52 protein-coding genes and 2 pseudogenes (1 of these 54 only partly in view) are annotated in these 55,263 nt (G+C 73.2%); 37 read left to right on the plus strand and 17 right to left on the minus strand.

Features of this window, described 5'->3' with window-relative positions; genetic code table 11:
• Nucleotides 1-131 precede the first annotated feature (131 nt).
• Genes ACFT41_RS15550 through ACFT41_RS15560 form a run of 3 tightly spaced genes read left to right on the plus strand, consistent with a single transcriptional unit; the run spans nucleotide 132 to nucleotide 3,227 of the window.
• The gene (locus ACFT41_RS15550) at nucleotides 132-2,687 is read left to right on the plus strand and encodes an ATP-dependent Clp protease ATP-binding subunit (RefSeq protein WP_377589461.1); all 2,556 of its coding nucleotides are present in this window, start codon (nucleotides 132-134) and stop codon (nucleotides 2,685-2,687) included.
• Nucleotides 2,688-2,703: 16 nt separating this feature from the next.
• Nucleotides 2,704-2,877, plus strand: a complete 174-nt coding sequence (locus ACFT41_RS15555; protein WP_377589462.1) for a hypothetical protein — start codon at nucleotides 2,704-2,706, stop codon at nucleotides 2,875-2,877.
• Nucleotides 2,877-3,227 carry a DUF3140 domain-containing protein gene (locus tag ACFT41_RS15560; RefSeq protein WP_377589463.1) on the plus strand — a complete coding sequence of 117 codons (351 nt, stop codon included), beginning with the start codon at nucleotides 2,877-2,879 and terminating at the stop codon, nucleotides 3,225-3,227. The genes ACFT41_RS15555 and ACFT41_RS15560 overlap by 1 nt, the downstream gene beginning before the upstream one ends.
• Before the next feature lie 71 nt (nucleotides 3,228-3,298).
• Here ACFT41_RS15560 and ACFT41_RS15565 read toward each other — a convergent pair whose 3' ends face one another.
• A complete protein-coding gene (locus tag ACFT41_RS15565; protein WP_377589464.1) occupies nucleotides 3,299-3,535 on the minus strand; it encodes a hypothetical protein in 237 nt (78 codons plus the stop codon).
• A 20-nt stretch (nucleotides 3,536-3,555) separates the two neighbouring features.
• Nucleotides 3,556-4,569, minus strand: a complete 1,014-nt coding sequence (locus tag ACFT41_RS15570; protein WP_377613894.1) for a LysR family transcriptional regulator — start codon at nucleotides 4,567-4,569, stop codon at nucleotides 3,556-3,558.
• Between the two features lie 388 nt (nucleotides 4,570-4,957).
• On the opposite strand from ACFT41_RS15570, the gene ACFT41_RS15575 reads away from it, so the two are divergent.
• Together ACFT41_RS15575 and ACFT41_RS15580 are read left to right on the plus strand one after the other, a co-directional pair.
• Nucleotides 4,958-6,286: a M20/M25/M40 family metallo-hydrolase gene (locus tag ACFT41_RS15575; RefSeq protein ID WP_377584563.1), complete on the plus strand. Its 1,329-nt coding sequence runs from the start codon at nucleotides 4,958-4,960 to the stop codon at nucleotides 6,284-6,286.
• Nucleotides 6,287-6,346: 60 nt separating this feature from the next.
• Nucleotides 6,347-7,012, plus strand: coding sequence for a hypothetical protein (locus ACFT41_RS15580; protein ID WP_377584561.1), 666 nt, complete (start codon nucleotides 6,347-6,349; stop codon nucleotides 7,010-7,012).
• 88 nt (nucleotides 7,013-7,100) lie between these two features.
• Here ACFT41_RS15580 and ACFT41_RS15585 read toward each other — a convergent pair whose 3' ends face one another.
• Together ACFT41_RS15585 and ACFT41_RS15590 are read right to left on the minus strand one after the other, a co-directional pair.
• Entirely contained in the window at nucleotides 7,101-7,292 is a 192-nt protein-coding gene (locus tag ACFT41_RS15585) for a DUF5703 family protein (protein ID WP_377584558.1), read from the minus strand.
• Nucleotides 7,293-7,460: 168 nt separating this feature from the next.
• Nucleotides 7,461-8,432 (minus strand): aldo/keto reductase, encoded by a 972-nt coding sequence (locus tag ACFT41_RS15590; protein ID WP_043968769.1) that lies wholly within the window; start codon nucleotides 8,430-8,432, stop codon nucleotides 7,461-7,463.
• Between the two features lie 181 nt (nucleotides 8,433-8,613).
• Between ACFT41_RS15590 and ACFT41_RS15595 the strand changes: the two genes are divergently transcribed.
• Both ACFT41_RS15595 and ACFT41_RS15600 read left to right on the plus strand, forming a co-directional pair.
• Nucleotides 8,614-9,666 (plus strand): LLM class F420-dependent oxidoreductase, encoded by a 1,053-nt coding sequence (locus tag ACFT41_RS15595; protein WP_377584555.1) that lies wholly within the window; start codon nucleotides 8,614-8,616, stop codon nucleotides 9,664-9,666.
• The gene (locus ACFT41_RS15600; RefSeq protein WP_377584552.1) at nucleotides 9,663-10,499 is read left to right on the plus strand and encodes an undecaprenyl-diphosphate phosphatase; all 837 of its coding nucleotides are present in this window, start codon (nucleotides 9,663-9,665) and stop codon (nucleotides 10,497-10,499) included. Before ACFT41_RS15595 ends, ACFT41_RS15600 begins: the two co-directional genes overlap by 4 nt.
• Before the next feature lie 151 nt (nucleotides 10,500-10,650).
• Here ACFT41_RS15600 and ACFT41_RS15605 read toward each other — a convergent pair whose 3' ends face one another.
• Nucleotides 10,651-11,247 (minus strand): hypothetical protein, encoded by a 597-nt coding sequence (locus tag ACFT41_RS15605; protein WP_377584550.1) that lies wholly within the window; start codon nucleotides 11,245-11,247, stop codon nucleotides 10,651-10,653.
• Nucleotides 11,248-11,765: 518 nt separating this feature from the next.
• On the opposite strand from ACFT41_RS15605, the gene ACFT41_RS15610 reads away from it, so the two are divergent.
• From ACFT41_RS15610 to mshC, 4 genes are all read left to right on the plus strand, one after another.
• On the plus strand, nucleotides 11,766-12,479 hold the full coding sequence (locus ACFT41_RS15610; protein ID WP_377584547.1) for an MSMEG_4193 family putative phosphomutase: 714 nt from the start codon (nucleotides 11,766-11,768) through the stop codon (nucleotides 12,477-12,479).
• Between the two features lie 121 nt (nucleotides 12,480-12,600).
• Nucleotides 12,601-13,179 carry a DUF3090 domain-containing protein gene (locus ACFT41_RS15615; protein ID WP_377584545.1) on the plus strand — a complete coding sequence of 193 codons (579 nt, stop codon included), beginning with the start codon at nucleotides 12,601-12,603 and terminating at the stop codon, nucleotides 13,177-13,179.
• The gene (locus tag ACFT41_RS15620) at nucleotides 13,176-13,994 is read left to right on the plus strand and encodes an SCO1664 family protein (protein WP_377584542.1); all 819 of its coding nucleotides are present in this window, start codon (nucleotides 13,176-13,178) and stop codon (nucleotides 13,992-13,994) included. Before ACFT41_RS15615 ends, ACFT41_RS15620 begins: the two co-directional genes overlap by 4 nt.
• A gap of 153 nt (nucleotides 13,995-14,147) precedes the next feature.
• Nucleotides 14,148-15,386 carry a cysteine--1-D-myo-inosityl 2-amino-2-deoxy-alpha-D-glucopyranoside ligase gene (gene mshC, locus ACFT41_RS15625; RefSeq protein WP_377584539.1) on the plus strand — a complete coding sequence of 413 codons (1,239 nt, stop codon included), beginning with the start codon at nucleotides 14,148-14,150 and terminating at the stop codon, nucleotides 15,384-15,386.
• A 143-nt stretch (nucleotides 15,387-15,529) separates the two neighbouring features.
• Here mshC and ACFT41_RS15630 read toward each other — a convergent pair whose 3' ends face one another.
• The gene (locus ACFT41_RS15630) at nucleotides 15,530-16,321 is read right to left on the minus strand and encodes a GntR family transcriptional regulator (protein WP_377584536.1); all 792 of its coding nucleotides are present in this window, start codon (nucleotides 16,319-16,321) and stop codon (nucleotides 15,530-15,532) included.
• A gap of 123 nt (nucleotides 16,322-16,444) precedes the next feature.
• Entirely contained in the window at nucleotides 16,445-17,314 is an 870-nt protein-coding gene (locus tag ACFT41_RS15635; protein ID WP_043968784.1) for a PAC2 family protein, read from the minus strand.
• 212 nt (nucleotides 17,315-17,526) lie between these two features.
• Here ACFT41_RS15635 and metH point away from each other — a divergent pair, with 212 nt between their 5' ends.
• The 8 genes and pseudogenes from metH (at nucleotide 17,527) to ACFT41_RS15675 (ending at nucleotide 25,007) form a co-directional block, all read left to right on the plus strand.
• On the plus strand, nucleotides 17,527-21,057 hold the full coding sequence (gene metH / locus ACFT41_RS15640; RefSeq protein ID WP_377584533.1) for a methionine synthase: 3,531 nt from the start codon (nucleotides 17,527-17,529) through the stop codon (nucleotides 21,055-21,057).
• A gap of 181 nt (nucleotides 21,058-21,238) precedes the next feature.
• A complete protein-coding gene (locus tag ACFT41_RS15645; RefSeq protein WP_377584577.1) occupies nucleotides 21,239-22,387 on the plus strand; it encodes a helix-turn-helix domain-containing protein in 1,149 nt (382 codons plus the stop codon).
• Nucleotides 22,388-22,556: 169 nt separating this feature from the next.
• Nucleotides 22,557-22,727: a hypothetical protein gene (locus ACFT41_RS15650; RefSeq protein ID WP_377584531.1), complete on the plus strand. Its 171-nt coding sequence runs from the start codon at nucleotides 22,557-22,559 to the stop codon at nucleotides 22,725-22,727.
• A gap of 46 nt (nucleotides 22,728-22,773) precedes the next feature.
• Nucleotides 22,774-22,926 (plus strand): annotated as a pseudogene (locus ACFT41_RS15655) (helix-turn-helix domain-containing protein); the annotation flags it as partial.
• Nucleotides 22,925-23,188: a hypothetical protein gene (locus ACFT41_RS15660; RefSeq protein ID WP_377584528.1), complete on the plus strand. Its 264-nt coding sequence runs from the start codon at nucleotides 22,925-22,927 to the stop codon at nucleotides 23,186-23,188. The pseudogene ACFT41_RS15655 and the gene ACFT41_RS15660, both read left to right, overlap by 2 nt.
• Nucleotides 23,185-23,415 (plus strand): hypothetical protein, encoded by a 231-nt coding sequence (locus ACFT41_RS15665; protein ID WP_377584526.1) that lies wholly within the window; start codon nucleotides 23,185-23,187, stop codon nucleotides 23,413-23,415. The genes ACFT41_RS15660 and ACFT41_RS15665 overlap by 4 nt, the downstream gene beginning before the upstream one ends.
• Nucleotides 23,416-23,604: 189 nt before the next feature.
• Complete coding sequence (gene rpmF, locus ACFT41_RS15670; RefSeq protein WP_377584523.1) at nucleotides 23,605-23,784, plus strand: 50S ribosomal protein L32; 180 nt, start codon at nucleotides 23,605-23,607, stop codon at nucleotides 23,782-23,784.
• A complete protein-coding gene (locus tag ACFT41_RS15675) occupies nucleotides 23,781-25,007 on the plus strand; it encodes a GTP-binding protein (RefSeq protein WP_377584520.1) in 1,227 nt (408 codons plus the stop codon). Before rpmF ends, ACFT41_RS15675 begins: the two co-directional genes overlap by 4 nt.
• A gap of 97 nt (nucleotides 25,008-25,104) precedes the next feature.
• Here the strand turns inward: ACFT41_RS15675 and ACFT41_RS15680 are convergent, their stop codons facing one another.
• Nucleotides 25,105-25,365 (minus strand): type B 50S ribosomal protein L31, encoded by a 261-nt coding sequence (locus ACFT41_RS15680; RefSeq protein WP_377584517.1) that lies wholly within the window; start codon nucleotides 25,363-25,365, stop codon nucleotides 25,105-25,107.
• A complete protein-coding gene (locus ACFT41_RS15685) occupies nucleotides 25,362-26,663 on the minus strand; it encodes a CobW family GTP-binding protein (protein WP_377584515.1) in 1,302 nt (433 codons plus the stop codon). Before ACFT41_RS15685 ends, ACFT41_RS15680 begins: the two co-directional genes overlap by 4 nt.
• Before the next feature lie 138 nt (nucleotides 26,664-26,801).
• On the opposite strand from ACFT41_RS15685, the gene ACFT41_RS15690 reads away from it, so the two are divergent.
• Nucleotides 26,802-27,644: a class I SAM-dependent methyltransferase gene (locus ACFT41_RS15690; protein WP_377584512.1), complete on the plus strand. Its 843-nt coding sequence runs from the start codon at nucleotides 26,802-26,804 to the stop codon at nucleotides 27,642-27,644.
• 73 nt (nucleotides 27,645-27,717) lie between these two features.
• On the opposite strand, the gene ACFT41_RS15695 is transcribed toward ACFT41_RS15690, so the two are convergent.
• Nucleotides 27,718-29,001, minus strand: coding sequence for a glycosyltransferase (locus ACFT41_RS15695; protein ID WP_377584509.1), 1,284 nt, complete (start codon nucleotides 28,999-29,001; stop codon nucleotides 27,718-27,720).
• A gap of 166 nt (nucleotides 29,002-29,167) precedes the next feature.
• Here ACFT41_RS15695 and ACFT41_RS15700 point away from each other — a divergent pair.
• The 4 genes and pseudogenes from ACFT41_RS15700 (at nucleotide 29,168) to ACFT41_RS15715 (ending at nucleotide 33,153) form a co-directional block, all read left to right on the plus strand.
• Nucleotides 29,168-30,271, plus strand: a pseudogene (locus ACFT41_RS15700) (calcium:proton antiporter).
• Between the two features lie 146 nt (nucleotides 30,272-30,417).
• The gene (locus ACFT41_RS15705) at nucleotides 30,418-31,173 is read left to right on the plus strand and encodes a neutral zinc metallopeptidase (RefSeq protein WP_377584506.1); all 756 of its coding nucleotides are present in this window, start codon (nucleotides 30,418-30,420) and stop codon (nucleotides 31,171-31,173) included.
• Nucleotides 31,174-31,316: 143 nt separating this feature from the next.
• The gene (locus ACFT41_RS15710) at nucleotides 31,317-31,985 is read left to right on the plus strand and encodes an HAD family hydrolase (protein ID WP_377584504.1); all 669 of its coding nucleotides are present in this window, start codon (nucleotides 31,317-31,319) and stop codon (nucleotides 31,983-31,985) included.
• Nucleotides 31,986-32,154: 169 nt separating this feature from the next.
• The gene (locus ACFT41_RS15715; RefSeq protein ID WP_377613897.1) at nucleotides 32,155-33,153 is read left to right on the plus strand and encodes an MFS transporter; all 999 of its coding nucleotides are present in this window, start codon (nucleotides 32,155-32,157) and stop codon (nucleotides 33,151-33,153) included.
• Nucleotides 33,154-33,275: 122 nt separating this feature from the next.
• Here the strand turns inward: ACFT41_RS15715 and ACFT41_RS15720 are convergent, their stop codons facing one another.
• From ACFT41_RS15720 to ACFT41_RS15740, 5 genes are all read right to left on the minus strand, one after another.
• Nucleotides 33,276-35,834: an ABC transporter permease gene (locus ACFT41_RS15720; RefSeq protein ID WP_377584501.1), complete on the minus strand. Its 2,559-nt coding sequence runs from the start codon at nucleotides 35,832-35,834 to the stop codon at nucleotides 33,276-33,278.
• Nucleotides 35,834-36,607 (minus strand): ABC transporter ATP-binding protein, encoded by a 774-nt coding sequence (locus tag ACFT41_RS15725; protein WP_377584498.1) that lies wholly within the window; start codon nucleotides 36,605-36,607, stop codon nucleotides 35,834-35,836. Before ACFT41_RS15725 ends, ACFT41_RS15720 begins: the two co-directional genes overlap by 1 nt.
• A 209-nt stretch (nucleotides 36,608-36,816) precedes the next feature.
• Nucleotides 36,817-37,503 (minus strand): response regulator, encoded by a 687-nt coding sequence (locus ACFT41_RS15730; RefSeq protein ID WP_377584495.1) that lies wholly within the window; start codon nucleotides 37,501-37,503, stop codon nucleotides 36,817-36,819.
• Nucleotides 37,504-37,555: 52 nt separating this feature from the next.
• Nucleotides 37,556-38,752, minus strand: coding sequence for a sensor histidine kinase (locus ACFT41_RS15735; protein WP_377584492.1), 1,197 nt, complete (start codon nucleotides 38,750-38,752; stop codon nucleotides 37,556-37,558).
• Between the two features lie 76 nt (nucleotides 38,753-38,828).
• Nucleotides 38,829-39,746: a RecB family exonuclease gene (locus ACFT41_RS15740; protein ID WP_377584489.1), complete on the minus strand. Its 918-nt coding sequence runs from the start codon at nucleotides 39,744-39,746 to the stop codon at nucleotides 38,829-38,831.
• Between the two features lie 87 nt (nucleotides 39,747-39,833).
• Between ACFT41_RS15740 and ACFT41_RS15745 the strand changes: the two genes are divergently transcribed.
• From ACFT41_RS15745 to ACFT41_RS15755, 3 genes are read left to right on the plus strand one after another with little or no spacing between them, the layout of a single operon-like run.
• Complete coding sequence (locus tag ACFT41_RS15745; RefSeq protein ID WP_377584487.1) at nucleotides 39,834-40,991, plus strand: M50 family metallopeptidase; 1,158 nt, start codon at nucleotides 39,834-39,836, stop codon at nucleotides 40,989-40,991.
• Nucleotides 40,988-42,061: a tRNA (adenine-N1)-methyltransferase gene (locus ACFT41_RS15750; RefSeq protein ID WP_377584485.1), complete on the plus strand. Its 1,074-nt coding sequence runs from the start codon at nucleotides 40,988-40,990 to the stop codon at nucleotides 42,059-42,061. Before ACFT41_RS15745 ends, ACFT41_RS15750 begins: the two co-directional genes overlap by 4 nt.
• The gene (locus tag ACFT41_RS15755) at nucleotides 42,058-42,630 is read left to right on the plus strand and encodes a hypothetical protein (protein ID WP_377584482.1); all 573 of its coding nucleotides are present in this window, start codon (nucleotides 42,058-42,060) and stop codon (nucleotides 42,628-42,630) included. Before ACFT41_RS15750 ends, ACFT41_RS15755 begins: the two co-directional genes overlap by 4 nt.
• 100 nt (nucleotides 42,631-42,730) lie before the next feature.
• Here ACFT41_RS15755 and ACFT41_RS15760 read toward each other — a convergent pair whose 3' ends face one another.
• A complete protein-coding gene (locus ACFT41_RS15760; RefSeq protein ID WP_377584480.1) occupies nucleotides 42,731-43,024 on the minus strand; it encodes a ferredoxin in 294 nt (97 codons plus the stop codon).
• 177 nt (nucleotides 43,025-43,201) lie between these two features.
• On the opposite strand from ACFT41_RS15760, the gene arc reads away from it, so the two are divergent.
• The 8 genes from arc to ACFT41_RS15800 all read left to right on the plus strand — a co-directional run bounded on the left by arc (nucleotide 43,202) and on the right by ACFT41_RS15800 (nucleotide 51,949).
• Entirely contained in the window at nucleotides 43,202-44,983 is a 1,782-nt protein-coding gene (arc, locus tag ACFT41_RS15765; RefSeq protein WP_377584478.1) for a proteasome ATPase, read from the plus strand.
• A 174-nt stretch (nucleotides 44,984-45,157) separates the two neighbouring features.
• Nucleotides 45,158-46,675, plus strand: coding sequence for a depupylase/deamidase Dop (gene dop, locus ACFT41_RS15770; RefSeq protein WP_377584475.1), 1,518 nt, complete (start codon nucleotides 45,158-45,160; stop codon nucleotides 46,673-46,675).
• Nucleotides 46,676-46,781: 106 nt separating this feature from the next.
• On the plus strand, nucleotides 46,782-46,997 hold the full coding sequence (locus ACFT41_RS15775) for a ubiquitin-like protein Pup (protein ID WP_036375672.1): 216 nt from the start codon (nucleotides 46,782-46,784) through the stop codon (nucleotides 46,995-46,997).
• A 188-nt stretch (nucleotides 46,998-47,185) separates the two neighbouring features.
• A complete protein-coding gene (locus ACFT41_RS15780; RefSeq protein ID WP_377584472.1) occupies nucleotides 47,186-48,334 on the plus strand; it encodes an RNA-guided endonuclease InsQ/TnpB family protein in 1,149 nt (382 codons plus the stop codon).
• A 141-nt stretch (nucleotides 48,335-48,475) separates the two neighbouring features.
• Complete coding sequence (prcB, locus tag ACFT41_RS15785) at nucleotides 48,476-49,315, plus strand: proteasome subunit beta (RefSeq protein ID WP_377584470.1); 840 nt, start codon at nucleotides 48,476-48,478, stop codon at nucleotides 49,313-49,315.
• A gap of 62 nt (nucleotides 49,316-49,377) precedes the next feature.
• Nucleotides 49,378-50,220 (plus strand): proteasome subunit alpha, encoded by an 843-nt coding sequence (prcA, locus tag ACFT41_RS15790; protein WP_377584468.1) that lies wholly within the window; start codon nucleotides 49,378-49,380, stop codon nucleotides 50,218-50,220.
• A 111-nt stretch (nucleotides 50,221-50,331) separates the two neighbouring features.
• The gene (pafA, locus tag ACFT41_RS15795) at nucleotides 50,332-51,690 is read left to right on the plus strand and encodes a Pup--protein ligase (RefSeq protein WP_377584465.1); all 1,359 of its coding nucleotides are present in this window, start codon (nucleotides 50,332-50,334) and stop codon (nucleotides 51,688-51,690) included.
• Between the two features lie 67 nt (nucleotides 51,691-51,757).
• Nucleotides 51,758-51,949 carry a hypothetical protein gene (locus tag ACFT41_RS15800; RefSeq protein ID WP_377584462.1) on the plus strand — a complete coding sequence of 64 codons (192 nt, stop codon included), beginning with the start codon at nucleotides 51,758-51,760 and terminating at the stop codon, nucleotides 51,947-51,949.
• A 97-nt stretch (nucleotides 51,950-52,046) separates the two neighbouring features.
• Here the strand turns inward: ACFT41_RS15800 and ACFT41_RS15805 are convergent, their stop codons facing one another.
• On the minus strand, nucleotides 52,047-53,132 hold the full coding sequence (locus ACFT41_RS15805) for a DUF3866 family protein (RefSeq protein WP_377584459.1): 1,086 nt from the start codon (nucleotides 53,130-53,132) through the stop codon (nucleotides 52,047-52,049).
• Nucleotides 53,133-53,414: 282 nt separating this feature from the next.
• On the opposite strand from ACFT41_RS15805, the gene ACFT41_RS15810 reads away from it, so the two are divergent.
• Together ACFT41_RS15810 and ACFT41_RS15815 are read left to right on the plus strand one after the other, a co-directional pair.
• Nucleotides 53,415-54,413: a helix-turn-helix transcriptional regulator gene (locus ACFT41_RS15810; RefSeq protein WP_377584456.1), complete on the plus strand. Its 999-nt coding sequence runs from the start codon at nucleotides 53,415-53,417 to the stop codon at nucleotides 54,411-54,413.
• Nucleotides 54,410-55,263, plus strand: the 5' portion of a protein-coding gene (locus tag ACFT41_RS15815) for a helix-turn-helix transcriptional regulator (RefSeq protein WP_377584453.1). 211 nt of this gene lie beyond the right edge of the window; only the first 854 of its 1,065 coding nucleotides appear in the window; its start codon is at nucleotides 54,410-54,412; the stop codon falls past the right edge of the window. Before ACFT41_RS15810 ends, ACFT41_RS15815 begins: the two co-directional genes overlap by 4 nt.

Here is a 55,263-nt window from a genome sequence, read left to right on the forward strand (position 1 = left end):
CCGCCGGGGCCGCCGCCCGCGCCCCGCCCGCGCCGCCCGCGTTTGTCGCGTCGACCGCCGGGTAGCCACCGCCGACCGTGCCGGCGGCGCGACCGCACCGGCGAGCGTGCCCGACCCGCGGGAGGACAGCGATGATGGGACCCGGCGACTTCGGCTCCGACCCGTGGGACGAGTTCCTGGCCCGGTACTTCGGCCGGGGCGAGGGAGGACGCCGGCCGGCGCATCGGGTCGACATCACCCGGCTGATGACCGCCGACGCGCGGGAGATGCTCGCCGACGCGGCCCGTCGGGCGGCGCAGCGGCACAGCAACGACCTCGACACCGACCATCTGCTCTGGGCGGCGTTGCAGCGCGAGGCGCTGCGCGACCTGGTCCGTCGGGCCGGCGCCGACCCGGACGCCCTGGTCAACGCCCTCGGTGGGCGCGGCGACGGCGCGCCCCGGGGCGAGGTGCCGCCGAACCTGTCCCTCACCCCGGCGGCGAAGCGGGCGCTGCTCGACGCCCACCAGCTCTCCCGCGCGATGGGCGCCAACTACATCGGCCCCGAGCACATCCTGATGGCGCTGCCGCTGAACCCGGAGTCGCCGGCGGGCCGGATGCTCGCCGCCGGCCGGATCCAGCCGGAGTCGTTGCAGGCGGCCAGCGCCGAGCGTGGGCCGATGTCCGGCCCGAAGCCCGACCACGGCACCCCCACCCTCGACCAGTACGGCCAGGACCTCACCGAGCTGGCGCGCAACGACCAGATCGACCCGGTGATCGGGCGGGCCGCCGAGATCGAGCAGGCCGTGGAGATCCTGTCCCGGCGGACGAAGAACAACCCGGTGCTCATCGGCGAGGCCGGCGTCGGCAAGACCGCGATCGTGGAGGGGCTGGCCGAGCGGATCTGCGACGGCGACGTCCCGCAGACGCTGATCGGCAAGCGGGTGGTGCAGCTGGACCTGGCCGGCCTGGTCGCCGGCACCCGCTACCGGGGCGACTTCGAGGAGCGGCTCAAGAAGGTCATCGAGGAGATCCGCGCCCACCGCGACGAGCTGATCATCTTCCTCGACGAGATCCACACCCTGGTCGGCGCGGGCGGGGCGGGCAGCGAGGGTGGGATGGACGCGTCCAACATGCTCAAGCCGGCGCTGGCCCGGGGCGAGCTGCGGGTGATCGGTGCGACCACCCTGGACGAGCACCGCCGCAGCATCGAGAAGGACGCCGCGCTCGCCCGCCGGTTCCAGCCGGTGCTGGTGCCCGAGCCCACCGTGGACGACACCGTGGCCATCCTGCGCGGCCTGCGGGACCGCTACGAGGCCCACCACCAGGTGCGGTTCACCGACGAGGCGCTGGTCGCCGCCGCCGAGCTGTCCGACCGGTACGTCACCGACCGGTACCTGCCCGACAAGGCCATCGACCTGATCGACCAGGCCGGGGCCCGGGTACGGCTGCGCACCCGTACCCCCGCCTCCGACGTGCGGGAGCTGGAGCAGCAGCTCGACGAGGTGCGCCGGGACAAGGAGCAGGCGGTCGCCGACGAGCAGTACGAGCGGGCGTCCGCCCTGCGCGACCGGCTCGCCGAGGTGGAGGAGCAGATCAGCCGGGCCAAGGGCGACGACGGCGGCGGCTCGCAGGTCCCGGCCGTCGGCCCGCAGGAGATCGCCGAGGTGGTGTCCCGGGCCACCGGCGTCCCGGTCGCCCAGCTCACCGAGGAGGAGCGCGACCGGCTGCTGCGCCTGGAGGGGCAGATGCACCAGAAGGTCGTCGGCCAGGACGACGCGGTGGGCGCGGTCGCCGAGGCGGTCCGCCGCTCCCGGACCGGGCTGGCCGACCCGAACCGGCCGATGGGCAGCTTCCTCTTCCTCGGTCCCACCGGGGTCGGCAAGACCGAGCTGGGCCGCGCCCTGGCGGAGGCGCTGTTCGGCGAGGCCGACCGGATGATCCGACTGGACATGAGCGAGTTCCAGGAGCGGCACACCGTCGCCCGGCTCGTCGGCGCGCCCCCCGGCTACGTCGGGTACGAGGAGGCCGGCCAGCTCACCGAGGCGGTGCGCCGCCGCCCGTACGCGGTGGTGCTGCTCGACGAGATCGAGAAGGCCCACCCGGACGTGTTCAACACCCTGCTCCAGGTGCTCGACGACGGCCGGCTCACCGACAGCCAGGGCCGGACGGTGAACTTCAAGAACACCGTACTGATCATGACGAGCAACCTCGGTTCGGAGCTGATCACCGGCAGCCAGCGTGCCGTCGGCTTCGGCGCGGGCGAGCCCGGCACCGAGCGGGAGAGCGACGAGCTGCGCGAGCGGCTGATGCGCCGGCTCCAGGAGAACTTCCGCCCGGAGTTCCTCAACCGCATCGACGAGGTGATCATCTTCCGCCGGCTGGAGCAGCAGCAGCTGCGCCAGATCACCGAACTGCTGCTGGAGGAGACCCGCCGCCGCCTGCACGCCCAGGACATCGACGTCGCGTTCACCGTCGCCGGGATCGACTGGCTCGCCGAGCACGGCTACCAGCCGGAGTTCGGGGCCCGCCCGCTGCGCCGGGTGATCCAGCGCGAGGTGGACAACCGGCTGTCCCGGATGCTGCTGGAGAACGCCGTCTCGCCCGGGCAGAAGGTCACCGTGGACGTCCGCGACGGGTCGCTGGCCTTCGAGGTGGCCGCCGGCGACCGGGGCTACACCGCCGCCGCCACGTCCCACCCCCGGTGAGCGGGCGAGGCCGCAGATGACCGAACCCGAGGAGACCGCCGGGGAGGCCGGGACCGACCCGGACCGCAGCGAACCGATCGAGGTTCCGCCGACGGCCAACCCCGCGCGGGTGCGGGTGCCGCCGGAGGGCCTGGGTTCCCACACCGGCGACCCGGAGCCGTCCGGGCCGCCGTCCGGAGAGGAGGCGTGATGGTACGCGAGGCGCGACTCGAGCCCGAGGTGGAGGTGCTCTGGGAGGAGTTCCACGCCGAGGTGAACGTCACCTCCGAGCAACTGCGCAGCTGGCTGCTGACCCGCGGTTCCGGTGCGGAGTCGTTCGGGGCGGGCCCGGACCTCGACCTGCCCGAGCCGGGCCGGCAGATCCTGGCCGTGCTCCGCAAGCGCAAGGTCGACCTGACCCGCGACGACATCGAGGTGATGCGGGAGGCCGTCGACCGGATCCGGTCCCTGACCGCCGCCCGCCCGGCCGCCGGTGCCGCGGACGACGAGTGGCGGCGCTCTCTGCTCGACCTGGGCCACGACGCCCTCGTGGAACGCTGACCCGCCGCAGCGGGCCGCGGCACCGCTGCCCGGCCCCGCCGCCCGGTGACGGCGGCGGGGCCGGGGCGGGTTCACTCCGATTCCATGCTGCCGATCTTCAGGCCGACGGCGTCGGCGGCGGCCTGGAGATCGCCGCGCGCCCGTTTCTCCCGGCTGAGCAGGGTGGCGTACTCGGTCACGTCGGCGGGGCCGGGGACCTCGGGCAGGCGGCGCAGGAACGCCTCGACGTCCCGGGCGGCGGCGCTGTGCGCGGCGGCCGCCACGCGCAGGGTCTCCCGGTCGTCGGCGGTCGGCTGGGCATTGGTCATGGGGCCCTTGATACCCACCGTCAGGCGGTTCGCACCCCGGAACCGGTGCCCCCGGCGAGTGGCCCGGCCGGGGCCGACCGGCGTACCCCGAAGTCCGGGTGCCGCAGCAGCCAGGCAAGGTAGTCGGGGTGCGCGGCGAGCGAGTCGCCGTACACGGCCACCGCGGCCTCCAGCACCTCCTCGGCGAAGCTCGCGCCGCCCGAGTCCGGGTGCCAGCCCAGCAGCAGCCGCCAGCGCAGCGGCGCCCCGGCCAGCCGCCGGGTCACCAGCCCGGGCACCGGACGGAAGGTGGCCTGGCACAGCGCCACCGCCGCGCCTGCCTCCACCAGGTCGATGCAGCCGCGCACGTCGGCCTCGTACACCTTGCGGGGGGTGAAGCCGGCGCGGGCGCAGGCGGCGGCGAAGCAGTCGCCGAAGCAGCCGTCGCCGGGAGCGGCGACCCACTGCTCGGCGCGCAGGTCCACCAGCCGCACCTCGTCGTGGTCGGACACCGGGTGCTGCTCGGGCAGCAGCACCTGCACCGGCTCCATCGCCACCTCCCGCCAGGTCAGCCCGTACCCGGCCGGCGGGACCGCGTCGCCGCAGACCCCGACCAGCGCGTAGTCCAGCCGGCCGCCGCCGACGAGCTGGGCCAGCTCGTCGGCGGACCAGGAGGCGTACGTGGTGATCTGGGCCTGTGGGTGCGCGGCGGCGAGCCGGTGCACCAGACGGCCGAGGATGGGGCTGTTCACCCCGCCGAAGCGGTACCGGGCGAGGGTCGGGCCCGCCCCGGCCAGCCGGGCCGCCTCGTCCTGGAGGCCCTGCATGGCCGGCAGCAGCACCCGGGCCCGGGCCAGCACCAGCTCGCCGAGCGCGGTGGGCCGGGCACCGCGGCGGTCCCGTTCGAACAACGACCCGCCGAGCGCCCGCTCGATGCGTTGGAGCTGGGCGGTCAGCGCCGGCTGGGCCAGGCCGAGCGTGGACGCCGCCTTCGTCACGCTCCCTGTCTCCGCGATGGCGCAGACCACCCGCAGGTGTCTCAGCTCCAGATTCATACCGTGACGGTATGACCACGGAAGGATCGATGGAAGGGTCCTGGCGGATAGGAGTTGACCGATATTTATTGGTGACCGCCCGGTATTCGGTCGGTGACCCCGCGGTAACCGTCCGGTATTCGGTCAGTCTCCCGGTGGAAGCAGGTCCGACGCGTACGTCGGCCGGTCCGTCACCGCGTCGCGGACCTCGTTCACCGCGCCCACCGCCGGCTCGACGATCCGGTTCCACGGCGGCGTCGCCGGCGTCCCCGGTAGCAGCCCTCCTCGGGCACGGGTGGCAGCGGCGGTACCAGGTCGCGTCCCCGCGAAACGGCGAACCCGCCGGGCGGGGGCGCTGCCTGGCCGGGCGGGGGCGCTGCCCGGCCGGCGCGGCTGGTATGAAGAAGCGATGACGAGCGACGCCGCTTCCGCCCCGCCCGACCCCACCGCCGAGGTCGTCGACCTCTGCCGCGACCTGCTGCGCATCGACACCACCAACACCGGGGACAACGCCACCAGCGCGGGGGAGCGCGTCGCCGCCGAGTACGTCGCCGAGAAGCTCGCCGAGGTCGGCGTCGAGTCCCGGATCCACGAGTCCGCCCCGGGCCGGGCCAACCTCGTCGCCCGCATCCCCGGCGCCGACCCTGGCCGGGACGCGCTGCTCGTCCACGGTCACCTCGACGTCGTCCCCGCCGACGCCGACGAGTGGTCGGTGCACCCGTTCTCCGGCGAGCTCCGCGACGGCTACCTGTGGGGCCGGGGCGCGATCGACATGAAGGACTTCGACGCCATGGTGCTGGCCGTGGTGCGGCACTGGCGGCGCACCGGCGTCCGGCCCGCCCGCGACATCGTGCTCGCGTTCACCGCCGACGAGGAGGCCGGCAGCGACTACGGCGCGCACTACCTCGCCCAGCACCACCGCGACGCCTTCGACGGCTGCACCGAGGCGATCGGTGAGGTCGGCGGCTTCTCCTACACCGTCGACGAGTCCCAGCGGCTCTACCTCATCGAGACCGCCGAGAAGGGCATCGACTGGCTGCGGCTGCACGCCAAGGGCCGCCCCGGCCACGGCTCGATGGTGCACGACGACAACGCCGTGACCGCGCTCGCCGAGGCCGTGGCCCGCATCGGCCGGCACCGCTTCCCCGTGGTCGTCACCGACACCGTGCGCGCCTTCCTCGAGGAGGTCTCCGACCTGCTCGGCGTCGAACTCGACCCGGAGGACCCGGAGACGGCCATCGCCAAGCTCGGCCCCATCGCCAACATCATCGGCGCGACCATCCGCAACACCGCCAACCCGACCCGGCTCGCCGCCGGCTACAAGGACAACGTCATCCCCGGCCGGGCCACCGCCACCATCGACTGCCGCAGCCTGCCGGGCCAGTCGGAGCTGCTGGAGCAGCAGCTGCGCGAGCTGGTCGGCCCCGACATCGCGATCGAGTACGTCCACCGCCAGCCCGCCCTGGAGACCACCTTCGACGGCGACCTCGTCGATGCCATGTCGGCGGCGTTGCGCGCGGAGGACCCGGGCGCCCGGCCCGTGCCGTACATGCTCTCCGGCGGCACCGACGCCAAGGCGTTCTCCGAGCTCGGCATCCGCTGCTTCGGCTTCGCCCCGCTGCGGCTGCCGCCCGACCTCAACTTCTCCGGCCTGTTCCACGGCATCGACGAGCGGGTGCCGGTGGACGGACTACAGTTCGGCGTGCGGGTTCTCGACCGCTTCCTCCGGAGTTGCTGACCGTGTCCGCCGCCCCATCCCGCCCGGCACGGATCGTCCCCCATCGCGAAGGGAACGCACATGTCCGACCAGCACGGTGAGCTGGACGCCGCCCTGGAACGGGTGATCGGCGCCGCCCGCCAGCACCTGGCCGCCGTTCGCGCAGCCCAGGGCCGCATCGACGACGACGACGTCTGGCAGGCGTACGTCGCCCTGAACAACGCCTCGTTCGCCTACGACGAGCAGCTGCTCGACGCGTTCGGCGAGGTCACACCCTGGGACGTCGAGTCCATCGACCCCGACGAGGCCGACGAGCGCTTCGGCGCGGCCGAGGGCGTCGAGGCGACCGACCCGCACCCCCGGGTCATCTCGGTGCGTCAGCGCCGCGACTACCGGGTGCCCAGCGTCGCCGCGCTGATCCGGGTCGCGGAGGCGGCCCGCCGCGAGGGCACCCCCGAAGAGGACGAGCCCGCGCCCGTCGAGGGCGTCGGTGAGGCGGTGCTGGAGCTGCTGCAGAGCGGCGACGGGTCGCTGTCCGCGCTGGACGTCCCGGAGCTGGAACCGCTCGACGGGGTGGTGATGGTCAGCGAGGTCGGCACCCCCGTCGACCTGGAGTCGTTCGACGACGACGACCCGGTGGGCCCGTTCCAGCCGGCCGCCGACGACCGCCTCGTGGGCCGCCTCGACGAGCACCCGTTCCTCGACCTGGAGGGCGAGGAGCACGACCACGCGGGGCACCGCCACTAGCGCGGGGCACCGCCACTCGGCCGGGCTCGCCCCGGGGCCCGGCCCGCCGGCGGGGCCCCGGGGCGGCGGCGGGCGCGGGCCGCCCGGGTCAGTACGACAGGTCGGGCTGCGGCTGGTTCACCCGGCGGCGGCGCAGCATCACCTGCCGCGTGCCGTCCCGGTACAGGCGCACCCGGGCCAGCTCCCACCCGGAGAACTCCGCCTGGATCGCCAGCTGCGCCGCGGCGGTCAGCCGGTCGACGTTCGAGGGCAGCCGCAGCGGCGCGTATTCGTAGTCCATGCGTTCCATGCTGCCCAGCCCGGCGGCCGTCCGCCACCCCGCCCACCTGGCCCGGCCAGCTCGCCCGCCTGGCCCGGCCACCCCGCCCACCTGGCCCGGCCACCCCGCCCACCTGGGCTCACCTGGCCCGGCCGGCTCGACCGCGTCGGCGTGCCCGGCCGGATCCGCTCAGCCGTCCCGTTCGGGATAGCCGACCGGCACGGCCGACACGTCGTCGAGCGCGACGATGATCTCCGCTGGCAGCGTCATCCGCTCCACCTGGAGCGCGCCGAGCAACTGACCGACCGTCCGCGCGCCGAGGATCGGGGCGGTCACGCCCGGCCGGTCCCGGATCCACGCGAGCGCCACCTCCAGCGGCGACACGCCCAGCCCCCCGGCCGCCGTGGCCACCGCCTCCACGATGCTGGAGCAGCGCGGCTCCAGATACGTCGCCACGAACGGCTCGAAGTGCGGCGACGCGGCCCGCGAGTCCGCCGGCCGGCCGTGCCGGTACTTGCCGGTGAGCACCCCCCGGCCCAGCGGTGACCAGGGCAGCACCCCCAACCCCAGCGCTGCGCAGGCCGGCAACACCTCCCGCTCGACGCCCCGCTCCAGCAGCGAGTACTCCACCTGGGCGGCGACCACCGGGGCCCGCCCCGGCCAGGCCGCCTGCCAGGCCGCCGCCCGGGCCGTCTGCCAGCCGGAGAAGTTCGAAACCCCGACATAGCGGACCCGGCCGCTGGCCACCGCGTGGTCCAGCGCCGCCAGGGTCTCCTCCAGGGGCGTGTCCGGGTCGTACCCGTGGACCTGCCACAGGTCGACGTGGTCCGTGCCGAGCCGGCGCAGCGAGGCGTCCAGGGTACGCAGCAGGTGCCCCCGGGAGCCGTCCCGGCGCCGGCCGCTGCCCGGCCGCAGCCCCGCCTTCGTCGCGATCAGCAGCTCGTCGCGGGGAACCAGGCTGCCCAGCAGCGACCCGATGACCGACTCCGCGTCCCCGTCGCCGTACACGTCGGCGGTGTCCACCAGGTTGCCGCCCGCGTCGAGGAAGCTCTTCAGCTGGGCGGCCGCGTCGTCGGCATCGGTGTCCCGACCCCAGGTCATGGTGCCGAGCGCGAGCCGGGAAACCGCCAGCCCGCTTCGGCCGAGCGGTCGCTGTTGCATGGGTGAACCTTATTTCGAACCCGCCGCCACGGATATCCTCGCTCCCGTCAAGTTCCTGCTCGCCCTCCTGGCGGCACCCACCCCCGGCCCTGTGACGCGTTCGGGGTGAGCCGGTCGTCGGCCCGCCCGCCCGCATTGCGTAACCTGATGCGACCTGTGGTGCGCCGATGGGGGAGGACCAGTGCGACTCGGGCTAAGTCTCGGATACCAGACGGCGTGGAGCACACCCGCCGACCACCTGGCGCTCGCCCAGGAGGCCGACCGGCTCGGCTACTCGGTGGTGTGGGCGGCGGAGGCCTACGGCTCCGACTCGCCCAGCATGCTGGCCTGGATCGCCGGCCAGACGGAGCGGATCGACGTCGGCAGCGCGGTGATGCAGATCCCCGCCCGGACCCCGTCGATGACCGCCATGACGGCGGCGACCATCGACGCGCTTTCCAACGGCCGGTTCCGGCTCGGCCTGGGCGTCTCCGGCCCCCAGGTCTCCGAGGGCTGGCACGGGGTGCGCTTCGCCAAGCCCCTCGCCCGCACCCGCGAGTACGTCGACATCGTCAAGCTCGCCATCGCCCGCAAGGAAGTCGCGTACGACGGCGAGTTCTACACCCTGCCGCTGCCCGACGGCCCGGGCAAGGCGTTGCGGCTGGGCTTCCACCCGCCGCGCGAGCAGGTCCCGATCTACCTCGCCGCCGTCGGCCCGAAGAACCTGGAGCTGGCCGGCGAGATCGCCGACGGCTGGCTGGCCGTCTTCTACGCCCCGGAGTTCGCCGACGAGCAGCTCGCCGCCGTGGCCGCCGGCCGGGCGAAGGCCGGCAAGGAACTGGCCGGCTTCGACGTCGTGCCGTCGGTGCCGGTGGTCGTCGGCGACGACGTCGCGACCTGCGCCGAGCTGGTCCGCTGGTACGCGGCCCTCTACGTCGGCGGGATGGGCAGCCGGCAGCAGAACTTCTACAACCAGCTCGCCACCCGGATGGGCTACGGCGATGCCGCCCGCGAGGTGCAGGACCTCTACCTGGCCAAGCGGCAGCGCGACGCGGCCGCCGCCGTGCCGATGGAGTTCATCGACCGCACCTCGCTGCTCGGGCCCAAGGAGCGCATCGCCGAGCGACTGCGGGAGTACGCCGCCGCCGGCGTCACCACCCTGTCGGTGACCCTCTTCGTCGCCGACCGGGACAGCGGCGTGCAGACGCTGCGCACCGTCGCCGAGGCTCTCGAGTTGTCCGGGGTCGGCGAGTGACCTGGATCGAGGCCATCGTCCTGGGCGTCGTCCAGGGGCTCACGGAGTTTCTTCCGGTCAGTTCGTCGGGGCACCTGCGGATCACTTCGGCGATCTTCTTCGACCGGGACGCCGGCGCCTCGTTCACCGCGGTGACCCAGCTCGGCACCGAGGCGGCGGTGCTCATCTACTTCGCCAAGGACATCTGGCGGATCACCCGGACCTGGCTGGTCGGGCTCTGGGACCGCTCGGTGCGCTCCAGCCTCGACTACCGGATGGGCTGGTACGTCATCGTCGGTTCGATTCCGATCGGGCTGTTCGGCTTCCTGTTCAAGGACCAGATCCGCACCGCCGGGCGCAACCTGTGGGTGGTCGCCACCACACTGATCGTCTTCGCGTTCGTCCTCGCCTTCGCCGAGTACTGGGGACGGCAGACCCGCACCCTGGAGAACTTCCGGATGCGCGACGGCGTCGTGATGGGTTTCGCCCAGGCGATGGCGCTGATCCCCGGCGTGTCCCGCTCCGGCGGCACGCTCACCGCCGGTCTGCTGCTCAACCTCACCCGGGAGACGGCGGCCCGGTACTCGTTCCTGCTCGCCATCCCGGCAGTGGTGATGTCGGGCATCTTCAGCGTCGGGGACGTCTTCGAGCCGTCCGCGCCGGGGACCTCCGCGCCGAGCGGGGCGCAGATGGTGGTGGCCACGCTCATCGCCTTCGTGATCGGCTACGCGGCCATCGCCTGGCTGCTGCGCTACGTCGCCCACCACACCCTGTACGTCTTCGTGCTGTACCGGGTCGCCCTGGGCACCCTCGTCCTTGCCCTCCTGATGACCGGCACCATCGCCGCCACCTAGGTGCAAGGAGGGGTCCCTTGTTGACGCCCCGGCTCGGTCGGGTGCCGGGTCGGGGGTTGCGCCCCGCTGACCAGGGACGCCGCCGGCCGGGTCCCGTGTGGTGGGGGCCCGGCCGGTGTTGCCTAGTCAGTTGGTTGTGTGTGGGTTTGGGTTAGCTGTTCCAGTGTTGGGTGACGAGGTCGGCGGCCTGTTGTTCCCATTGGGCGTAGGCGTCGGGGTAGGCGGAGACCTGGACGGTTTGGGCGGCGTCGGTGAGGGGCATGTCGTGCCAGCCGTCGACCTGCTTGAGGCCGGTGAGGAATGCGGTGGTGGCGTATTCGGGGTCGGTGATTTGTTCGGGGGTGCCCCAGCCGCTGGAGGGGCGCTGTTGGAACAGGCCGAGGGAGTCGTGGTCGTTGTGGTCGCCGAGGTGGCCGAGGTTCTGCAGCTTCGATTCCTGTAGGGCGGTGCCGATGGAGATGACGGCGGCGCGTTCGTCGAGGCCGGTCTTCTTGGTGGCGGTGATGATGGCCTTGGCGTTGGTGGTCTGTTCGGTGTCGAGGTCGATGTGCGACTGCGCGCCCTGTACGCCGTGGGGGGTGAGGGCGGCGGTGTCCACGCCGGTGTTGTCGGTCTGGGCGGCGGCGGGTCGGGTGTCGACCGTGTCGGTGCTGGTGGTGGTGTGGTGGAGGGGTCCGGCGGCGAGGCCGGCGGTGGCGGTGAGTCCGGCGATGCCGAGGACACTCTTGCGCAGGATGGTGGTGGTCATGGGGGTGACTCCAATCCGGGGGTCGACACCCACCCGGGCAGAGGGCTCGGGGCGGGTGTGAGCACCACGTCGAGGCGCCCGAAGGGGAAGACGAGAGGGGACCGGCGCAGGCGGAGGGGCTGGGGTGGCGCCGGGCCCAGGTGTAACGATCGGGGCCCAGCCCGCATTCCAGCCGATGCCCTCCCGGGTGGATCCGGCAGGTCCGGTACCCGGGGGTGGCCCGGTACCGGGGTGGGTCGGGGGGCCTGCTCGATCGTCTGTCAGGTGTAACGCCCCGGGGCCTGCGGCGATTCCGCCCCCGGGGTGCCGCCCGCCACCACCCACCGCCCCACCGAACCGGACAAACACCCTGAACGCGGCCTGACCGGGCGCGAGGTCGACTTCATGTCGGCGACGTGGGGGTATCCGGGCGGGCGGGACCCCGCCATGTCGCCGCCGACATGAAGTCGATATTCAGCTGTCGGGCAGGCCCAGCCTTCGGCCTGGGCGTGGTTCTGCCGTCGCCCGTACCCCATAGGGTGGGCAGCGTGGCGACTCTTCTCCTCCTGCGGCACGGCCGCACCACCGCGAACGCGGACGGCGGTCTCGCCGGACGCCAGCCCGTCGAGCTGGACGACACCGGCCGGGCCCAGGCGACGGCGGTGGGTGAGCGGCTGCGCGGGCTGCCGCTCGCCGCGGTGGTGACCAGTCCGCTGGTCCGGTGCCGGCAGACCCTGGAGTTGGCACTGCCGCAGGCCGCGCCGACGGTGGACGAGGGGCTGATCGAGTGCGGGTACGGCAGTTGGGAGGGGCAGCCGCTCAAGAAGCTCGCCAAGGAGCCGCTCTGGCCGGTGGTCCAGCAGCACCCGAGTGCCGTCGTCTTCCCCGACGGGGAGGCCATGGCGGCGATGGCGGCCCGGGCGGTCGCCGCGGTGCGCTCCTGGGACGCCCGGATCACCGCCGAGCACGGGACCGAGGCGGTCTGGTTGGCGTGCAGCCACGGCGATGTGATCAAGGCTATCGTGGCGGACGCGTTGGGCGTACACCTTGATCTTTTTCAGCGCATCGTCGCGGACCCGGCGTCGATCACGGCGATCCGGTACACGCCGCTGCGGCCCTTCCTGCTACGGCTGAACGATACGGGCGGTGACCTGGCCGGGCTGGTGCCGCCGCCGCGCAGGCGCCGGCGGCGGGCCGCGCGGCCGGCGGAGTCCGACGCCGCGGTCGGCGGGGGATCGGGGGCCGGGCGGTGAGGCCGGCGACCGGCGCCCCCGTGGTCGGGCGGGCCGGGCGGTACGACGGGCGCGGCGCGGGCGCGCGATTCCCCGTACGTGGGGTGCGCGGCGCTGTGGCGCGCCGGATAGGGTCGTGGGTATGACCCACCAGGTGCACGCCTTCGAGCCGCCGGAGCGGTTCGTCGCCGGGACCGTCGGGGCGCCCGGGGAGCGCACGTTTTTCCTTCAGGCCCGCGGCGGAGGCCGGCTGGTCAGCGTCGCGCTGGAAAAGGTCCAGGTGTCGTTGCTCGCCGAGAAGCTGGAGGAGTTGCTCACCGAGGCGCAGCGCCGCTTCGGCGTGCAGCTGCCCGAGGCGGTGGCCTCCGTGGGCGACAACGATCCGCTGGACACACCGGTCGACGAGGAGTTCCGGGTCGGCACCCTCGGGCTGGCCTTCGACGTCGACACCGCGACCGTCGTGATCGAGGCGATCGCCGCCGGCGAGGCGGAGGCCGAGCTGGGCGGCGAGGAGGAAGACGACGACGAGGAAGACGACGACGAGGAGCCGGACGAGGACCTGGACCGGTTGCGCGTCCGGCTGACCCCCGAGGCGACCCGCGAGTTCATCGAGCGGGCCCGCCGCGTGGTCAACGCCGGCCGCCCGCCCTGCCCGCTCTGCGGTCAGCCGCTGGATCCCGCCGGGCATCTCTGCCCGCGGCACAACGGTTATCACCGGTGACCTCGTCGGAACTCGAACGTCGGCAGGACGATGCGGCGATGCTACGGCTGCTCCGCGACGGTGAGCTGACCGTCGAGGGCCGCCTGGTCGACGCCTCCAACGCGACGCTGCTCGGTGCGCTCACCCTCGACGGGGTGAGCGCCCGCTGCGTCTACAAGCCGGTGCGGGGTGAGCGTCCCCTCTGGGACTTCCCGGACGGCACCCTCGCCGGCCGGGAGGTCTCGGCGTTCCTGGTCTCCCAGGCCACCGGGTGGGACCTGGTTCCGCCGACGGTGCTACGCGACGGTCCGTTCGGGCCCGGCTCCTGTCAACTGTGGATCGACGAGCCTGCCGACGCGGAGCCGCTGGTCGGCTTCGTGCCGGCGGAGGCGGTGCCGCCGCGCTGGTTCCCGGTCGCGGCGGCCCGGGACGACGACGGCGCCGCGTACGCCCTGGCCCACGCCGACGACCCGCGCCTGGCCCGGTTGGCGGTGCTCGACGCGGTGATCAACAATGCGGACCGCAAGGGCGGGCACGTGCTGGTCGGCGCGGACGACCGGCTCTACGGCGTCGACCACGGGGTGAGCTTCCACGTGGAGGACAAGCTGCGCTCCGTGCTCTGGGGCTGGGCCGGCCGGGAACTGCCGCCGGACGCCCTCGAGATGCTCGCCGACCTGACCGTCCAGGTCGGCGGGGAGCTGGGCGAAGAGCTGGCCGAGCACCTGACGATTCGCGAGGTCGCCGAGCTGGGCTCGCGGGTGGGCCGGCTGCGCGACACCGGCCGGTTCCCCCAGCCGCCGCAGGACTGGCCGGCGATGCCCTGGCCGCCGATGTAGCCGCCGATCGGGCCCGACCGGGCGGCCCGTCGGACGCCCCCAGGGCCGCCGATCGGGCGACCCCGGGCCGCTCACCAGGGGCGTGAGCGGTTGTCGCGTTGGTCACCCGTGGGGTGGGCCCGGCGCGTGGGGCGGCTGGTTAGGCTGACGGTCATGGAGTCTTGGACGGGACATGAGGTGCCACGGCTGCCCGGCAGGGGTGGCCCGCTGACATTGTTCGACTCGGCCCGACGCGGTGCCCATCCCAGTCGACCCGGCGACGTGGCCACCATGTACGTCTGCGGCATCACCCCGTACGACGCCACGCACCTCGGCCACGCCGCCACCATGATCACCTTTGACCTGGTGCAGCGGATGTGGCGGGACGCCGGCCTGACGGTGCGCTACGTGCAGAACGTCACCGACATCGACGATCCGTTGCTGGAGCGGGCCGAGCGCGACGGCGAGGACTGGAAGGTCCTGGCGATGCGGGAGACCGCGCTGTTCCGTGAGGACATGGAGGCGCTGCGGATGATCCCGCCGGCGCACTACGTCGGCGCGGTCGAGTCGATCCCCGACATCGCCGACAAGGTCATCGTGCTGCTCAAGGACGGGGCGGCCTACCGGCTCGACGACGGCACCGGCGACGTCTACTTCGACATCGCCGCCGCGCTCGAGTTCGGCTACGAGTCCAATCTGTCCCGGGCCGAGATGCTGGAGATCTTCCCCGAGCGTGGGGGCGACCCGGAGCGGGCCGGCAAGCGCGATCCCCTGGACCCGCTGCTGTGGCGCGGCGCCCGCGAGGGCGAGCCGTCCTGGCCCGGCGGCGACCTCGGCCCGGGCCGCCCCGGCTGGCACATCGAGTGCGCGGTGATCGCGCTGAACCTGCTCGGTGAGTCGATCGACGTGCAGGGCGGCGGCAACGACCTGCTCTTCCCGCACCACGAGTGTTCCGCGGCGCACGCCGAGCGGCTCACCGGCCGGTCGCCGTTCGCGACCCACTACGTGCACGCGGGCATGATCGGCCTGAACGGCGAGAAGATGTCGAAGTCCAAGGGCAACCTGGTCTTCGTCTCCAGGCTGCGGGCCGACCGGGTGGATCCGATGGCGGTCCGGCTCGGGCTGCTGGCCGGCCACTACCGCGCCGACCGCACCTGGACCGATGGCCTGCTCGCCGCCGCGCAGGAGCGCCTGGCCCGCTGGCGCCGGGCCGCCGCCGCGCCGTCCGGGCCGTCCGGCGAGGCCTTCCTGGCGGGGGTACGCGAGCGCCTCGGCGACGACCTGGACACCCCGGGTGCGCTCGCGCTCGCCGACGGTTGGGCCGAGGCGGCCCTCGCCGGCACGGGCACGGACCCCGCCGCCCCCGCCCTCTTCGCCACCACCCTGGACGCCCTGCTCGGCATCCGCCTCTAACCACCCACCCACCCCACCCACCCCCTCGCCCCTCCCCCCTCGTCCCGGTGATCAAGAGGAAAGCGTCAGAGTTGATCTCGACGATGACGCAAACCTCTTGATCAACCGGGCCAGGGGTGCGCGGGCAGGCGGTGGGGCGGGGGTCAGCCCAGCACCAGGCCCGGGTCCGGGTCGGGATCCGGGGCGGGGGCCGGGATCCGGTACTCCTCGGTGAGCGTGGTCATCGGGCCGGGCCAGGTGGCCTGGGCGACCTCGATGGGCTTGCGCCGGGCGTCGTAGGCGACGTGCAGCAGGTGCAGCACGGGGGTGTCGGGGCGGATCTGGAGGGTTTCGGCCTCCTCCCGGCTGGGCTGGCGGGCGGTGATGGTGTCGGTGGCGGTGACGTAGCGCCGGCCGGTGGCCTCCTCCGCCTCCTGGTAGAGGGGCCGGCCGAACGCCTCGCCCCGCTCCAGGGAGGTGCCGGCGGTGTCGGCCGGGAGGAACCAGGAGGCGCCCACCTCGACGGGGGAGTCCTCGGTGCGTACGAGGTGACGGCGGCAGAGCAGCTCGGTGCCGTCGGTGACGCCGAACGCGTCGGCCACCTCGGGCGGGGCGGGGGCGCGGCCGACCGAGACCAGCTGTTGACGGTAGCGGGCGGCCAGGTCGGTGTGGTAGCCGCGGAAGCCGCCGTACCGGCCCCGGGAGAGGCGGTTGAGTCGGCGCCGGGTGCCTCTGACGTACGTACCGGAGCCGGGTTTGGTGATCAGGATGCCCTCGACCCGCAGCTGGTCGACGGCGCGTTGCACGGTCTGCTTGGCGACGCCGAACATCTCGGCGATGGCCGGGATGGACGGCAGCCGCTCGCCCGGCCCCCAGTCGCCGCGGCGCACCTGGGCCTTGAGCTGCGCGGCGATCTGCCGGTGCGGGAACTCGGCCGCACCCGGGTTGATCTGCATGGCTCCTCCTGGAGATCACAGCTAGGTTCCTAGGATGCCTTAGGCGGCGTGACCGCGCTACCCCTGACACGCGAAAGCCCCCGGAACCATCGGTCCGGGGGCTTTCGCGACGAACCGGCGCAGCTACCAGGAACCGGCCGTCGGGCCGGCCGAGCCGCCGCGACGGCGCAGGTACTTCTCGAACTCCTGGGCGATCTCATCCCCGGTCAGCGGGGTGATGCCCGCGTCGCCGACGCGTTCCTCCAGCTCACGCACGTACTCGCCGAGCTCGGCGTCCTGCTCGGCGGCGCCGCGCACCCGCTGCTCCCACTCCGCGGCCTCCTCCGCCAGGTCGGCCATCGGCACCGGCAGGTCGAGCACCTCCTCGACCCGGTGCAGCAGCGCGAGGGTGGCCTTGGGGCAGGGCGGGTTGTTGGCGTAGTGCGGCACGTGCACCCAGAACGAGACCGCGTCGACCTCGGCGCGGGTGCAGGCGTCGTGCAGCACCCCGACGATGCCGGTGGGGCCGTCGTAGCGGGTGGGGGTGAGCTGGTAGCGCCGCGCGGCCTCCGCGTCGGAGGCGCTGCCGCTGATCGGCAGCGGCCGGGTGTAGGGAACGTCGGCCAGCAGCGCGCCGAGCAGCACCACCCGCTCGACCTCCAGGCTGTGGCAGATCTCCAGCACCTGCTCGCAGAACGTGCGCCAGCGCATGCTCGGCTCGATGCCCCGGATCAGCACCACGTCCCGCTCAGTGCCTTCCGGGCTGGCCACCATGAACCGGGTGGTGGGCCACTCGACGCGGCGGGTCTCGCCGTCGGCCATCGTGATCGTCGGCCGGCTGACCTGGAAGTCGTAGAAGTCCTCCGGGTCCAGCTCGGTGACCTGCCGCGCCTGCCAGACCTGCTCCAGATGTTCGACCGCCGCGGTCGAGGCGTCCGCGGCGTCGTTCCAGCCCTCGAAAGCGGCGATGGCCACGGGGGACCGCAGCACCGGCAGTCCGTCGAACTCGGTCATGCCGTCACCTCGCCCTGTCGTCGGCGGGCGGCCCCGGGCTGCGGCCCGGTCGTCCGTCCGCCGGGCCCGGTGACGTCCCTGATGTCCTTCACGTCCGTCAGCCTACGTGTCGGGGCCGGATGCGGCCCGTCGGCCGCGCCGGTCCGGCCCACGGGCCCCCGGTGGGCGGCGGCACGCCCCGGCCGGCGAACCGTCGCACTACCCTGAGTCACGTGCGGACTTCGCTGCTGGACGTGCTGGCGGAGCGGGTCCTCGTCGCCGACGGCGCGATGGGGACGATGCTCCAGGCGACCGAGCTGACCCTGGACGACTTCGAGGGGCACGAGGGTTGCAACGAGATTCTCAACGTCACCCGCCCGGACGTGATCCGTGGGGTGCACGACGCCTACCTCGCTGCGGGCGCCGACTGCGTCGAGACGAACACCTTCGGCGCGAACCTCGCCAACCTGGGTGAGTACGACATCCCGCACCGGATCGGGGAGCTGTCCGAGGCCGGCGCGCGGATCGCCCGGGAGGCCGCCGATGCGTGGAGCACCGCCGAGCGGCCCCGGTTCGTGCTCGGCTCCATCGGTCCGGGCACGAAGCTGCCCACCCTCGGGCACGCCGCGTACGCGACGCTGCGCGACGCGTACCAGGAGAACGCGGCGGGTCTGCTCGCCGGCGGCGCGGACGCGTTGATCATCGAGACCTGTCAGGACCTGCTCCAGGCGAAGGCGGCGGTGGTCGGGTCCCGCCGCGGGATGGCCGGGGCCGGGCAGCGCGTGCCGCTGATCTGCCACGTCACCGTGGAGACCACCGGCACGATGCTGCTGGGCAGCGAGATCGGCGCGGCGCTGACCGCGCTGGAGCCGCTGGGCATCGACCTGATCGGGCTGAACTGCGCGACGGGCCCGGCGGAGATGAGCGAGCACCTGCGCTACCTGTCCCAGCACGCCCGGGTGCCGCTGTCGGTGCTGCCGAACGCCGGCCTGCCGCAGCTCACCGCCGACGGCGCGGTCTATCCGCTGACCCCGGTGGAGCTGGCCGACGCGCTGGAGCGGTTCGTCGCCGAGTACGGGGTGTCGCTGGTCGGCGGCTGCTGCGGGACGACCCCGGAGCACATCCGGGTGGTCGCCGAGCGGCTGCGCGGGGCGCGGCCGGGTGCCCGCGAGCCGCGCGCCGAGGCCGGGGTCTCCTCGATCTACCAGCACGTGCCGTTCGCCCAGGACGCCAGCGTGCTGATGGTGGGGGAGCGGACCAACGCCAACGGGTCGAAGGCGTTCCGGGAGGCGATGCTGGCCGGTGACTGGCAGGCGTGCGTGGAGATCGCCCGCAGCCAGGCCCGGGACGGGTCGCACCTGCTGGACGTGTGCGTGGACTACGTGGGCCGCGACGGCACCCGGGACATGCGGGAGCTGGCCGGTCGGTTCGCCACCGCGTCCACGTTGCCGATCATGCTGGACTCGACCGAGCCGCAGGTCATCGAGGCGGGGCTGGAGATGCTCGGCGGGCGGTGCGTGGTCAACTCGGTCAACTTCGAGGACGGCGACGGTCCGGGTTCCCGCTACGCCCGGGTGATGCCGGTCGTCGCCGAGCACGGGGCGGCGGTGGTGGCGCTGCTCATCGACGAGGAGGGGCAGGCCCGTACGGCGGAGTGGAAGGTCCGGGTCGCGCAGCGGCTGATCGAGGACCTGACCGGCCGGTGGGGGCTGCGCCGGGCGGACATCCTGATCGACGCGCTGACCTTCCCGATCGCCACCGGGCAGGAGGAGACCCGGCGCGACGGCATCGCCACGATCGAGGCGATCCGGGAGATCGCCCGGCGCTGGCCGGGGGTGAACTTCACCCTCGGCGTGTCGAACGTGTCGTTCGGGCTGAACCCGGCGGCCCGGCAGGTGCTCAACTCGGTGTTCCTGCACGAGTGCGTGCAGGCGGGGCTGACGTCGGCGATCGTGCACGCCAGCAAGATCCTGCCGATGTCGAAGATCCCGGCCGAGCAGCGGGAGGTCGCTCTGGACCTGGTGTACGACCGGCGCCGCGCGGGCTACGACCCGGTGCAGCGGTTCATCGAGGTCTTCGAGGGGGTGGACGCGTCCTCGGCCCGTGCCACCCGGGCGGAGGAGTTGGCGGCGCTGCCGCTGGACGAGCGGCTGCGGCGGCGCATCGTCGACGGCGAGCGCACCGGCCTGGAGGCCGACCTCGACGCGGCGATGGCCGGGGGCCGCCCGCCGCTGTCGATCATCAACGACCTGCTGCTGGACGGCATGAGGGTGGTCGGGGAGCTGTTCGGCTCGGGCCAGATGCAGCTGCCGTTCGTGCTCCAGTCGGCCGAGGTGATGAAGACGGCGGTGGCCCACCTGGAGCCGCAGATGGAGAAGGCCGACGACGGCGGCAAGGGCCGGATCGTGCTGGCCACGGTCAAGGGCGACGTGCACGACATCGGCAAGAACCTGGTGGACATCATCCTGTCCAACAACGGCTACGAGGTCGTCAACATCGGCATCAAGCAGCCGATCTCGGCGATCCTCGACGCCGCCGAGCAGCACCGGGCCGACGCGATCGGCATGTCGGGGCTGCTGGTCAAGAGCACGGTGATCATGAAGGAGAACCTGGCCGAGATGGCCGAGCGCGGGGTGGCGCAGCGCTGGCCGGTGCTGCTCGGCGGGGCGGCGCTGACCCGGGCGTACGTGGAGGACGACCTGCGGGCGGCGTTCCCGGGGCAGGTTCACTACGCCCGGGACGCGTTCGAGGGGCTGTCGCTGATGGACCGGGTGATGACGGCCAAGCGGGGCGGCGCGCCGGTCGTGGACCCGGAACGGGAGGCGGCCCTGGCGGCGCGGCGGCAGCGCCGGGAGCGGCAGCGGGCGATGGTCGGCGAGGCGCTTCCGGGGCTGGACGACGCGTCGGTGCGCTCCGACGTGGCGGTCGACGTGGCGGTGCCGACGCCGCCGTTCCTCGGTACCCGGGTGGTGAAGGGCCTGCCGCTGGCGGAGTACGCGGCGCTGCTCGACGAGCGGGCGACGTTCCTGGGGCAGTGGGGGCTGCGGGGCGCGCGGGGCGGCAAGGGCCCGTCGTACGAGGAACTGGTGGAGACCGAGGGGCGGCCCCGGCTGCGCTACTGGCTGGACCGGCTGACCGCCGACAAGGTCCTCGAGGCGGCGGTCGTGTACGGGTACTTCCCGGCGTACTCGGAGGGCAACGACCTGGTGGTGCTCGACGAGGACGGGCGCACCGAGCGGGCCCGGTTCACGTTCCCGAGGCAGCGGCAGGAACGGCGGCTGTGCCTGGCCGACTTCTTCCGGCCGCGCGGCGACGGGCTCGACGGTGACGGGTTGGACGTGGTGGCGTTGCAGCTGGTGACCGTCGGGCAGGCGATCAGCGAGTACGCGGCGAAGATGTTCGCCGGCAACGCCTACCGGGACTACCTGGAGGTGCACGGCCTGTCGGTGCAGCTCACCGAGGCCCTCGCCGAGTACTGGCACCGGCGGATCCGCTCGGAGCTGACGCTGCCGGGTGGCCGTACGGTGGCCGACGACGACCCGGCGGACCTGGCGGGTCTGCTGCGCACCGACTACCGGGGCTGCCGGTACGCGTTCGGCTACCCGGCCTGCCCCGACCTGGAGGACCGGGCGAAGATCGTGGACCTGCTGGGCGCGGACCGGATCGGGGTGCGGCTGTCGGAGGAGTTCCAGCTCGTGCCGGAGCAGGCGACGGACGCGATCGTGGTGCACCACCCGGAGGCGAACTACTTCAACGCCAGGTGACCGCTTCGAGGATCAGGGCGAGGTGCTGCGCAGAACGCTCGGCGTGCAGCTACGCGGGGTTGAGGTCGGGTGTACCGTCCGATGTGTCTGCTGGTCGGTGAGAGGCCAGCGAGGACGCCGGTCAGCCCTCTATCCGGGAGCGTCGCTGATGCCTCGTCGCCCTATACCTGCCGATCCGTCGATCGGTGATCGAATCCGGGTCCGCCGTGAGTTGCGGGGTTGGAGCATCCGGTATGCGGCCAGCCGCGCTGGCATCTCCCACACCTCGTGGTCGCGGATCGAGCGCGGTCAGCAGCGTACCGACCGGTACATGGTGGTGGACCTGGCGGCGGCTCTGGAGTGCTCGGTGGCCGATCTGACCGGGCAGGCGTACACGCCGGCCGATCGGCAGCTCGATGCGGCGCGAATCGATGCCGAACGGGTGTGGCGGATCATGATGGACACGCCGATGGTCGGCGGGCGGGAGGTGCCGGCCACCAGCGAGCAGGTGCGTCGGGAGGCGGGGCTCGTGCGTGCCCTGTACGGGCGGTGTGACTATGCCGGTGCATTGCGCAGGCTTGTCGATCTGGTGCCGGCGATGCATGGTCTGACCGATCGGCGGGCGGCGTTGGCGGAGATGGTGCCGGTCTACGGCGTGGCGATGGGTTCTCTGCTCAATGTCGGCTATCCGGCTCACGCCTGGCTCGCGGCGGAGCGCTGTGCGGAGGCGGCGGGGTTGCTGGACGATCCGGTGGCGGCGGGGGTGGCGGCGGCCAACCGTGCCCGGGTGTCGGCCTACTCGGGGGCGTACGGGCCCGCGCGGGCGTGGTGTGACGCGGCGGGTGCCGACCTCGCGGGCAGCGGGGCGGACGGGGCCCTGGACGTGCTCGGGTTCCTGCATCTCGCGCGGGCGCATCACCTTGCCGGTCTGCGTGACCGGGCGAGCGCGGAAGAGCATCTTGCCGAGGCGGCGCGGATCGCCGCGCACACGGGGGAGACCGAGAGCTGGGATCTTGCCTGGGGTCCACGGAACGTGGCGCTGTGGCGGATGGCGTTTCAGCTCGACACGGGCCGCCCGGAGGCGGCGATGCGGACGGCCGCTGGTGTCGACGCGAGCGGCCTGCCGGCGGTGCGGCAGGTCTACTTCTGGCTGGACATGAGCCGGGCCGCCGAGGCGGTCGGGCGGGACCGGGACGCGGTGCGGATGCTGCTGGCGGCGGAACGGGTCGGCTCGCAGCACGCGCGTTCGTCGACGTCGGCGCGGGAGACTGCGCGGTCGTTGCTGCGCAGGGGTGCCGCCTCGCCGGAGCTGCGGGGCCTGTGCGAGCGGATGAGCATGACCGCACAGTAGTCGTCCGATAGTGGTGCGTAGGCGTTCCAGTGGTCGCGTGTGCTGTCCGTAGCGTCCTGATCACGGGCGCGGTTGCCTTCATCTGATCGCCGCTGTGCCCCTGAGTCGGCGCGGCGGTGGCGGCCCTTCCCGGAGCCCACCGCCGCGCCCCTTCCCGAAGGGGTTGCAGATGGGCGGCACGCAGCGCGATCCAGGGCCGAGCCGGGGCGAGCAGGCGGAAGCGGAGGAACGGGAGGCGGCGAGGCGGCGGATCCTCGCGCAGGCCGAGGCCGAACGGATACCGGTCGAGGAGACGACCCGGGCGGTGCCGGACCGGCGGTGGCTTCGTGGGCAGCGGTGAGCCGCCAATAGGTCGGCGGGTGGCTCAGTGGCGGGGGCGGCGGCGGATGACGCAGCAGATGCTCGCCGACCGGCTGGGTAAGTCCAAGAGTTGGGTGGACAAGGTCGAACGTGGCGCTCGTGCCCTGGACAGGTTCTCCGTCATCCAGGACGTTGCCGAGGTGCTGCAGGTGGACGCGGCGGTGCTCCTGGGCGGTGATGTGCGGTCCCCGACGACCATCGAGCCCGAGGCGGCTGCCCGTCGAGCACCGGGCCGCGCACCTGGTCGACGTCGCGCGGGCGTACCTCCAGGTCGGTGACCTGCTGGGGGCGGGCCGCGCCCTGGTCGAGGCGGACCGGATCGCGCCGGCCGAGGTCCGGGTGCGGCCGTTGGCGCGTACGGTGATCGCCGAGGTGGCCCGGGGTGGCCCGGCACCGGCCGGCGTGGCGCACCTGGCCACGGCGATCGGCGTGACCCGATGACCGCGCCGTTCCTGTCCCTGGCGCAGATCCGCAACCGGCTCGTCCTCACCGCCCGCTGGGTCCTCCGCGACCACCGGCCCGGGTCCGACGGCCGCTGCCCGACCTGCCGAACACCCGACTGTGCTGTGGCCGCCGCCGCCCTCGACGTGCTCCGCGCCGCCACGGGGGTGCAGCTGTGGAGTGCGGCGGCCCGGCCCACCGAATCCGACCGGGACGACCCACAGTAGGCCGGACGACCTGGGACGGCGCCCGAGGCGGCCGGCTCGCCGGCAGCCGCGCCGAAGTGGCCTGTTACGGCCCGGAGGGCTTGACGTGGCCATCCGGGCGACGGCGGTGGCGGCCGACAGCCGAGGGGTTATACGGAACGAAAACCAGTTCCGTTAAGCTGGCGTCGACCCCTCGACGAAGGAGAACTCGTGGCCGTACCGAAGCGGAAGATGTCGCGGTCGAACACCCGGCACCGGCGGGCCCAGTGGAAGGCGGCCGTGCCGCAACTGACCCCCTGCCCGTGCCCGCGCAGGGAGCTGGTGGTGCCGCACCGGGCCTGCGCGCACTGCGGGCTGTACAAGGGGCGTCAGGTGGTGGAGCAGCCGTGACCGGGCGGCTTCCGGTGACGGTGCTGTCCGGGTTCCTCGGTGCCGGCAAGACGAGCCTGCTCAATCATGTGCTGGCCAACCGGGACGGGCTGCGGGTGGCGGTGATCGTCAACGACATGAGCGAGGTGAACGTCGACGCCGCGCTGGTCCGTGACGGTGGGGCGCTGTCGCGGACGGAGGAGCGGTTGGTCGAGCTGACCAACGGCTGCATCTGCTGCACGCTGCGCGACGACCTGCTCGACGAGGTGGCCCGGCTGGCCCGGCAGGGCCGCTTCGACTACCTGCTGATCGAGTCCAGCGGCATCTCCGAGCCGATGCCGGTCGCCGCGACGTTCGCCTTCGGGGTGGAGGGCGGGCAGATCCTCGACGACCTGGCCCGTCTGGACACCACCGTCACGGTGGTCGACGCGGCCGGCCTGCTGGCCATGATCGAGGCGGGCGAGAGCCTGGAGGCGCGTGGGCTGGCCGCGTACGAGGGCGACGACCGCGGCATCGCCGACCTGCTGGTCGACCAGATCGAGTTCGCCGACGTGCTGGTGGTCAACAAGACCGACCTGATCGGCGCGGCGGACCTGGCGGTGGTCGAGGCGCTGCTGACCCGGCTGAACCCGGCGGCCCGGCAGGTCCGCGCCGTGCACGGTCGGGTCTCGCCGGCGGAGATCCTCGACACCGGCCGGTTCGACCTGGAGCGGGCGGAGACCGCGCCCGGCTGGGTCGCCGAGCTCAACGGCGTGCACGTGCCGGAGACGGAGGAGTACGGCATCTCCAGCATCGTGTTCCGTGACCACCGGCCGTTCCACCCGCAGCGGCTGTGGGACCTGCTCGCCGGCGGCGTGGACGGTTACGGGGTCGTCCGGTCGAAGGGCTTCCTGTGGCTGGCCAGCCGCCCCGACGTCCAGGCGCTGTGGTCGCAGGCCGGCCCGACGGGGCGGTGCGACCCGGTCGGCGTCCCGGTGGTGGCGTCGGGGGAGTGGCCGGAGGACCCCGACGAGCGGGCCGAGTTGGAGTCCCGCTGGCATCCGGTCTTCGGCGACCGGCAGCAGGAACTCGTCCTCATCGGCGTGCACCTCGATGGCGACGGCCTGCGGGTGGCCCTGGCGGACTGCCTGCTCACCGATGCCGAGATCGCCGCCGGAGAGGACGCGTGGCGGGCGTTGCCCGACCCGTTCCCCGGCTGGGACCTCGGCGACCTGCATGACCACGCGGACCCGGTCCCGGCCTGACAGGGGCCGCCGCCCTGGCACCCGAGGATGTCGCCCGGCGGCGGCGCGACTGGTGAGCCCATTCGCGCCGCCACCCGGAGGGCGGGCGGCCCGGTGCTCATCCGCCCTGGGGTCCGCGGCGGGCGTACTTCTGGCGGAACTTCTCGACCCGGCCGGCGGTGTCGAGCAGGCGTTGCTTGCCGGTCCAGAACGGGTGGCTGGCCGAGGAGATCTGGACGTCGATGACGGGGTAGGTGTTGCCGTCGGTCCATTCGATGGTCTGGTCGCTGGTGGCGGTGGATCGGGTGAGGAAGGCGAAGTCGGCGCCCTTGTCGCGGTAGACGACGGGGCGGTAGTCGGGGTGGATGCCAGGCTTCATGCGGGTTGTGCTCCTTCGGTGTCGGTGTCGGTGTCGGTCAGCTCCTCCGCCCCGAGGGGGAAGCAGCCGGCGAACGGGTCGTGGTAGGTGCGCCAGGTCTCCTCGCCGTCGGCGAGTTCGGCGTCGGTGAGCAGGCAGCCGGCGAGGGTGCGGTGCAGGTCGACGGGGTCGATGTCGATGCCGATGAAGACGAGGTGCTGGTGCCGGTCGCCGTAGTAGGGGTCCCAGTCCAGGGCGGCGGCGAGGCGTCGCTGATCCTCGACGTGCTCCCAGCGGTCCTCGGGCAGGCTGACCAGCCAGTGCCCGAGCGAGCCCATGGCCAGGCCGCCGCCGGCGAACTCCCAGGCCACCACGGTGTCGGGTTGGCTGGCCAGCCAGAGGTGCCCCCGGGAGCGGATCAGCTCGGCGTTGACCTCCTCCAGGACGTCGTGCAGGCGCTGCGGGTGGAACGGGCGGCGGGCGCGGAAGACGGCGGAGACCACTCCGCAGTCGGGGTCTGGCTCGTGTGCGCCGAGGGGGTAGCCCTGTAGGCCGCGGGCGAGCACCCCCGGGGTTCCCGGCCGGTGCCGATGGGTGTGGCGCAGTTGGTGGGTCAGCGCGTGGGCGTCGACGAGGTCGCCGTCGACGCGAATGTGGGTTGCCCATGGTGCCATCCGCTGCAGCAGGATCGACATCCTGCTGGTGTCGAAGGCGCCTTCCCTCGACTGTCCCCAGAGCACCAGCGTGTCGGCGTACTCGATCTGGCGGACCACGACGTCGGCGAGCGCGCGGTGGTCGTCCTCGGCGGCCTGGATGCCGAGCGCGCGGAGATCGTCGGTGCTGGCGAGGCCGTCGAGCAGGTGTTCGGCGTCGAGGACGGTGACGTAGGAGTCGACGCGGATGAGGTCGGTGAATGGTGTGCCGTCGACGAGGCAGTGGGCGCAGGCGGCGGCGACGGCCTCGGGTTCCACCACCTCGGGCAGGATCAGCACCAGGTCCTGGCCGGGGTTGGTGCGGGTGAGGCGGGCGATGGTGGGCAGCACGTCCTCGCGCAGGGTGCAGGAGACGCAGCCGTGCCGCAGCACGATCTGTTCGTCCTCGACGATGCCGGCGTCGGAGCGGACCACCCGGCGGACGACGCCGTCGCGGATCCCGGCGAGGTCGTGGCGCACCAGCAGCAGCGACGGATCGGCGGCGAGCAGCGCGCGGGCGACGGCGAAGGTTGCCGTCGGCCAGAAGCCGGACAGCACGGTCAGCGACGGGCGGGTATCGGCGTCGGTTGTCACGGTGTGGGGCGGGGCCTGTGGTGACGACGACATCGGACTCCTCTCGACGTAGTTGAAAACGATTGTCATTGTAAGCACATCGGTGCCGCCGGGGCGAGCGGAGGTGTGCGGATGCGACCTCGGCCGGCTCGACGCGCTGCCGGTCTCTCCAGGGCCCGGTAGGGTGCCGGCGTGACGGACGGGTGGGCGTGGGACGAGTCCCTGTTCGAGGGTGCCGCCGCGCACTACGAGCGGGGGCGGCTGCCGTACGCGGAGGGTTTCGTGGCGGCGTTGGCCGACGAGCTCGGGCTGGACGGGTCGGGGCGGCTGCTGGACGTGGGCTGCGGCCCGGGGACGGTGACCGTGCCGCTGGCGGGATGGTTCGCCGAGGCGGTCGGGGTGGATCCCGACGCCGGGATGCTGGCGCGGGCGCGGCTGCGGGCCGCGCGCGACGGCGTGGGCAACATCCGGTGGGTACGGGCGCGGGCCGAGGACCTGCCCGCCGGGCTGGGCCGGTTCCGGGTGGTGGTGTTCGCGCAGTCGTTCCACTGGACGGTGCAGGACGCCGTCGCCGCCACGGTGCGGGGGATGCTGCCGCCGGGTGGGGCGTTCGTGCACGTCAGCGATGCCAAGGAGCCGCTGTCGGCGGCGGGGTTGCCGCATCCGGTGCCCCCGTACGCGGCGGTCGCCGAGCTGGTGCGTCGCTACCTGGGGCCGGTGCGGCGGGCGGGGCGGGGGTTCCTGCCGGACGGGACGCCGGGCGGCGAGGAGGGCGTCCTGGCCGAGGCGGGGTTCGCCGGCCCGACGCGGCTGCGGGTGCGTTCCGGGGCGGTGGCGCGGCGGTCGGTCGACGACGTGGTGGCGTGGGTGCACTCGCGGTCGGACGGGGCCCCGCAGCTGTTCGGGTCGCGGCTGGCGGAGTTCGACGCCGACCTGCGGGCCCTGCTGCTTGCGCCGTCGTCCGAGGGATGGTTCGCCGAACGGGTGCCGGACACGGAGCTGCGGATCTGGCGGGCGCCCCGGGAGCGGGGCTGACGGTCCGGGGTCGACCGGGTGGTGCCGCCGGCCGGCGCGGGGGCGGCCGGCGGCACGCAGCGGGACGGGTCGGTCAGCCGGCGGCGCTCGACGCGGCGGCGGGCGCCTGCACCGGCGGCCCCTGCACCGAGCCGCCGATGCGGCGGGCCTCGGCGAGGAGGTGGGCGCGCCAACGCCGCCACAGTGGGGTCATCCGGGAGGTCAGCAGGACGACGTCGACGGCGTCGTCCGGTAGGACCGTGCGGATGCCGAGGGCGTGGCGGGCGGGGCGCGCCGGGTCGTCGGGCAGTCGGGCGAGCAGCGTCTCGTCGTAGTCGAACAGGTGGGCGGGCGGGAACCCGGGCGGCAGTTCGCCGCCGCAGCCGAACACGGCGATCCGGGCGCCGGGCGGCACGGTGTCGCGCAGCTGGGCCAGTTCGGCGGTGACGTCGAGGGCGCGGACCCGGTTGACCGCCCGGCGGATGGCGGGCAGCTCCTGGCGCAGGTGCCAGGCGCGGGTGTCCTCCAGCTGGGGCAGGTGCCGGGCGAACCAGGCCCAGAGCAGCTCCAGCACCGGCTCGGGGTGCTTGCGCAGGATGGTCAGGACGTTGCTGGGGTTGTCGCCGGTGTCGCCGGTGGCCTCCCGGGGGTGGGGGCTGTCCACCGCCCACGCCTCGCGGCTGACCTCGAAGGCGAGGCCGTGGCGGTCCAGGCGCAGGCCCAGTTCGATGTCCTCGCCGCCCCAGGAGCGGAAGTCCTCGTCGAAGCCGCCGACCGCGTGGAAGTCCGCGGCCGGCACGGAACAGTTCAGCGACCAGAACAGCTGCCAGGCCAGGGGGACGCGGGACAGGTCGAAGGCGGTGCTGGCGAAGGTGGGATGCCGGCCGTCCTGGAAGGAGGGCAGGGCGCCGAACGCGCGGACGATCTCCTCGGGGCTGCGGTCGCGGGTCGCGGTCTCCAGGCCGGGGGTGGGATCGCCGGGCTGGTAGCCGAAGGTGTAGCCGAGGACGGCGCGGGGCGGCCCGGGGCGGGCGTGGGCGGCGAGGTGGGCGGCGAGGAAGTCGGGGCCGGGCAGCACGCCGGTGTCGACGAACGCGAGGACGTCGCCGGTGGCCAGCCGGGCGCCGGCGTTGCGGGCGGCGGCGGCGCGGAAGCCGAGGTCGGGCTGGAAGTGGTAACGCAGGCGTAGCCGGTCGGCGAACGCGTCGACGGTCTGCCGGGTGTCGTCGGTGGAGCCGTCGTCGGCGACGACGACCTCGTACCGCTCGGCGGGCATCCGCTGGTCGGCGAGCGCGGTCAGGGTGCCGCGCAGCAGGGGTGAACGGTTGTAGGTGGGGACGATGACGGAGATCAGTGGCGTTGCGGCGCCAGATGACATGGTGTGACTCCGGTACTCGGGGCGTCACAACCTAGCGGCCGGCGGCGGGGCCGAACATCAGTCGTGAGGTCCATTCATCTCCTGTTCCGGAATGCGGGACGGAGCGGCCAGGGGGCCGCATCCCGAACTGTGGGCATTGATCGTGATGTCTGGCAGGGTTGACACCATGGCCGTCCTCCTTCGTTCCCGCGTCACCGACTGGACCCTCACCGTGCCCGTGCTGGCCGTGGTGGTCCTGGCTGACCTGGGGTAGGGAGCTGTCCCCGCTGGCCGTGGGGGTGGTCGCGACGTTCCTCGCCGGGGCGGTGCTCGCGGCCGTGCACCACGCGGAGGTGTCGCGCACAAGGTGGGGGAGCCGTTCGGCTCGCTGGTCCTCGCCGTCGCGGTCACGGTGATCGAGGTGGCCCTGATCGTCACCCTGATGATCAGCGGCGGGGACAAGACGGTGTCGCTGGCCCGGGACACGGTCTTCGCCGCCGTCATGATCACCTGCAACGGCATCCTCGGTCTGTCCCTGCTGCTCGGGGCGCTGCGCCGCCGGGTGGCGGTGTTCAACCCCGAGGGCACCGGCGGGGCCCTGGCCACGGTGGCGACCCTGGCCACCCTCAGCCTGGTGGTGCCGACCTTCACCACCAGCCGGCCCGGCCCCGAGTTCTCCCCTCCGCAGCTCGTCTTCGCCGCCGTGGCGTCGCTCGCCCTGTACGGGCTGTTCGTGCTGGTGCAGACCGGCCGGCACCGCGACTACTTCCTGCCGGTCACCTCCGATGGGACCATCGTCGACGCCGACGGCGACGGGCACGCCGATCCGCCGGCGCCCGGCGCCGCCCTGGCCAGCCTGGCCATGCTGCTGGTGGCGCTGATCGCCGTGGTGGGCCTCGCGAAGATGGTGTCGCCGGCGATCGAGGCCGGGGTGTCGGCGGCGAACCTGCCGCAGGCGTTCGTCGGCGTGGTGATCGCGCTGCTGGTGCTGCTGCCGGAGACCCTCGCGGCGGCGCGCGCCGTGCGCCGCGACCGGATGCAGATCAGCCTCAACCTGGCCCTCGGGTCGGCCATGGCCAGCATCGGCCTGACCATCCCCGCCATCGCGATCGCCACGATCTGGCTCGACGGGCCGCTGCTGCTCGGGCTGGGCGGCACCCAGCTGACCCTGCTGGCGCTGACCGTCGTCACCGGCGTGCTGACCGTGGTGCCGGGCCGGGCCACCCTGCTACAGGGCGGCGTGCACCTGGTCCTGCTGGCCGCGTTCGTCTTCCTCGCCGCCAGCCCCTGACGGGCATGGCCGGTCCCCGGCTCCGGCGCGCGGCCCGCCAGTGGCGTCGCGGTCGGTCGTGTCGGGGATGGTCACCGCATCGCCGGCCGGGCATGATCGACGGGGAGCCGGGGTAGTGGACCGGTGGGACGAGCCGGGGAGGCACTGTGACGGCACGCTCGGGACGTCGGCCGGGTGGCCCGCTGGCCGGTCTGCTGGCCGCGTTGGTGCTGGCCAGCGGCTGCGTGGTCGGCGGCGTGAACGAGGGCGAGCCACAGCGGCCCCTGCCCCAGCCGACCCGCCAGCCCACCTCGCCGCAGGCGGAGCGGCAGCAGACCCGCGCCGACGGCACCACCAGCGTGGCCGAGTTCAAGGAGGACATGGCCGTCGCGGTGGACAAGGCCGAGATCTACTGGGACGCGCAGCTGCGGGCGTCCGGCCGGCGGTTCCAGCCGATCCGGCAGGTCGTGCCCTACCAGCGGGAGGGCGAGGTCTCCTGCGCCGGGCAGGCCCTGCCCCGCAACAACGCCGTGTACTGCTCGGCGGGCGACTTCATCGCGTACGACATCCGCTGGTCGGTCGCGGCGTTCCGGCAGGTCGGCGACGCGTTCCTGTACTACCTGCTCGGCCACGAGTACGCCCACGGCATCCAGGTGCGCCTCGGCATCCGCGCCAACTTCACCATCCAGCAGGAATTGCAGGCCGACTGCATGGCCGGGGCGTACATCGGCGGCTCGATCGAGGCGGGGCAGCTGCGGCTGGAGGACGGCGACCTCGACGAGTTCCGGGAGGGGCTGCTCGCCGTCGGCGACGACCCCGACCAGCCGTGGTTCGCCGAGGGGGCGCACGGCACCGCCGAGCAGCGCACCGATTCCTTCTTCCGGGGGTACGAGTCGGGCCTGTCGGCCTGCAACCTGGGCTGACCGGGGGCGTGGGCGGAGTCCGGGGTGGCCGGTGCCCCGGCCGCCGGGCGAGCCCCCGTCCCGGCCGGGACGGGCCGGCTGCAAGGATCGGGTCGACCCCGCGACGCCTGGAGGACCCCCTGAGCAGCCACCATCCGGCAGCCGTGCTCTTCGACATGGACGGCACCCTGGTCGACAGCGAGAAGCTGTGGGACGTCGCGCTGCGCGAGCTCGCCGCCGACTACGGTGCCACCCTCTCCGACGCCGGCCGCAAGGCGCTGATCGGCACCAGCATGGCCGACGCGATGCGGATCCTGCACGACGACCTCGGCCAGCCGTACCGTGACCCGCTGGCCAGCGCGGCGTGGATCGACGCCCGGATCCTGGAGCTGTTTCGCACCGGGCTGCGCTGGCGGCCCGGCGCGCTGGCGCTGCTGCGCGCCGTCCGCGCGGCGGGCATCCCGACCGCGCTGGTCACCTCCAGCGGCCGGCCGCTGGTGGAAGTGGCGCTGGACACCCTGGGCCGGGACAGCTTCGACGCGGTGGTCTGCGGCGACGAGGTGGACGCGGCGAAGCCGCACCCGGAGCCGTACCTGACGGCCGCCCGGCTGCTCGGCGTGCCGATCGCCCGGTGCGTGGCGATCGAGGATTCCCCGACCGGGGTGGCCAGCGCCCTCGCCGCGGGCGCGGCCGTGCTGGCGGTGCCGGCGGAGGTGCCGATCGCGCCGGCTGACGGCGTACACCAGATGGAAAGCCTGACCGGCGCGGACCTGGAGCTGCTCGCCGCGCTGCTCGGCACCCCGCCCGTCGACGCCGCCCCGCCCGGCGATTGACCCGGCTGCACGTGGCGATTACGCTCCGCTGCGTGTCCGGCCCCGAGGCGTCCAGACGCCAGCCACCGCTGTTCGGTGGCTGGCCCCTGATGATGTCGCGCTGAGCCTCAGCCCACGCTGAGGCGGCACGCCCGTCGCCGCGTCGCCACTGGTCTTTCTGAACGCCTTCATCGCCGCCCACGTCGTCGGGGCGGTCACCGGCAGCTTCGGCGTCCTGTTGGCCACCCGCGTCGTCGGTGCCGTGGCCAACGCCGGGTTCCTGGCCGTGGGGCTCGCCACGGCGGCCGGCCTGGCCGGGCCCCACGCCAAGGGCCGGGCCGCCTCCGCGTTGCTCGGCGGCGTCACCCTCGCCTGCGTCGCGGGGGTGCCCGCCGGTGCCGTGCTCGGAAACCTGTGGGGCTGGCGGTCGGCGTTCTGGGCCGTGGCCGCCGTCTCGGTGCCTGCCGCCTTCGCGATCCTGCGCTGCGTACCGCCCACGGCACCGGGCGCGCCCGCGCCCGACGCGTGGCGGGAACTGCGCGCGCTGCGCCGTCCCCGGCTGGCCGTGACCCTGGCCCTGGCCGCGCTGGTCAACGGCGCGACCTTCTGCACCTTCACCTACCTGGCCCCGCTGGTCACCGACGTCAGCGGGTACGGCAGAACGTGGGTGCCGGCGCTGCTGGCGGTCTTCGGCCTGGGGTCCTTCGCCGGCGTCACCATCGCCGGTCGCCTGTCGGACACCCGGCCGATGCGGGTCCTGGTGCCCGGCGGCCTGGCCCTGCTCGTCGGTTGGCTGCTGTTCGCGGCGACCGCCGCCATCGCCCCGGTCGCGTTCCTGCTCGTCCTCGTCCAGGGGACGCTGTCGTTCGCCGTCGGCGCCACACTGATCACGCAGGTGCTCTACCGGGCCGCCGACGCGCCGTCGCTGGGCGGCTCCTTCGTGACCGCCGCCCTCAACGTGGGCGCGGCCGTCGGCCCGCTGCTGGGTGGCGCCGCGATCGGCGCGGGCCTCGGCTACCGGTCCCCGCTGTGGGTCAGCGCGCTGCTGGTGGCACTGGCCCTCACGGTGGCACTGGCCCTCACGGTGGCACTGGCCCTCACGGTGGCACTGGCCCTCACGGTGGGACTGGTCCCGGCGCTCCGGCGTGGGGCCCGCGCGGACACCCCCGGTCAGCCGATCCCGTCGTAGCCCGGGCGGGCCCGGCCCGCCGCCCGCCGCCTGCCGCCCGCCGCCTCGGTCCGGCGACCGGCGTTAAGAAGGGCCACCTGCTATGCCGAAAGCGCTAACAGGGGGCCCCTCCTTGCACCGGATCAGTCGTGGGCGATCGCGCCCAGGACGTTGATCCGGGCGGCGCGGACCGCCGGCAGCGCCGCCGCGACCACCCCGATCAGCGCGGCCAGTCCGAGGAAGATCCCCATCTGTGACCAGGGCAGCACCAGGTCGGTGATCCCCTCGTCCTTCAGCGCCCGGACCACCGCCGCGCCGAGGCCGGTGCCGACCGCGACGCCGAGCAGCGCGCCGAACACGGAGATCACCACGGCCTCCACGGTGATCATCCGCATGGTCTGCGCCCGGCGCAGCCCGATCGCCCGCAGCAGCCCCAGCTCCCGGGTGCGTTCCAGCACCGACAGCGCCAGGGTGTTGACGATGCCCAGCACGGCGATCACGATCGCCAGCGCCAGCAGGATCTGGATCATCGTGAGCAGCGTGTCGAAGCCGCTGGTCTGCTGCTCGATGTAGCTGGCCCGGTCGGCCACCGACACCTCCGGGTTGTCGGCGACCAGCGCGTCGAGCTGCGGCTGCACCTGCGACACCGGCGTGCCCGGGGTCAGCCGCACCAGCGCCGAGAACGGCTGCGGGGTGGTGAACTCCGCCCCCGCCTGCCTCGGCAGGATGATCGACCCGATGGACCGGTCGTCGGGCACGACCGCCGTCACCGTGTACGTGTGCGGCCCCTCGCCCCGGGCGAACTGCGCGGTCAGCCGGTCACCCACCGACTTGCCCAGCTCCTTCGCGCCGGACACGCTCAGCGCCACCTGGTCCGGCCCCAGGGTGGCGACCGTGCCCGACTGCGGCACCGTGCTGTAGATGCGGGCCATCGCGGCCAGGTCGGTCAGCGCCACCACGTACGTCCGCTCGCCGTCGACGACCGCGTTGTCGTTGTACACGCCCAGCACCGCGTCCACCCCCGGCAGCGCGGCGGCCCGGTCCACCACCGACGGGTCGAACGTCGGCGGCCGGGGCCCCGTCTGCTCTCCCGAAATCACCAGCTGCGCGTCGACGGTGCGTTCCGCCGAGGCGGAGATGCTCGACTTCGTCGAGTCGAGGATCACCGTCACCCCGGTCACCAGGGCGATGCCGACCATCAGCGCGGCGGCGGTGATCGCCGTGCGGCGCGGGTTGCGACCCGAGTTCAGCCGGCCCAGCCGGCCCGGCACCGACCAGGCGAACAACGCGCCGAGCAGCGACACCACCGGGCGGCTGATCAGCGGGGTCAGCAGCGCCACCCCGATGAACGTGAACAGCACCCCGGCCAGGATCACCGTGAGCGTGGCCCCGCCGGCGTTGCCGGTCAACCCGACGGCCAGCAGCCCGCCGCCGAGGGCGGTGACCACCGCCCCGGAGACCGTGATCTTCGTCAACGGCCGGTCCGGGGTGGCCACGTCCTGCATCGCCGCGATCGGCGGGATGCGCGCCGCCCGCAGCGCCGGCAGCAGCGCCGCGACCACCGTGATCAGCATGCCGACGGCGAACGCGCTGACCACGGCCACCGGCGGCACCCCGATCCCGGCCAGGTCCAGCCCTCCGGCGAACCTGCCGAACGCCCAGGCCAGCAGGGCACCCACCCCGATGCCCGCGCCCAACCCGAGGACCGAGGCGACCAGGCCGACCGCGAGGGCCTCCAGCACCACCGACCCGATGATCTGCCGCCCGCTGGCACCGATGGCCCGCATCAGCGCCAGCTCCCTGGTCCGCTGCGCCACGATGATCGAGAACGTGTTGAGGATCAGGAACGTGCCCACCAGCAGCGCCACCGCGGCGAAGCCGAGCAGGACCTTGTTGAAGAAGGACAACCCCTCCTTCAGGCTGGCCGAGGCGTCGGCGGAGAGCTCCGCGCCGGTCTTGACGTCGTAGCCGGCGCCCAGCGCGCGGGCCACGTCGTCGCGCACCGCCTCCGGGCGCACCCCGTCGGCGGCCCGCACCGTCACGCTGTTGAACGTGCCGGGCTCGCCGAGCATCAGCCGCTGGGCGGCGGGCGTGGTGAACACGATCTCGTTGACGCCGCCGACGGAGTCCCGGCCGCCGCTGTAGCCGAAGATGCCGACCAGGGTGAAGTCGCGGCGCTTCGACTCGAACGCGGTCAGCGCCCCCACCCGGTCACCCACCTTGACCTTCGCCGCCTTCGCGAGGGCCGCGTTGACCACGATCTCGTCGTCGGCCTGCGGGGCACGCCCCTCGCGCAGCCGCACCAGGTCGGACTCGCCGGTCCAGTTCTGGCCGAGCTGCGGCGGACCGAACGAGGTGATCGCCTTGCCGTTGCTGCCGATCAGCCGGGCCCCGTCGGCGCTGACCACCCCCGTGGCCGACGCCACCCCGGGCACCGCCCGCACCCGGTCCACCACGTCCGCGGCGAACGGCGGGGACACCTGCTCGCCCTCGCCCTCGCTCACCGCGAGCTTCGGCTCCGCGGCCACGTTGACGTCGACGCCGGCGAACGCGTCGGCGAAGACCGCATCGAAGGACCGGCCGAGGGTGTCGGTGAGCACGAACGCGCCGGAGACGAACATGACGCCGAGCACCACGGCCAGGCCGGACAGGACCAGGCGCACCTTGCGCGCCAGGAGGCTCTTCATGGTCGCCCGGAACATCAGTTGCCCACCTTGGTGGCGGCGGGGACGTCCAGCTTCTTCATCGTGTCCAGCACCGTCTCGGCGGTCGGCTCGATCAGCTCCGACACGATCTCCCCGTCGGCGAGGAACACCACCCGGTCGGCGTACGCGGCGGCCGACGGGTCGTGGGTCACCATGACGATCGTCTGGCCGTGCTCGCGTACTGAGTTGCGTAGGAAGTTCAGCACCTCCGCGCCGGAGCGGGAGTCCAGGTTGCCCGTCGGCTCGTCGGCGAAGATCACCTCGGGACGGGCGACGAGCGCCCGCGCGCACGCCACCCGCTGCTGCTGGCCGCCGGAGAGCTGCGCCGGGCGGTGGTCGAGCCGGTCGCGCAGCCCCACCGTGTCGATCACCACGTCGTACCAGGCCGGGTCCGGCTTGCGCCCGGCGATCGACAACGGCAGCAGGATGTTCTCCTTCGCCGTCAGCGTCGGCAGCAGGTTGAACTGCTGGAAGATGAAGCCCACCTTGTCGCGGCGCAGCTTCGTCAGCCCGGCGTCGCCCAGCCCGGTCACCGTGGTGTCGCCGATCGCCACCGTGCCCCGGGTCACCGAGTCGAGGCCGGCCAGGCAGTGCATCAGTGTCGACTTGCCCGACCCCGACGGCCCCATGATCGCGGTGAACCGGCCCCGCTCGAATTCGGCGCTCACCCCCCGCAGCGCGACGACCTGCGCCTCGCCGCTGCCGTACACCTTCCACACGTCGCTTGCGCGGGCCGCGGGCTGCGCCTGCGGGCCTGTCGTCGCGGTCACGTCATCTACCTCTTCCGTCGGGCTGGGCCGCACCGGCCCCCGCTGGCCCGGTGCGGGCATGTGCCCATCCTCGGCCCCAGGTGGCGCCGAACCCTCCGACTTCGGGCGGAGCCGCAGCGGATTTCCCGCTGCGGGTGGGCCCCGATGCCGGCTCAGGGTTGCCCCTGACCGCTACGCGGTTCGCGCGCCGGCCTGCGCGGACGGCCCGGTCACCCCCGGGGGCGCACCAGACCCGACTCGTACGCGAGCACCACGGCCTGCACCCGGTCGCGCAGCCCCAGCTTCGTCAGCACATGCCCGACGTGGGTCTTCACGGTCGTCTCGCTGACCGTCAACTCCCGGGCGATCTCCGCGTTGGACAGTCCCCGCGCCACCTGCACGAGCACCTCCCGCTCGCGTTCGGTGAGCGTGTCGAGCGCCTTCGGCGGGGTCGCCGCCGGATCGGGCAGCGCGTCGGCGAAGCGATCCAGCAGCCGCTTGAGGATCCGCGGGGCGACCACCGCCTCCCCGGCGGCGACGGTGCGGATCGCGGTCACCAGGTCCTCCGCCGGCACGTCCTTGGCCAGGAAACCGCTGGCCCCGGCGCGCAGCGCCCCCACCACGTACTCGTCGAGGTCGAACGTGGTCAGGATCAGCACCCGCACCGGCAGCCGGGCGTCGACGATGGCCCGGGTCGCGGCGACCCCGTCCATCCGGGGCATCCGGATGTCCATCAGCACCACGTCCGGCAACAGCCGGCGGGACAGCTCCACCGCCTCCACCCCGTCGCCGGCCTCGGCCACGATGTCCAGCCCGTCCTCGGAGCCCAGCACCATCCGGAAGCCCGTACGCAGCAGCGGCTGGTCGTCGGCGAGCAGGATCCGCACCGGCCGTGGCGGCGTGCCCTCTGCGGTCATCTGGCGTCCCCCCGTCGCGCCGGCCCCGCCGGCTGGTCGTGGCGCGGCCCGGTCACACCGGCACCGCCCCGAGCTGCTCCACCGGGATCCTCGCGTACACCCGGTAGCCGCCGCCGGGCCGGGCCCCGGCGCGCAGCGTCCCGCCGTAGAGGCCCACCCGCTCCCGCATGCCCACCAGGCCATGCCCGATGCGGACCGCACCCGGCGCCGGCCCCCGCCCGGTGTCGGTGACCTCCACCGCCAGGTACGCCGCGCCGAACGTCAACCGCACCACCGCCGTCGCCTCCCCGGCGTGCTTGAGAGCGTTGGTCAGCGCCTCCTGCACGATCCGGTAGACGGTCAACGCCACGCCCTCCTCCAACGGCCCCGGCACGCCCTCGACGCGCAGCGTCACCGGCAGCCCCGCCTCGCGCACCTGCTCCACCAGCGGCTCGATGCCCGCCAGGCCCGGCTGCGGGGCCAGGTCGGCGGCCGGCTCGGCATCGGTGCGCAGCACGTCCAGCAGCCGGCGCAGCTCCCGCAGCGTGGCCCGGCCGGTGTCCTCGATGGTGGCGATCGCCTCGTCGGCGGCGTCCGGGTCGCGGCGCAGCACCCGCCGGGCCCCGGTGGCGAGGACCCCCATCACGCTCACGTGGTGGGCCACCACGTCGTGCAGCTCCCGGGCGATGCGCCGCCGCTCGTCGGCGACCGCCTGCTCGGCCAGGGACCGCTGGTTCTGCTCGGCCACCCGGGCCCGCTCCCGCAGCGACTGCGTGGAGGCCCGCCGGGCGTGCACCGCCCGGCCCACCGCGTACGCCACCACCGCGACGAGCAGGTTGTTGAGCACCAGGTAGGCCGGGGTGACCTCGAAGACCGCGTCGGAGGCCGGGGCGAGGACGTTGACCGCCGCCACCGGCGTCCACAGCGCCACGGCGGCCAGCGCCGCCGGGCGGGCCGGACGGTACGCCGCCATCGTGTACGTCAACGCCATGAAGGTGAGACTCTGCGTGGTCGGGGCGTGCCCGAACCCCACCGGCACCGCCAGGGTGGCCACCGCGGCGGCCACCGCCGGCCACGGCGCCACCCGGCGCAACGCCGCCGGGGCGGCGCACAGCACGCTCCAGCCCAGCGCCGCCGGCAACGGGCCGGGCCGGAAATCAACCGGCGTGAGCAGGACGAAGACGGCGTCCACCAGCAGCAGGGCGACGGCGAGGAGCGCGTCGGCGGCGAGCGGGTCGCGGCGCAGCCACGCCCTCAGCCCTGCGGTCATATCCGAACGCTAGCTGCCACCGCACGCGATCGGTCGTCGCCGACGGTGAACCCGCCCTCCTCCTCAGGGAGGAGACTCACTCGTCCGCCCCGGGCGGGCTGGGCCGGGACCGGGCGTCGACCAGCGGATCCGCCGCGGCGGCCGCCGCGGGGAACGGCGGCGGGGTGCCGCCGAAGCTCGGGCACAACGCCCGGTGGTTGCACCAGTCGCACAGCCGGCTCGGCCGGGGCCGGAAGTCCTGCCGGGCCGTGGCCGCCTCGATCGCCTGCCACAGCGCCACGACGGTGCGCTCGAACCGCGCCAGCTCCTCCGCGTCCGGGGTGTAGTCGCAGACCTCCGCGTCCTTGAGGTAGAGCAGCCGCAACACCCGGGGCACCACCCCGCGCGTGCGCCACAGCACCAGCGCGTAGAACTTCAACTGGAACAGCGCCCGCGCCTCGAACGCCTCCCGGGGCGCGCCGCCGGTCTTGTAGTCGACCACCCGCAGCGCCCCGTCCGGGGCCACGTCGAGGCGGTCCAGATAGCCCCGGATCAGCAGCTCGTCGTCGACCACCGCCGAGATCAACGCCTCCCGCTCGGCCGGCTCCAACCGGCGCGGGTCCTCCACCGCGAAGTAGCCACCCAGCAGCCCGGACGCCGACCGCAGGAACTCCGCCGTGCCGTCGGGATCGTCGGCGTCGAACAGGGCCGCCAGCTCCGGCTGCTCGGTGACCAGCTGGTCCCACTGCGGGGCCACCAGGTCACCGGCCGCCTCCGGCGTGCGCCCGGCCGCCGGCAGGTCGAACAGCCGCTCCAGCACCGCGTGCACCAGCGTGCCCCGGGCCTGCTCCACGCTGGGCCGCTCCGGCAGCCGGTCGATGCTGCGGAACCGGTAGAGCAGCGGACACGTCTTGAAGTCGGCCGCCCGCGACGGCGACAGCGACGCCCGGACCGTCGCCGGCGCCTCCGCCGTGGCCCGCGCCTGTTGCTGGTCGATCACCGGTTCCGCCGTCATGCCCGGAAGGTTAGGCCACCGGTCCGACAACCCCACCGCGCCGCTCCGACAGGTGATCGTCGGCGTCGGGTCCGTAGCATCGGGGCGATGGAGCAGCCGCAGACCGCCCGCCCGCCGCGCCGCCCCACCCGCCCCGGCCTCACCGTCGGCCGGGTCTTCGGCGTCCCCCTGCACCTCAACGGGTCGATGCTGCTGCTGACCCTGCTGGTCACCGTCACGTACGCCGAGTTCGCCCGCCGCCAGCTCGACCTGTCCCAGCTCGGCGCGTACCTGATCGGCGTCGGGTTCGTCGTGTCGCTGCTCGGCTCGGTGCTGCTGCACGAACTCGGCCACGCCCTCACCGCCCGCCGCTACGGCATCGGCGTGCGGGGCATCACCCTGGAACTGCTCGGCGGATACACCGAGATGGACCGCGACGCCCCCAGCCCCCGGGTCGACCTGTTGGTGTCGCTGGCCGGCCCGGCCGTCTCCGCGGTGCTCGGCGCCGCCGCCGTCGCCGCCACCCTGGCGCTGCCCGACGGCACCCTGACCGACCAGCTCGCCTTCCAGCTCGCCGTCAGCAACGTCATCGTCGCGCTGTTCAACCTGCTGCCCGGGCTGCCGCTGGACGGCGGCCGGGCCCTGCGGGCCGCCGTGTGGGCGCTCACCCGCGACCGGCACACCGGCACCGAGGTCGCCGGCTGGGTCGGCCGGGCGGTCGCCGTCGGCACCGCCGCGGCGACGGTCGTGCTGACCGTCAACCGGCTGCTGGCACCCCTGGCCCTGCCGCTGATGCTGCTCGTCGCGGTCACCCTGTGGCGCGGGGCCGGTCAGTCCATCCGGCTGGCCCGGATCAGCCGCCGCTTCCCGCTGATCGACCTGCGCCGGCTGGCCCGCCCCGTCCTCGCCGTACCCACCGGCACCCCGCTGGCCGAGGCACAGCGCCGCCGCGCCGAGAGCGACCGCCCCGACGCCGCGCTCGCCGTCGCCGACGGCGCCGGCCGGCCGGTCGCCCTCGTCGACCCGGCCGCCGCCGACGCCGTGCCGCCGGCCCGGCGGCCCTGGATCGCCGTCGACGCCGTCGCGCGCGCCCTGACCGGCCTGCCCGTCCTGCCGGCCGGCCTCGACGGGGAACGGGTCATGGAAGCCGTGCGGACCCACCCGGGCGCACAGTACGTCGTGACGGCAGGCGAAGATGTCGTCGGCGTTCTGCACATCGCGGACCTGGCGCAGCTCCTGGAACCCAAACGGAAGATGAACACGTGACCGCACATCCCCCCTCCCTCCCGGCCGACCCCGACGCGCCGGCGTCCGCCGACACCCCGGCGCCGACGTCCGCGCCGGCGGCACACGGCAGCGGCGCGGCGTCCGCCGCGCCGGGCCTCCGCCACGCCAGGGGGCCGTTCCGCCCCGGCGACCGGGTGCAGTTGACCGACCCGAAGGGGCGGATGCACACGGTCACCCTGGAGCCCGGCAAGGAGTTCCACACCCACCGCGGGATCCTTGCCCACGACACGCTGATCGGGCTGCCCGACGGCAGCGTGGTCACCACCTCCGGCGGCGGCACCGCGTTCCTCGCGCTGCGCCCCCTGCTGTCGGACTACGTGCTGTCCATGCCGCGCGGCGCCCAGGTGATCTACCCGAAGGACTCGGCGCAGATCGTCGCCATGGGCGACATCTTCCCCGGCGCGAAGGTCCTCGAGGCCGGCGCCGGCTCCGGCGCGCTGAGCTGCTCCCTGCTGCGGGCCGTCGGCACCACCGGCGAACTGCACTCCTACGAACTGCGCGACGACTTCGCCCAGATCGCCCGCCGCAACGTCGAGGCGTTCTTCCACGGCCCGCACCCGGCGTGGCGGCTGCACGTCGGCGACGTCGCCGACTGCGCGGAAACCGGCTTCGACCGGATCATCCTGGATATGCTCACCCCCTGGGAGACCCTCGACATGGTCGAGCGGGCCCTCGTGCCCGGCGGGGTGTTCATCGGCTACGTGGCCACCACCCCCCAGCTGTCGGAGCTGGTGGAGGCGCTGCGCGAGCGCGGCGGCTGGACCGAGCCGCGCGCCTGGGAGTCCCTGGTGCGCGACTGGCACGCCGAGGGGCTCGCCGTGCGCCCTGACCACCGGATGATCGCGCACACCGCGTTCCTCGTCTCCGCGCGCCGGCTCGCCCCCGGCGTCACCGCCCCGCCCCGGCGGCGCAAACCCAGCAAGGGCGCCGAGGCGTACGCCGAGCGCAAGCAGGCGCTGCGCGCGGCCGCCGAGGCCCGCCAGGCCGCCGCCGCCCAGGCCGCCGGGGTGCTGCCCGACACGGCGGAGGAGCGTGGGGTGGCCGGATGAGCCAGCCGGGCTTCGGCGGTCAGGACGTGCCGGCGGTCTTCCCCGACTGGTCGCCCTACCCCGACCTCGAATCGGCGGCGCGGGCCTACCTGCGGGACCCGGACGTCGCCCTGGAGGCCCTGGGCGGGGTGCTGCGCGGCGCGGCCGTGCTCGGCTTCACCCTCGAACGGTTCGTCAACGAGGTCAACGGCGTGTGGCAGGAGGTGGTGGTCTGCGACGGCAGCCGCCTCGTGCTCTGGCACGGCGAGGACGTGCCACCGGGGGAGGGGCCGCCCGGGGCGATGACCTCGTCGTTGCGGGTGGTGCCCGTCTCCACCGTCACCGAGGTCGGCTGCCGGCGGCGGCTCACCCGCACCGACGACGGCCGGATCCGGGTCGACAGCATCGACGTCTACCTGCTGCTCACCTCGCTCGACGAGGCGCCGCCCGGCGACGAGATCGGCGGGGTGCCCCGGCACGACGCGCTGCGCTTCGGCAAGACCCTCGACGACGGCGGGGCGGGGCAGATCGCCCGGCTGGAGGAGTTCGCCCGGACGGTCGCCTCCGTGGTGGGCCGGCCGCTGCTCTGAACGACGGCCGTCGGCCGCCGCGTCGGGCCGCCCCGCCCGGGGCGGCCCGGGCTGCCGCCGCGGGCTGCCCGGCGGCTCGGCCCCGGGCCGACGTCGGCGCTCAGTCGTCCACGGCGTCCGGGCCGGCGACCTCGGCGCCGTCGCCCCGCACCACGTGGATGCACTCGCCCGGACACTCCTTCGCCGAGTCGATCACCTCCAGGCGCAGGTGCCCGGGCACCCCCACCCGGCTGCCCGGGGTGAGCAGCAGCTCGCCGTCGGCGCCCTTGACGTAGGCCAGCCCGTCGACGTCGAACTCGAAGACCTCCGGCGCGTACTGCACGCACAGGCCGTCGCCCGTGCACAGGTCCTGGTCCACCCAGACCTGCAACTGGTCGGTCGCGACCTCGCTCACCGGCGCACCCCCATGTTCTCCCGTCCCACGCCACGACGGTACCCGAACGCCCCGACCAGCCCCTGCGGCCACCCTTGGCGATCAAGGTTCGGTGACGAGGGCGTTGCGTGGGACCGAATCGGCCTCATAGCGGCTAGTGTTAGGGCAGAACGTTCAAGCCCCCCGGGGAGGTGGGACGTGGCACGCAGCGACGACGCGGACTCGCGCGCCGCACGGTGGGAGAAGGAGGCCCACGATCTCTCCACGCAGGTCGCGTTCCTTCAAGAGGAACTCGCTCTGGTGCGGCGCAAGTTGACCGAAAGCCCCCGACACGTCCGGCAGCTCGAAGAGCGGCTGGCGGCCACCCAGGCACAGTTGGCGCGGCTGACCGAGAACAACGAACGGCTCGTGAGCACTCTCAAGGAGGCCCGAGCGCAGATCGTGACGCTCAAGGAGGAGATCGACCGCCTCGCGCAACCGCCGAGTGGCTACGGTGTCTTCCTGGCAGCGCACGAGGACGGCACGGTGGACGTGTTCACCGGGGGGCGCAAGCTCCGGGTGGCCGTCTCACCCTCGCTGGACGTCGCGGAGCTGCGACGTGGCCAGGAGGTCCTGCTCAACGACGCGCTCAACATCGTCGACGCGTTCGGCTTCGAGCGGGTCGGCGAGGTCGTGATGCTCAAGGAGATCCTCGCGGGTCCCGAGGGCGCTCCGGGCGACCGGGCGCTGGTGGTCTCGCACTCCGACGAGGAGCGCATCGTGCATCTCGCCGAGACCCTGATCGGCTCGCCGATCCGGGCCGGCGACTCGCTCATGATCGAGCCCCGCTCGGCGTACGCGTACGAGCGGATCCCGAAGAGCGAGGTCGAGGAGCTGGTCCTGGAGGAGGTGCCCGACGTCGACTACACCGACATCGGTGGCCTCCAGTCGCAGATCGAGCAGATCCGCGACGCGGTGGAGCTGCCCTTCCTGCACGCGGACCTGTTCCGTGAGCACCAGCTCCGTCCGCCCAAGGGCATCCTGCTCTACGGCCCGCCCGGCTGCGGCAAGACGCTCATCGCCAAGGCGGTGGCGAACTCGCTGGCCAAGAAGATCGCCGAACGGCTGGGCAAGGAGAGGCACACCAGCTTCTTCCTCAACATCAAGGGTCCCGAGCTGCTCAACAAGTACGTCGGCGAGACCGAGCGGCACATCCGGTTGATCTTCCAGCGGGCCCGGGAGAAGGCCGGCGAGGGCACGCCGGTGATCGTGTTCTTCGACGAGATGGACTCCATCTTCCGCACCCGCGGCTCCGGCGTCTCCTCCGACGTGGAGAACACCATCGTCCCCCAGCTGCTCAGCGAGATCGACGGCGTGGAGGGGCTGGAGAACGTCATCGTCATCGGCGCCTCCAACCGGGAGGATATGATCGACCCGGCCATCCTGCGACCCGGCCGGCTCGACGTGAAGATCAAGATCGAGCGGCCGGACGCCGAGGCGGCCAAGGACATCTTCTCGAAGTACATCCTCGCCGGGTTGCCGCTGCACCCGGACGACCTGGCCGAACACGGCGGCGCCCCCCAGGCCACCGTCGCCGCCATGATCGACGCGGTCGTGCTGCGGATGTACTCCGAGACCGAGGAGAACCGCTTCCTCGAGGTGACCTACGCCAACGGCGACAAGGAAGTCCTCTACTTCAAGGACTTCAACTCCGGCGCGATGATCCAGAACATCGTCGACCGGGGCAAGAAGATGGCGATCAAGGAATTCCTCACCTCCGGCCGCAAGGGCCTGCGCCTGCAGCACCTCCTCGACGCCTGCGTCGACGAGTTCCGCGAGAACGAGGACCTGCCCAACACCACCAACCCCGACGACTGGGCCCGCATCTCCGGCAAGAAGGGCGAACGGATCGTCTACATCCGCACGCTCGTCTCCGGCGGCAAGGGCACCGAGGCCGGCCGGTCGATCGAGACCGCCAGCAACACCGGCCAATACCTGTAACCCCCGACAACGCGCCCGGGGCCCGCGACAGCGACGTCGCGGGCCCCGACGCGTCCCCACGCCGGCCACGACACCGCCCCCGGCGTGGCCCGCCCGCCGCGCCCCCACACCGCGCAGCGCGGACTACGCTCGATGTGACGGGGGACCGGGTCGGCGAGCGAAGCGGGTAGGTCGATGAGCGTAAGACGGATCATGGGCACCGAGGTCGAGTACGGCATCTCCGTGCCCGGCCAGGCGGGGGCCAACCCGATGGTCACCTCCTCCCAGGTGGTCAACGCCTACGGGGCACGCCCCGAACTCAACCGGGGCGGCCGGGCCCGCTGGGACTACGAGGAGGAGTCGCCGCTGCGCGACGCCCGCGGCTTCACCTACTCCGGCGCCGCCTACGACCCCGCCGAGGCACTCGCCGACGAGGACCTCGGGCTGGCCAATGTCATACTCACCAACGGCGCCCGCCTCTACGTCGACCACGCCCACCCCGAATACTCCACTCCCGAGGTCACCAACCCCCTCGACGTGGTCCGGTGGGACAAGGCCGGCGAGCGGGTGATGGCCGAGGCGGCGCGGCGGGCCGCCACCATCCCGGGCACCCAGCCCATCCACCTCTACAAGAACAACACCGACAACAAGGGCGCCAGCTACGGCGCCCACGAGAACTACCTGATGCGCCGGCAGACGCCGTTCGCCGACATCGTCGCGTACCTGACGCCGTTCTTCGTAACCCGGCAGATCGTCTGCGGCGCCGGCCGCGTCGGCCTCGGCCAGGACGGCGGCGCCAGCGGCTTCCAGATATCCCAGCGCGCCGACTTCTTCGAGGTCGAGGTCGGCCTGGAGACGACGCTCAAGCGGCCCATCATCAACACCCGCGACGAGCCGCACGCCGACGCCGACAAATACCGCCGGCTGCACGTCATCATCGGCGACGCCAACCTGTCGGAGATCTCCACCTACCTCAAGGTCGGCGCCACCGCCCTGATCCTCACCATGATCGAGGAGAAGGCGCTCGGGCCGGACCTGGGCATCGCCGACCCGGTGGGCGAGCTGCGCGCGGTCAGCCACGACCCGTCGCTGAAGCACCGGATGCGGATGCGCGACGGGCGGCGGCTGACCGCGCTGGACGTGCAGTGGGCCTACTTCGAGCGGGTCAGCTCCTTCGTGGACGACCGGTACGGCACCGACGTCGACGCGCAGACCGCCGACGTGCTGGACCGCTGGGAGAGCGTGCTGGACCGGCTCGGCCGCGACGCTTTCGAATGCGCCGACGAGCTGGACTGGGTGGCGAAGCTGCGGGTGCTGGAGGGCTACCGGGAGCGGGAGAAGCTCGGCTGGGGTTCGCACAAGCTCCAACTGGTCGACCTGCAATATTCGGACGTGCGGCCGGAGAAGGGCCTCTACCACCGCCTCGTTCAGCGCGGGTCGATGAAGACGCTGCTGACCGACGAGCAGACCCGCACGGCCATGACCGAGCCGCCGGAGGACACCCGGGCCTACTTCCGGGGCCGCTGCCTGGCCCAGTACGCCTCCGAGGTGGTCGCCGCGAGCTGGGACTCGGTGATCTTCGACGTGGGCCGGGAGTCGCTGGTGCGGGTGCCGATGATGGAGCCGGAGCGGGGCACCCGCAAGCACGTCGGCGCCCTGTTCGACCGGTGCGTCAGCGCGAAGGACCTGCTGGAGACGTTGACCGGCGGCTGACCCTTCCGTGGCCCGAAAGCCCGCCCCGCGCCAAGCCGGCGCGCGGCGGGCTTTTCGTCGTCTGCGCGAGGTAAGTTCATCGGAGACGATCGTGGAGGAGGCAGCAATGGCCACTCGTGACAGCGGCGGGCAGTCGCAGTCGGGCAAGGCCCGGCAGGGCGAGGAGATCGAGGACGTCACCACCGAGGCGAACCCGGAGGTCGCCGAGCGGCACGCCGAGATCACCGAGGACGTCGACGACCTGCTCGACGAGATCGACTCCGTCCTGGAGGAGAACGCAGAAGAGTTCGTGAGGGGATATGTCCAGAAGGGGGGAGAGTAGGGTAAATGTCCGATCTGCCCGCTCGGTCGGGATGTGTCATGCCAGTCGACGCCGGAGGGCTGTGCAGTGAGCCTTGGCGGGATTGGCTCTTGCGCAACTGCTGATGCGGTAGCGGCTCGCCTCGCCGGGCTCGATGATGTGCGCCGGTGAGGGCTGGTGGCCGACGGGCAAGAAGGTAGGGTGTGGACGTGAAGATCGTCGTACAGGTTCGGCTGTACCCGGACGCCGTTCAGGAGGCGGCGCTTTCGGCGACTCTGAAGTTGTGCAACGACGGCGCGAACCTCGCCTCGGCTGAGGCGTTCCGGCGGCGGATTCACGCAAAGCGGGAGCTCCAGCGACTCACCTATGGGCACCTGAAGGACCTCGGCCTGTCGGCTCGGCCAGCGATCCTCGTCGCTCGCAAGGTTGCCGGCGCTTACGCCTCTTTGGCGGGCCAGGTTCGAGCCGGCCGCCTTGGCAAGCCCGGATCGAGGCGTCGCGTCCAGAAAGAGTCGAAGCCGATCCACTTCCGGCCTGACGCCGCGCAGCCGTTTGATGATCGCTGCTTGTCCTGGCAGCTTGCTGACCGTACCGTGTCCATCTGGTCCGTCGGTGGCCGTCTGACGCGAATTCTCTTCGGCTGCTCGCCGCAGCAGCACGCGATGCTCGCGGCCCACCGGCGCGGCGAGCCGGACCTCGTGCGGCGTGACGGCAAGTGGTTTCTGTACGCCACCTGCGACATCGGCGATGCCGAGGTGAAAGAACCCGACGGGTTCCTCGGCGTCGACCTGGGTATCGCGAACATCGCCACTCTCAACAACGGAACTCGGCACTGCGGGAAGGGATTGAACCGGGTTAGGCACCGTAACCAGCGCCTTCGGGCCAAACTGCAGCGGATCGGCACCAGGTCCGCAAAGCGCTTGCTGAAGACTCGCAGACGTAAGGAGTCTCGGTTCGCCGCCGACGCCAACCATTGCATTGCCAAGCGGATTGTGACCGAGGCCGAACGCACCGGCCGTGGGATTGCCCTGGAAGACCTCACCGGCATCCGCGACCGGGTACGGCTCCGCCGGCCCCAGCGGGTCACTCTGCATTCCTGGGCGTTCCACCAGCTTGGCCGGTTGATCGCCTACAAGGCGGCGCGGGCCGGGATTGCCGTCGTCCACATTGACCCGGCATACACCTCGCAGGGCTGCTCCGCCTGCGGGCACGTCGCGAGGGCCAACCGCCCCAACCAGTCCACCTTCCGGTGCGCGTCGTGCGGCTTCGCTGAGCACGCCGACGTGAACGCAGCCTGCAACATCGCCGCTCGTGGTGTCGCGGGCTGGGCAGCTGCCAGCCTGCCGAACGCGGCGTGACCCCGTGCAACCAGTACGGCATCCACAGCCGCAAGCTCGCCCCTTCGGGGTGGAGAAGCTGACCTGCAATGGTGGTCCTGGCCACTTCTGCGACAATCCTGCGAAGCTGGCCAAGACGATCAATTACCTGAGAGGAACCACGTGGCAGCGGGCTTTGATCCATCCGGGCGTCTACCAGATGCGTTCACCAACGCGGGGACGTCGTCCTTCACGTCTTTCCTGAGCAGGGTGGCCCCCGAGATGCTGCCCGGTCGTCGGCCGCTGCCGCCCGGCATGGCCGCCGACCTGGCGCCGCACGCGACCACCATCGTGGCCATCTCGGCCGCCGGTGGCGTGGTGATGGCCGGCGACCGGCGGGCCACCATGGGCAACCTGATCGCCCAGCGGGACATCGAGAAGGTGCACCCGGCCGACGCGTACTCGCTGGTCGGCATCGCGGGCACCGCGGGCATCGGCATCGAGCTGATGCGACTGTTCCAGGTGGAGCTGGAGCACTACGAGAAGATCGAGGGCGCGATGCTCTCGCTCGACGGCAAGGCCAACCGGCTGGCGTCGATGATCCGGGGCAACCTGGGCGCGGCCATGCAGGGCCTCGCGGTGATCCCGTTGTTCGCCGGGTTCGATCTGGCCGCCGCCGACCCGGCGAAGGCCGGGCGGATCTTCAGCTTCGACGTCACCGGCGGCCCCTACGGGGAGACCGGCTACGACGCGATCGGCTCCGGTTCGATCTTCGCCCGGTCGGCGTTGAAGAAGCGGTTCCGCGCGGGCCTGTCGATCGACGACGCGGTGCGGCTCGCGGTCGAGGCGCTCTACGACGCGGCCGACGACGACACGGCCACCGGTGGCCCGGACCTGATCCGCCGGATCTACCCGGTGGTGATGACCGCGACGGCGGAGGGCACCCATCGGCTCACCGACGCCGAGACGGCCGCGATCGCCGAGGCCGTGGTCGCCGGCCGGATGGAGAACCCGGGCGGCTGAGTCCCGCCTCCACCCCAGTCAGCAGTCGTCGTCAGCACAGCGCCCAAAGGAGAACCGCCGCCGTGGCCATGCAGTTCTACGCCTCGCCCGAGCAGATCATGCGCGACCGCTCCGAGCTGGCCCGCAAGGGCATCGCCCGGGGCCGCAGCGCGGTGGTCCTGAGCTACTCCGGCGGGGTGCTCTTCGTCGCGGAGAACCTCTCCAGCACCCTGCACAAGGTCAGCGAGATCTACGACCGGATCGGCTTCGCCGCCGTGGGCCGGTACAACGAGTTCGAGAATCTGCGTCGCGCCGGGGTCCGGATGGCCGACCTCAACGGCCTGAGCTACGACCGGCGGGACGTGACGGGTCTGGCGTTGGCCAACGCGTACGCGCAGACCCTCGGCGCCATCTTCACCGAGCAGTCGAAGCCGTTCGAGGTGGAGATCTGCGTGGCGGAGGTGGGCGCGACGCCGGAGGCCGACGCGCTCTACCGGTTGACCTACGACGGTTCGGTCAACGACGAGCCGGGCCGGATGGCGATGGGCGGGCAGGCCGAGGCGATCTCCGGCGTGCTCAAGTCGCAGCACCGGCCGGACATGTCGTTGGGCGAGGCGGTCCGGGTGGCCGTGGCGGCGCTGGGCAGCGTCGGCGGTGAGGGCGGGGCAGCGCGGACGATCGCTGCCCACCAGCTGGAGGTGGCGGTCCTGGATCGCCGCCGGAGGGGCCGGACGTTCCGGCGCATCACCGGGGCGGCCCTGACCGCGCTGCTGGACGCCGAGGCGGAGGAGCCGAAGGAGCCGGCAGCGACCGAGGAGCGGCCGGAGACCCCTGCGACGCCGACGCAGGAGGCCGGGAAGCCGACGACGTCGGCCGGCTCGGCGGATCTGGAGGGGCAGCAGGAGTCCGACACGCCCGGGGCGTGACTTGCGACGATGGTGATCACCTGGCCGGCCACCCCGTGTGGGGTGGCCGGTTGTGTGTGTCCGGATGGTCAGCCCTGCCCATTCGGGGCCGGAGAGGACTAATGTCGCCTCATGGAGCGGCGAATCTTCGGCCTTGAGACCGAGTACGGCGTCACCTGTACCTACCGTGGGCAGCGGCGGCTGTCTCCCGACGAGGTTGCGCGGTATCTGTTCCGTCGGGTGGTGTCGTGGGGCCGGTCGAGCAACGTGTTCCTGCGCAACGGCGCCCGGCTCTACCTGGACGTGGGTTCCCACCCGGAGTACGCGACGCCCGAGTGCGACTCGGTGGTGGACCTGGTGGCCCACGACCGGGCAGGGGAGCGGATCCTGGAGGGGCTGCTCGTCGATGCGGAGAAGCGGCTGCACGACGAGGGCATCGCGGGTGAGATCTACCTGTTCAAGAACAACACCGACTCGGCCGGGAACTCGTACGGCTGCCACGAGAACTATCTGGTCTCCCGGCACGGTGAGTTCGGCCGGCTGGCGGACGTGCTGATTCCGTTCCTGGTGACCCGGCAGTTGATCTGCGGGGCGGGCAAGGTGCTGCAGACGCCCCGGGGGGCGGTCTACTGCCTGTCGCAGCGGGCGGAGCACATCTGGGAGGGGGTGTCGTCGGCGACGACCCGGAGCCGGCCGATCATCAACACCCGGGACGAGCCGCACGCGGACGCGGAGCGGTACCGGCGGCTGCACGTCATCGTGGGTGACTCGAACATGAACGAGGTCACCACGCTGCTGAAGGTCGGTTCGGCGGACATCGTGCTGCGGATGATCGAGGCGGGGGTGGTGATGCGGGACCTGTCGCTGGAGAACCCGATCCGGGCGATCCGCGAGGTGTCGCACGACATCACCGGCCGGCGGAAGGTGCGGTTGGCCTCCGGCAAGGAGGTCAGCGCGCTGGAGATCCAGCAGGAATACCTGGCGAAGGCGACGGAGTTCGTGGAGCGCCGGGGCGGGGACCAGACGGCCAAGCGGGTGGTGGAGCTGTGGGGTCGGGTGCTGAGCGCGGTGGAGAGCGGTGACCTGGAGCCGGTGTCTCGGGAGATCGACTGGGTGTCGAAGCTGCGGCTGATCGAGCGGTACCAGCGCAAGCACGACCTGCCGTTGTCGCATCCCCGGGTGGCGCAGATGGACCTGGCGTACCACGACCTGCGGCGCGGGCGGGGCCTGTACGGGCTACTGGAGCGGCGCGGGGAGGTGGACCGGGTGGCGACCGATCCGGAGATCTTCGAGGCGAAGGAGACGCCGCCGCAGACGACGCGGGCGCGGCTGCGGGGCGAGTTCATCCGGCACGCGCAGGAGAAGCGGCGCGACTTCACGGTGGACTGGGTGCACCTGAAGCTCAACGACCAGGCGCAGCGCACCGTGTTGTGCAAGGACCCGTTCCGGGCGTACGACGAGCGGGTGGAGCGGTTGATCGCCAGCATGTGATCCGGTGGGCCCCTCGCACTGCGCTGGTCGCGGCGGGAGGGGGCCGTCCGGGTACGCTGGCGCTGCCATGACGATGTCTGAACCTCCGGGGCGCGAGCGCGGCGCCGAGAAGCTGAACTGGATCGACCGCCGCCGGGAGAAGATCCGCGCGGAGGTGGAGCGGAACCGGCGCGGCGAGTACACGGTGCCGACGTGGGTGCTGGCCGTCGCGCTGGTGGTGATCGTCGGCGGTTGGCTGGCGTTGATCTTCCTGGCCTGACGGGCTGCCGCCGCATGCGGGAGCTGCTGCGGGTGGGCGGGCGTGCCGTCGACCTGGCCCCGCCGCGCGGCCGGGCCGCAGCCGGGGCGGACCCGGCTCAGCGGGCCAGGGCAGCGGCGTGCCGGCCGGCGGCTGCGGCGGCGAGGAAGTAGGCGTGGTCGGCGTCGAGGCCGCGGCCCATGGTGGACAGCGCCACGGGGCTGGCGCGCAGCGCGGCGTCGAGCCCGTCGGTGGGCACCCGGACGAGGCGGTGCCGCCCGGCGAGGGGGGCGAGCGCGGCGTCGACGTCGCGGGCCAGGGCGGGGGGCAGGCCCTCGGGCACGACGAGGTCGGCGGGGGCGAGCGCGACGCGACCGTACGCGGTGAGGCTGTGGTGGGACACTCCCCGGTGCCGGGGGCGGGGGTCGGCGTCGGAGATGCGCAGTGAGCCGACGGCGTGCCCGCCGAGGGCGGCGACGGCGTTGACGGCTTCGCCGACGGCGACGCCGGAGTAGCCCCACCGGGTGCCGGTGCCGAGGTTGCCAGGCCCTTGGGCGCAGATCACCACGTCGGCGGCGAGCACGTGCCGGGCGGCGAGCAGGCCGCTGTGCACGGTGGTGGCTTCCAGGTCGCCGCCGAAGGCCTGCCCGACGCTGACGGTGCCGGCGAGCCGGCCGCGCAGCCCGTCGAGGGCGCGGGAGAACCAGGCGGGCAGCGCGCCGCCGTCGGTGAGCAGGTATGCGACGCGGGCGTCGGGGGCGTCGGCGTGGATGCCGGCGAGGATCGCGGGCAGGGCGGAGTGCAGGTCGGCGGTGACGACGGGCAGGCCGGAGACATCCTCGGCGGCGGCGAGCACCTCGCGGTGGGGGCTGGCGTCCTCGTCGACGCCGAGCAGGATCGGTTGCAGGGGCGTGTAGCGGGCCTTGACGAGGTGTCCGGCGTCGCGGGTGTCGGCGGCCTGTGGCGGGTCGGGCGGCAGTCGGTCGGGCAGGGCCACGATGAGCGCGTATCCGCCAGTGCCGAGGCCCATGAGCAGCGCCCCGGCGTTGAGCAGCACCCGGTCGCCGGGTGCGGGGCGGCCGACGAGTTCCGGGTAGGCCAGGGCCCGCATGGTCGTGCCGTCGGCGAGTGTGACGTCAAGCTCCATCGCGCCGGTCCACTCCCGCCGCAGCGCCGTCACGGTTCCCGCCCGCCATCGCACCATGCGGTGCACGCTAGCGGTTGCCGGGGGCGGGGCGCGGTGGCGGGGTCAGCGTGGCGGCTCGCCCTGGACGTGTCAGGTGCGCCGGCCCCGACGACGGTGCCCACGCTTTCGGTCTTGACGGCCGCTTCGGGCCCGGGGTCACCCCGTGGCCGTGATCCGGCCGCCGCCCACCACGGCCCGCCGCGGTGGGCTTCTGATGACTCAGGGTGACTGTTGAGGCGATGCCGCGACGCGCCCGGATTGGGTGCACGTGCGCGCCGCGCGGGCTGCTAGCGTGCACACGTGTCGCGGACCCGCACCGAACGCCTGGTCAACCTGGTGATCTGCCTGCTGTCGACGCGACGGTTCCTGACCGCCGCGCAGATCGCCGCGACCGTGCCCGGTTACGAGCACGATCCGGACGACGCGAAGGATCACGAAGCGTTCCAGCGTAAGTTCGAGCGGGACAAGGCCGAGCTGCGTGAGCTGGGGGTGCCGCTGGAGACGGGGACGGCGAGCATCTTCGACTCCGAGCCGGGCTACCGGATCGCCCACCGGGAGTACGCGCTGCCGGACATTCCGCTGGAGCCGGACGAGGCCGCGGCGGTCGGCATCGCCGCCCGGCTGTGGCAGCACGCCGGGCTGGCGGCCGCCGCGTCGTCGGGGCTGGCGAAGCTGCGCGCCGCCGGGGTGGACGTGGACCCGCAGGCCACCCTGGGCCTGGAGCCGATGGTGACGGTCGATCCGGCGTTCGCGCCGTTGACGGCCGCGGCTCGGGACCGCCGCGAGGTGAGCTTCGACTACCGGGTGCCCGACCGCGACGAGCCGACCCGCCGCCGCGTCCAGCCGTGGGGCGTGGTCTGCTGGCGGGGCCGGTGGTATGTGGTGGGTCACGACCTGGACCGGGCGGCGACCCGCTGCTTCCGGCTGTCGCGGGTGGTGGGCGCGGTCCGGGTGACCGGTGCCCCGGGCGGCTACGAGCCGCCGCCGGGGCTGGATCTGATCAGCCATGTGGCGCGCTGGTCAGGGCCGGTGGAGCGCACGGGCCGGGCCACGGTTCTGGTCCGTCCGGGCCGCGCGGCGGGGCTGCGCCGCTGGGCGGTGGACAGCGGGCCCGGGCCCGCGGGGGACCGGCTGGTCCTGCCGTACGCCGACGCGGAGTTCCTGGCCGGCCAGTTGGTCGGGTACGGCCCGGACGTGCGGGTGCTCGACCCGCCGGAGGTGCGCGAGGCGGTCATCCAGCGGCTCAAGGAGATCGCCGCCCGGCACGACGAGCTGACCGTGACCGGAGGTGCCCGATGACCCGCCCGGCGGCCCAGCCCGCTGCCCGTTCGACCGGCCCGCGCGCCACGGGTGCCCGCGCCGGCGGCAACCGGGCGTCGGCCGACCGGTTGGCCCGGCTGCTCAACCTGGTGCCCTACCTGTTGGCCCGGCCGGGGATCGAGATCGCCGAGGCGGCCGGCGACCTGGGGGTGACCGAGCGGCAGCTGCGGGAGGATCTGGAGCTGCTGTGGGTGTGCGGGCTGCCCGGTTACGGCCCGGGTGACCTGATCGACATGGCGTTCGACGGTGACCGGGTGACGATCACCTACGACGCGGGGATCGACCGGCCGCTGCGGTTGACCCCCGACGAGGCGCTGGCGCTGGTGGTGGCGCTGCGGATGCTCGCCGAGACGCCGGGGGTGGCCAACCGGGAGGCGGTGGAGCGGGCTCTCGCGAAGATCGAGAACGCGGCGGGCGACCTGGTCGGGGCCCCGGTCGAGGTGCGCCTGCAGGCGGACGGCCGGCGGGTGGAGCAGCTGCGGGCCGCCGTGGGGCTGGGGCGGGCGCTGCGGATCACCTACTACACGGCGGCCCGGGACGAGACGACCGATCGGGTCATCGACCCGCTGCGGATGCTGATGGTGGGCGGCCGGGCGTACGTGGAGGCGTGGTGTCGCCGCGCGGAGGAGGTCCGGTTGTTCCGGGCCGACCGGATCGACGCGGTCGTCGAGCTGGACGAGCCGGCGGTGGTGCCGCCGCAGGCCCGCCCGCACGACCTCACCGAGGGGGTGTTCCGCCCCTCGCCGGACCTGCCGTTGATCACGTTGCGGATCGGTCGGGGCGAGCGGTGGATCACGGAATACTACCCGTGCGAGCGGGTCGAGCGCGG

The sequence above is a fragment of the Micromonospora sp. NPDC057141 genome (assembly GCF_042670805.1).
In the GTDB taxonomy this organism is placed as follows: domain Bacteria; phylum Actinomycetota; class Actinomycetes; order Mycobacteriales; family Micromonosporaceae; genus Micromonospora.

What these genes read in the sequence shown, in the direction of transcription:
- ACFT41_RS15550 (WP_377589461.1), top strand. Translation starts at nt 132, where the DNA reads ATGATGGGACCCGGCGACTTCGGCTCCGACCCGTGGGACGAGTTCCTG.
- ACFT41_RS15555 (WP_377589462.1), top strand. Translation starts at nt 2,704, where the DNA reads ATGACCGAACCCGAGGAGACCGCCGGGGAGGCCGGGACCGACCCGGAC.
- ACFT41_RS15560 (WP_377589463.1), top strand. Translation starts at nt 2,877, where the DNA reads ATGGTACGCGAGGCGCGACTCGAGCCCGAGGTGGAGGTGCTCTGGGAG.
- ACFT41_RS15565 (WP_377589464.1), bottom strand. Translation starts at nt 3,535, where the DNA reads ATGACCAATGCCCAGCCGACCGCCGACGACCGGGAGACCCTGCGCGTG.
- ACFT41_RS15570 (WP_377613894.1), bottom strand. Translation starts at nt 4,569, where the DNA reads ATGAATCTGGAGCTGAGACACCTGCGGGTGGTCTGCGCCATCGCGGAG.
- ACFT41_RS15575 (WP_377584563.1), top strand. Translation starts at nt 4,958, where the DNA reads ATGACGAGCGACGCCGCTTCCGCCCCGCCCGACCCCACCGCCGAGGTC.
- ACFT41_RS15580 (WP_377584561.1), top strand. Translation starts at nt 6,347, where the DNA reads ATGTCCGACCAGCACGGTGAGCTGGACGCCGCCCTGGAACGGGTGATC.
- ACFT41_RS15585 (WP_377584558.1), bottom strand. Translation starts at nt 7,292, where the DNA reads ATGGACTACGAATACGCGCCGCTGCGGCTGCCCTCGAACGTCGACCGG.
- ACFT41_RS15590 (WP_043968769.1), bottom strand. Translation starts at nt 8,432, where the DNA reads ATGCAACAGCGACCGCTCGGCCGAAGCGGGCTGGCGGTTTCCCGGCTC.
- ACFT41_RS15605 (WP_377584550.1), bottom strand. Translation starts at nt 11,247, where the DNA reads ATGACCACCACCATCCTGCGCAAGAGTGTCCTCGGCATCGCCGGACTC.
- ACFT41_RS15615 (WP_377584545.1), top strand. Translation starts at nt 12,601, where the DNA reads ATGACCCACCAGGTGCACGCCTTCGAGCCGCCGGAGCGGTTCGTCGCC.
- mshC (WP_377584539.1), top strand. Translation starts at nt 14,148, where the DNA reads ATGGAGTCTTGGACGGGACATGAGGTGCCACGGCTGCCCGGCAGGGGT.
- ACFT41_RS15630 (WP_377584536.1), bottom strand. Translation starts at nt 16,321, where the DNA reads ATGCAGATCAACCCGGGTGCGGCCGAGTTCCCGCACCGGCAGATCGCC.
- ACFT41_RS15635 (WP_043968784.1), bottom strand. Translation starts at nt 17,314, where the DNA reads ATGACCGAGTTCGACGGACTGCCGGTGCTGCGGTCCCCCGTGGCCATC.
- ACFT41_RS15650 (WP_377584531.1), top strand. Translation starts at nt 22,557, where the DNA reads ATGGGCGGCACGCAGCGCGATCCAGGGCCGAGCCGGGGCGAGCAGGCG.
- ACFT41_RS15660 (WP_377584528.1), top strand. Translation starts at nt 22,925, where the DNA reads ATGTGCGGTCCCCGACGACCATCGAGCCCGAGGCGGCTGCCCGTCGAG.
- ACFT41_RS15665 (WP_377584526.1), top strand. Translation starts at nt 23,185, where the DNA reads ATGACCGCGCCGTTCCTGTCCCTGGCGCAGATCCGCAACCGGCTCGTC.
- ACFT41_RS15680 (WP_377584517.1), bottom strand. Translation starts at nt 25,365, where the DNA reads ATGAAGCCTGGCATCCACCCCGACTACCGCCCCGTCGTCTACCGCGAC.
- ACFT41_RS15685 (WP_377584515.1), bottom strand. Translation starts at nt 26,663, where the DNA reads ATGTCGTCGTCACCACAGGCCCCGCCCCACACCGTGACAACCGACGCC.
- ACFT41_RS15695 (WP_377584509.1), bottom strand. Translation starts at nt 29,001, where the DNA reads ATGTCATCTGGCGCCGCAACGCCACTGATCTCCGTCATCGTCCCCACC.
- ACFT41_RS15720 (WP_377584501.1), bottom strand. Translation starts at nt 35,834, where the DNA reads ATGTTCCGGGCGACCATGAAGAGCCTCCTGGCGCGCAAGGTGCGCCTG.
- ACFT41_RS15730 (WP_377584495.1), bottom strand. Translation starts at nt 37,503, where the DNA reads ATGACCGCAGAGGGCACGCCGCCACGGCCGGTGCGGATCCTGCTCGCC.
- ACFT41_RS15735 (WP_377584492.1), bottom strand. Translation starts at nt 38,752, where the DNA reads ATGACCGCAGGGCTGAGGGCGTGGCTGCGCCGCGACCCGCTCGCCGCC.
- ACFT41_RS15740 (WP_377584489.1), bottom strand. Translation starts at nt 39,746, where the DNA reads ATGACGGCGGAACCGGTGATCGACCAGCAACAGGCGCGGGCCACGGCG.
- ACFT41_RS15745 (WP_377584487.1), top strand. Translation starts at nt 39,834, where the DNA reads ATGGAGCAGCCGCAGACCGCCCGCCCGCCGCGCCGCCCCACCCGCCCC.
- ACFT41_RS15755 (WP_377584482.1), top strand. Translation starts at nt 42,058, where the DNA reads ATGAGCCAGCCGGGCTTCGGCGGTCAGGACGTGCCGGCGGTCTTCCCC.
- dop (WP_377584475.1), top strand. Translation starts at nt 45,158, where the DNA reads ATGAGCGTAAGACGGATCATGGGCACCGAGGTCGAGTACGGCATCTCC.
- ACFT41_RS15775 (WP_036375672.1), top strand. Translation starts at nt 46,782, where the DNA reads ATGGCCACTCGTGACAGCGGCGGGCAGTCGCAGTCGGGCAAGGCCCGG.
- pafA (WP_377584465.1), top strand. Translation starts at nt 50,332, where the DNA reads ATGGAGCGGCGAATCTTCGGCCTTGAGACCGAGTACGGCGTCACCTGT.
- ACFT41_RS15800 (WP_377584462.1), top strand. Translation starts at nt 51,758, where the DNA reads ATGACGATGTCTGAACCTCCGGGGCGCGAGCGCGGCGCCGAGAAGCTG.
- ACFT41_RS15805 (WP_377584459.1), bottom strand. Translation starts at nt 53,132, where the DNA reads ATGGTGCGATGGCGGGCGGGAACCGTGACGGCGCTGCGGCGGGAGTGG.